This window comes from Pseudomonadota bacterium (assembly GCA_026388255.1).
Taxonomy (GTDB): Bacteria; Desulfobacterota; Syntrophorhabdia; order Syntrophorhabdales; family Syntrophorhabdaceae; genus JAPLKB01.
The window spans coordinates 1-57,671 of sequence record JAPLKC010000025.1 but is presented as its reverse complement, the minus strand read 5'-3'; the positions used below and the strand labels follow the sequence as shown (position 1 = coordinate 57,671).

Genomic DNA, 57,671 nt, shown 5'->3' with positions numbered 1-57,671 from the left:
TATGCTCAGAACCTTTAACTTCAACAGGTCTTCTCCTGCCTGATGCATCAGGCTCGCCAAGTTCCATCTTCACACATTCGATGCCTTTGACCCATCCGTTCTCATCTCCTATAACCCTGACAGGGGCTGTGAGCAGTCTGAAATCGATGCCTTCTTCTTCCGCGTGGTGAGCTTCTTCTGCCCTGGCCGGCATCTCTGCACGGGAGCGACGATAAATAAGATATACATCGTCAGCGCCCATTCTCTTTGAAATTCTTGCTCCGTCCATTGCCACGTTACCGCCGCCGATAACGGCCACTTTGTTTCCTACTCTTACGGGTGTATCATACTCAGGGAAGAGGTAAGCCTTCATTAAGTTAGCCCGGGTAAGAAATTCGTTGGCAGAATAGACACCGTTCAGGTTTTCGCCAGGAACCTCCATAAAGTAGGGCAAGCCTGCTCCGGTGCCGACAAAGATCGCATCATAACCCTGTTCAAAAAGCTCGTCAACTGTTGTGGTCTGGCCGATAATCATATCAACCTTTATCCTGGCCCCGAGTTTCCCTACGTAATCCACTTCCCTCTGAACTATTGCCTTGGGAAGACGGAATTCGGGAATTCCATAAACAAGAACGCCGCCTGCCTTATGGAGCGCCTCAAAGATCGTTACCTCATGGCCCTTTTTTGCCATCTCTCCGGCCACGGTCAATCCTGCAGGTCCTGCGCCAACTACAGCAATCTTTTTGCCGGTCGGTTTTGCAGGCTCAGGTGCGCGTACATCACCCTGATTGAGTTCATAATCAGCGACAAAACGCTCAAGCCGTCCTATTGCGATGGGTTGTCCCTTTTTACCGAGGATACATTTTTCCTCGCACTGTGTTTCCTGTGGGCAGACGCGTCCGCACACTGCCGGCAGACTGTTTGTTTCTTTTATCGTATGGATTGCGCCCATAAAATCGCCATCCTTAATTTTTTTGATAAACTGGGGTATCTGGACATTAACGGGGCATCCCTCAACGCAGGGCATATTCTTGCAGTTCAGGCAGCGCGCCGCCTCACGAAGTGCGTTTTCTCTGGCATATCCCAGGGCGACTTCGTTAAAATTCTGAATCCTTACTTTCGGGTTCTGCTCCGGCATGGGCTCACGCTTCTTTGATTTTTTCAATGCCTTCTCTTTTTCCTCGAGCTTACATTTGTGATCCCACATGGCACGACGCTCTTCCCTGTTGTACATCTTTCCACGGAGCATCAGTTCACTAAATTCAACCTTGTGGCCGTCGAATTCCGGGCCGTCAACGCAAACAAACTTTGTTTCTCCACCGACAGTGGCGCGGCAGCAACCGCACATACCGGTGCCGTCAACCATGATAGTGTTTAAGCTCACAACGGTCTTTAAATTATGAGGACGGGTTACATCACATACCGCTTTCATCATCATGACCGGTCCTATGCCTATTACAAGGTCAATCTTTCCTTTTTCTGCGATGAGTTTTTTCAGCACGTCGGTAACAAATCCATGATGACCGTATGTTCCATCATCTGTTGTCACGTATAATTCGGTGCTTATCGCCTTCATCTCTTCTTCAAGGATCAGCATATCCTTTGTGCGTGCGCCTATAATGTTGATAACCTTATTTCCTTTTTCAAAGAGGGCTTTTGCAATCGGATATACAGGGGCAACACCGACACCACCGCCTACGCAGACGACTGTTCCGAAACTCTCAATGTGACTCGGTTTTCCCAAAGGCCCCACCACATCGAGGATTGTCTGACCCTGTTCAAACTTATTCATTTTTTGTGTTGAAGTTCCAACTACCTGGAATATAACTGTAAGCAAACCTGTTCCCCGGTCAAAATCTGCTATAGTTAACGGTATACGCTCTGCGTAATCGTCTACTCTTAAGACCACAAACTGTCCAGGTCTGGCTTTTTTAACGATATCAGGTACATAGAGCTTAAAGAGGACGATTGAGGGCGCCAATGTCCGTTTTTCAACAATTTCATTAAGTTTTGGTTCATTTGCCATATCTTCTCCTTTTTTATAATAAAATTTACTTTATTTTGATTCCTTACCCTGTTGAATCGGCAACATAACGGTAAATGCCGTACCCTTGCCTACCTTACTGTCTATTGTAATGTGGCCGAAGTGTGATTCCACAATCTTTTTTACTATAGACAATCCGAGACCGGTGCCTGTTACATACCTCGTATCAGGCCCGCATACACGATAAAACTCGTCAAAAATACAGGGCAAGCTTTCTTTGTCGATTCCTATCCCTGTGTCGGCTACTGTAATATGCAGGAAATTGCCGTCGGGTCTTGCATTTATTATTACCTTTCCGTTTTTAACATTATATTTAATTGCATTGGAAACAAGATTTGTAATCAATTGTTCCATCTCAGTCCTGTCTGCCTCAATGAGAGGCAACTGTTCGGTTACATCTGTTTCAAACTTAAGGTTCTTTGCCGTACCCTGCATTTTAAGCAATTCTACAGTGCTTAGAATAATATCGGAAATATTAAGAGGCTCCTTTTTCCTTGCAACAGACTTCACCTCAAGGCGGCTGTACTGCAAAAGATCATTAATAAGCTCAAGCAATGAATGTGCCCGTTGTTTTGCACGTTCCATCATTTGTTTGTACATCTGCGGGTCGCTTCCTGCTGCCTGGGTTAAATATGCGGAAAGATATCCTTCAATGGCGGAGAGCGGGGCCCTCAACTCGTGTGTTACCATTGCTACAAACTGTGATTTTATCTGGTTTATCTCCTTCAAGCTTGTTATGTCACGCATGGTGCTGACAACCCCGAAGTCCTGTCCCATCTCATCTCTTACCTTTGAAACATTTACCATCAATGTCTTGTTAATCGGCGTTGACAGCTCAACCTCTTCCGACAGCATTGTATACTGGGATGATTCGGAACTGAACCCTTTTTCAATAATACGGATTAAATCTCCGTTCATAATAATCTCACTAATATCTTTTCCGGGTTCAAGCTTTCCACCTAATGCAAGCATTTTTATTGCAGCAGGGTTAAACAGCACAAGCTGGCGCTCCCTGTTGATTACTAATATGCCGTCGGCAATGGAGTTTATTATTGTATGGGTCTTCGAACGCTCATTTGCAACTTCCAGCAGCTTCTGATCCCTCTCTTCCATAAGCCGCTTTGCTTGTATGCTCAAACGGCGTTTTTCCAGACCCCTGTTTACAAAAGCAAGCAACTGGTCAGGCGTAAAAGGTTTTGGAATGTAGTCGTAGGCGCCGCGTTTCATTGCATTAACGGCAGTCTCAATAGTGGCGAAACCGGTGATAACAATCATGATGATTTCAGGATCAATCTTTCTTACCTGCTCCATCATCTCCAGACCGCCCATGCCGGGCATCATTAAATCAACAAGCATGAGATCATATGGTCTGGCCATTACCATTTCCAGGCCTTCTTTACCATTAGCTGCCACATTAACGTCAAAACCTTCGCTTGCAAGGATTCTCCGGCAGCCTTCGCGGATACCCTTTTCATCATCGACGACTAAAATCGTTATCTTGTCATCCATTAATCACCATTTTATTCATGGTTCACAACCCTGGCGTTTGAGCTATGAGTTTTGTCCATGTGGATTGATCCATGCTTCTTTATTTTCCCGGGCAAACCCAAAGTCCATATTATTCGCCGGCTTTTGACCTTGCATATAGCTCATTTATTTTATTTATCAATTCTTCAGGTGTAAGCGGTTTACATGCATAATCATCTGTTTTCATCCAATAACCGTCGAGTTTCTGGTTAAAATCCATGCCGGTTTCGCCAAGGACTGCTGTAAGCATTAATATGGGAATATTCCTGTAAACAGGATCTGCTTTCAGTGCCTTTGCTACACCAAAACCGGTGTCGTGTTTTTCCATCATAAGGTCAAGCACTATTAAATCCGGCTGCTCAAATTTAACCTTATCCATTACTTCCCGGCCTGCATATGCCACTGCTACCTCGAAACCGCTATTTTCGAGAACAGCTTTATTCAGGTCTATAAAGTCCACATCGTTGTCAACAAGTAATATTTTCGGTTTTTTAGCCATAGCTTTTTCTCCCTGTTTTTTTATTTTGAAACGGCGATTTATGCGAACCCGTTTCTTCCTTTATTATATCATTTATGATATTTCTTCACATTTTGTTATTGGAAGGATTATGATAAAGGTGCTGCCCTTTCCAAGTTCCGAATAAACATCGATTTTGCCCTTATGCCTCTCAATTATACCGTATGAAATAGCCAGTCCAAGCCCTGTCCCCTTCTCTTTTGTTGTAAAAAACGGGGAAAAGAGTTTATCCATATTTTCAGGAGGAATACCGGGACCTGTATCCTGAATCTTTATCTTAACCTGTTTTTTATCCGCAGTTGTGCTGATTATCAGTTTCCCGTTTCCTTCCATGGCTTGAGCGGCATTTAAAATAATATTTAAAAAAACCTGTTTAAGCTTGGTCTCGTCGGCATTGATTGTTGGTATGTCCTGATAAAAGGACTTTTCTATCTTAATATTATAGAACAAAGATTGGTTTGTTATAAGAGCAAGGACATCTTCCAGCAGGTCATTTACATTCATCTCGGACTCACGGAGCTTTGTTTCCCTTGCAAAGCTCAAAAGCCCCTGAACAATCTCTTTGGCACGATTTGCCTCACTTATAATCAATTCAATATCTTCTTTTCTGGGATCTTCATTTTCAAGACTTTTTAATAAAAGATGGGAATAAATAGTAATCGTTCCAAGGGGGTTATTGATCTCGTGTGCCACACCGGCAGCAAGTTGCCCGAGAGAGGCAAATTTTTCTGTTTTTATCAGTTGCGCATGAGCCTGCTCCAGTTCCTGATGCGATTGCTGTAATTGTTTATGAGACTTTTTAAGTTGTTGATATATTTGTTTACTTTGTTCAAGAAGGTAGTGCAGGCAATATTCCGTCTCAGCAATCCCCTGAACCACTGCAATTGCCTTATCACGACAACTCTCGTGGCCGCATGCCCTGCAATCAAGATTGTGGTTCGGCGGGGATTTGTCGATCTTTTTAAGCACAGCCATTATCTGTTCTTCTGTCGGCACCGGGAGTTTCTGTTCCATGTTATCGAATCGCCTGCTCAAATCGACATTTTTATATAAATCAAGTTCGGCATTAACATCCGCAACATCCTGGCGGCTCATTTCAGCCTTTGCATGCCTTACGACTACTTGCCGACGGCCAAGGACAGACAATTCGCTGTCGACAAAAGGCCCATTCACGCAGCCAAAACAGTAAACAAAATCGAGAAATTTAGTCTTTATATAATCTACTGCCAACTGATTTAATGCACCTATGGCTCGTTTTTGTCCATATATAACGCTGATATCGTCCATCAAAATATCATAATGTACATCAATGGTCCTGTAAAGTCCTGGTGTTACAGAAATTGTCCTTCCGAGATAAGGTTTTGGACCATCAAAATTAGTCTCATCAAGCTTATTGCAATCGATGCCCTTTCTGTCAATCAATTGCCTTATGTCGCGGAAGGTAATTACTTCGTCAATAACCCCGGCTACTTCGGGGACATTCATCTCTCTTGCCTGAGCCATACAAGGTGTTACATAGACAATTTTCCAGTCTGCCCCTTTTATTTCACGGGCAACCCTGCCTATGGCAATCATTGGAGATACGATGGGCGCTATATTAGGAATCAGTTGGGGAAGGTATTTTTGAATGTAAAAAACTATTACGGGACAAAAGGAGGAAATTATCATTTCGCCGGTTTCTTCTAAAAGAAGTTTTCTGTAAGCCCGGGATATCAACTCAGCCCCGAAGGCGCCCTCCCAGACCTCTGTAAAACCGATTGTTTTCAGAGTCGTTGCAAGTTGTCCTGGTGTACACATATTGAGGTCTGCCGGAAATGCCGGATCAAGGCAGGCTATTGTTTTTTCCTTGTCTGATAACAGCTTAACCACATGGCCAAGACCACTCTTATAATCCAATGCCTGACGGGGGCATGATGTTATACAGCTTCCGCACAAGAGACACCGCTCAGGGATTATCTTAATGCTGTTTTTTTCGACTCTGATGGCCTTTGCAGGACATATCTGTATACAGTAGAAGCACCTGCGGCATTTATTGTTGTTGATGCTTATATCGCTGGAAGTTCCATTCCCGGGAAACAAAAAGCTCTGTTTATTTAATGTTTCAGGTTCCATTAAAATACAATTTATCCAGTAAAATTATGTTTATGTTGTATGAAGTACAACTTCTTGCCATAAGACCAGCGAAAATTTACCTTATAGCATGTGATAATATGTGCAATCAAGTATCGATTGTCAAGACAAAAAATTTGATGCCTCAATTATATAGACAAACACAAATTGACAGTGTATAAGAAAAATTAAACGTCATGAAAGACAAAACAGATTTCCCATTAGTCTCCATCATCATACCGACTTATAATTATGCAGGTTTTTTGCATAGAGCTATACAATCGTGCCTTAATCAATCCTATAAGTCCATTGAGATTATTGTTATTGATGACGGTTCAACGGATAACACAAAAGAGATTGCAGAGAGTTACGGCAACATGATTATTTATATCCAACAGGAAAATTCAGGCGTGTCTTCTGCCAGAAACAGGGGGTTGGATCATGCTGCCGGTGATTATATCGCCTTTCTCGATGCAGACGACTACCTTACGGAAAATGCTATTGAGATAAGGCTCAATGTGCTGTTGCAAAATCCCGAAGCAGGCGCCGTTATTACAGAAACATATTCACAGAAAAACGAGGGTTTGTCCTGCAAACCCAGGTTTAAATCCGATACCATGTCGGATAAATTCTATGAAGACCTGCTGTTGGGAAGATTTCCCTTTGGAACCTGTGCAGCCTTGATACGCAGCTCTATTGCAAAGCAATTCAGATTCCCGACGGGCATATCAAACGGGGAGGATGTTGTCTATTTTACAAAAATATTTTTCATTGCACCTGTTTACTATTTAACAGAACCTACTGCTGTTACGGTATGGCATAGCGACAGCCTGCGGCACGATATCGGGGAACTGAAAAGGCAGGGTGTAAGCCTTGCGCAGGTTATTTTTGACGACCCTTTTTATGGTGGAGCAATCGAGCATCTTCGCAAAGATTATATAGCCAACAGACATCTGGAACTTTTTAGAAAACTGTACTTAAATGGGGATAAAAAGATTGCCCGAGAACATTACGGGAAGGCCCTTTCTCTTAAACCTGACCGTATTTTAAAGGTAGATTATCTGATAAAATTTATTAAGGCCTGTTTTTAAAGGACGGCAACCTGTTGACTTATAATAATGGTTTTGATATGCTCTAAACTTATTAAGGCAGCGCATAATAAGCCGGAGTGGTGGAATTGGCAGACGCGCCGGACTCAAAATCCGGTGTCCCTTGCGGACATGGGGGTTCAAGCCCCCCCTTCGGCACCAATATTTAAGTACAGTGAATAGTCGTTAGTGTACGGTTTAATCCCGCTTCACGTTTCACGTCAGCTTTCTTTGTGCCTGTCCTCGCTTGCGGGGACTTCACGGGTTTATCCGCTTCACGGCCCCTCTCACACTTGTGGCGGCCTTTTCTTGCCGTATGGGATCATGGACACCTGTTGTTGGACATGATCACAGAAAACCTGTAGTTCATATAGGAGCTTTTCAACGTCTTCTCTTATATACGTTGCAAGACCCTTATCAAAATTTGTCTTTATGGATATCAGGCCTTTAACTTGCTTCTTAACGGATTTGGGCTTCGTATCAACAGGGTCAGGTTTAACTTTTTTGTATGATCTGCTCCAGTGTAGCATTTGTGACAGGCGCTTTAATAATAGCATCGAATATTTTATTTAGGTCGGGACAATCGAGGTTTGCGGCAAAGAGATACCCCTGGGAAACAGGGAGGTTTCCTGCTTGAATTGCTGTCTGAATTTCAGGAGAAAGTTTTAAAAGTTAAATTGTGCGGAACAAGGTAGGATAAGACTTTGCGGAGATTTCTATAATTGCGTTCACAGTGAACGCAAATTGTTCCGACACGTCCTCGGGTCTCCGATTATACATCACCAACTCACTCATCACTCCGTCCACATCATACCCCTTGTCGGGACGTTTCGCCTGAATAAAAGAGAGTATTCCTTTGGCCTGATCTATGGGACTTAAGCCTTCCCGTTGAAGGTTTTCAGTGAGTTGAAAGGCTATAGTGTCCCCTAATTCTTTGCCTGCTTCTATTACTCGCACCGGTATGGTTTCAAGTCCGAGTTGTTGGGCTGCCACAAGACGCCTTTCCCCGCATATGAGGATATATGTCCCGTCATCCCGTCCCGTTACAAGGAGGGGTTCTAAGATGCCTTTGTCTTTGATCGATTGCATGAGCGATTTGAATGAGTCTGTTTCGATAGCAATGTTTGATCGAACCTGTTCCAACACCACAATCTTTTCTATGGGAATGCACAGAAATTCAGGATTTACACTTGTCTTCTTCGTTGCCATAATTTTATCCCTTTTTTGAAATTCAGTGAATAGTCGTTAGTAGATGAATAGTCGTAACCTATTAACTGCCTTCATCGCTATTCACCATTCACTGTCTTTAATCCCCCGTGATGCTGATATTTTATTGTAGATATTTAGAAACAATGTGTCAAGACATTTTCGAGCTTTCTCCTGGGCCGACAGGCATTCTGCATCTTTTCTGTGTCGAGCAAATCAGTTGGGAATGTGTTTTATGAAAATTGTTAGATTCACTACAAGTTATGTAGCGCTCGTTTTTGTGATAATTGAACATTATGGATTAAAAGGGGCAATAACCAAGCAACTCATCAACGGTATAATTGTCTTGCGAAAGACTTCCCTGGGCAGGCAAACTTTTTTATTCGCGTATGATGGCGCGGATACATCGCCTTGTTCTCTCTCAAGGGCTAAAAATCTTTGTCGACTTCCCCACCTTCTTCTGCCGCAGCAATCATTTCTTTTTCTTCAGCGTCGAATCCCCAGAACAGTTGTTCTTCAGAGTATTTCTCCTTATTTTCTTTCAACCGATGAGTAATCCATTCCCTCTGTTTGTCATAGCGTTCCCTAATTTTCGAAACAAATATCTCACCAAGTTCACCCTCGATGGAACCCAAATCAAACCTGGAGAATTCTTCCTTTTCTTCTTTCAGAAGATAATCCAGAAAAAGCTCCACACGCCGGAATCGAGTACTAGTCCTTTCCCATTTCTCTTCCTCTCTGTCAACTAAGTTATCTACTTTAGCAACCATATCTTTTATCTCATCGCAAATAGCTTTGTCACTAAACGGAGTATCCTGTAATATTAGATCCAAATAGGCGAAGGAGTTTACGAGATATCGCAAATAGTACCAGCCAGCGGAAGTTATCCGGATGTGACTGGCATTTGTAATGTTCTCTGTAGCCCTAGTGTTAATCTCTAACAACTGCCTACTCACGAGAGAATTCATTGCTATCAGCAAATCTTCTCTATTATCGAAGACGTCCTCAAATGTCTCGACTAAGCGGGCTATTTCAACAAAACCGCGTCCCTCTTTGCTTGAATCTCCCCTGCAATTCAACAGAAAGTTTAGAACGCGCAAGCTTGTGAAATGGCTTGAGTTATTCTGATTTGAACAATTAAAAACATTCATGATCTGGCTATGAGCTTCTTTATAGTAGTACCTATCCTCCAGCATGATGGATTTGACAAATTCGTGGAAGGCCACATAATAATTACCATCGCGTCTATGTATGGTTAGCATTTTATCAACGTCGGTAGCTCCAGATACAAGGAAAGTAGTAAACATCTGCAAAGCACGTCTCATATTTCCATAGCATATTGCCTCAATAAATCGCGCTATGTTTTTGTTCTTTTCAAAGATACTATTCTGGACAATTTTCAAGAAATCAGCTACAGCAGCCTTATCGATGCTTATTCCTTTGGAATCCATTATTTCTACAATTCCAGGTAAACCTTCCAAATAGCCGAGAGCGAATTTAATCCGGCTTCCTAATAACACCCCAAATCTTGGGGAAGCAATATGAAATTTACGATTAGTGTAAGCGGTAAAACTCCTTTGAATACTTGCAGCATAGTATGATTCTTCCCGAAGGGCAACTATAGTGATTGCGTTGACTATCCTAGTAATTCTTTGAGCCAATAAAAAAATCTGAGCCTGATAGTCAGGCGGTAATTGATCTACGTTGTCTATGAAGAAAAGAACACCCTTCTTTCGCTTTTGTCTGCAAATGGTGAGCAATCGAGGGACATACTCTCGCAAGTTTTCTTGCCACTTCTGAAGAAAAGGCGATAAAATTTTCTCAAATTCTTCGGTCCCCTCTTGTAGATATACTAGAGCTGTTTCCTTCAAAGCTTCTATTTCATCTCTGAAAGCACGTTTTATATCACGATGCGTTTCCAAATGTGGGGTGCTGTATCGCCCTCTCAATTGCTCCAAAACAGAGCGCCAGACAAACTCTTCCATTTGAAATGGATCGAGAGGCGCCTGCAGAAAGTCAACATGGAACCAGACAACATTCTGCTCCAGCAAATCCTTACCAACTGTTCTTTGGTAACGCTTCAGAAAAGTGGTTTTTCCAGAACCAATTCCTCCCAAAAGCAGGAAGAGTTGACTATCTTGTGAATTAATCGCTATAGCTACAGACTCTCCAAAACGACCTGCATCAGACTTATTTTGAAATATTGGTATAGTTCCCTCATCTTTTAAAAGACTGGGAATAGAATCGGTGATAACAAGATCAAGGTCTTTTGCTATGATTTTAAGACTAGCAGAATGCACATAGCATGATTGAAGGATTTCGACCTGATCTTGATCGGCTATATCCTCGAAAATCTTGCGGATAAGATGATGTAACTGGGCATTAAGCCGATTTCGTTGCAAGGGCAGATCGGCATTAAATAGCCGATCTGTAACTCTGTGAAGCTCGCGCTTTGTACGCCGCGACACTCCAAAATGAGCGTCCAGAGAACCGCGGTAGATTGCATCATAGGAGAGAGTGTTCCAAAATTCGGTAAAATCAGCAATGATGTCTTCCATGCCTGAGAAAATTTTTGCCATACCAGAACGCCATGGTATGTCTTCACGAATGGCTCTAAATACTACCCATGAGTACCCATTGGTAGCCACGGCGTATCTAATGCCTTGATCATCGCAGTATCCCCGAACCTGCTTTACAGCCTCGCCAACATTTTCACCTGTCAACAAGGTTCCAGAAAGGCTCAAATATTTCCGGTTTACCGGTACGGGAAATACAAATGGCAATCCTTCTTTTTTAGCTTCCACTACCACATATGGCCGCCCATGAACACTCAGGCGGTAATCCATAAATCCCTGTTGGGTTCTTTCCTCTCGCTTTATTTGGCTCTCAGGCCATAAAAGAACCTCAGTCAGTATTCGATCTATAATTTTTACTCGTGTGTCCGCTTCGCTAACATTCCCATGCTTCTTACAAAACTCTCTAAATTCTTCGTAGATTTCTTGAAGTATCTTTAAGGCAAAATCTGGATCACTCATGGCCACCTCCATCAGGTGAAATTCGAAAAGGACCTTGCATATTTTGGTAAGAGTGCTTCACGGGACTGAAGGAACGTTCTCTGGGGCCATCGGGGACGTTGGTAACTTCCGTAACTTTATTGATTTTCCCGCCCATGAATCCATTCTCCCGCAATTGTGAACAAACTTCAAGAAGAAAATCGTCGATCCAATAATCAAATGCCATTTGAATTTTTCATAATTTCCGGCGGCTTGCCGGTTCAGGACTTCAGGAAATAGCAAAGCATCAAAAACGAGCACAAAATGTTGATATAAGATGAAAGTAAAAGTTGTTGATTTACAAACGAAAGCGATAACTTTTGAATTCAGCGGCGGTGATTAACGTCTGGTTGGATTGTATACGGCCAAGACCAGGCAAAATGCCACAAACCCAAGGAGACCAAACATCCACTGTGGATCCGGGTAGACGTAAAGTACCACGCGTATCCCGCTGCCCCACAGAAAAAGAAAAAAGGCGGTCAGCGACAGGATCATCCATTCGCTCAGGCGGTTCTTCCGCGCAAAGATGGCATACATAAGGGGCAGGATTCTACGGAACAGGATGTGCAATCCCACCATGATCATCAGCGTTCCAACGATAAAGAGTATCCAGGGTGAAAGCCCCAGCCCCCGGTTGAAATGGCCGGTGTCTCCTCCTGAGGCAAACGGGCGCATCAGGATATAGGCAATAAGTTCCATGAAATTGGCAATGACAAACCAGAACAGGATGTGCATGAGCCATTTCCTATTCTTCATCCCTTCTTTCTGCAGAAACACCAGGCCAAGGATAACAATGACCGCATGGACGCCCAGGGGGCTCCCGCCGATGATCGCTTCCGTAGCGCAATTGGCGGAGGGAAAGAGTCGGTAATAATGCACCCCTTCATCCCAGCAAGTCATCGTCAGAGGATTTCCCCAGACGATGCCGAGAGGATTTGGCATACAACCGAGGAGCCATGCGCTGATGCTATGGGTAAACTCGTGCATGATGATGACCAGCGCCTGGAGGACAGCAAACGTTACTACAACGATGATCATGTATTTCAAGGTTTCCCGGATGTGTTCAAAAGTACTCATCGTTTGTTCCTTTGCCGAGTCGAAAGTTTATTCAATACCGTATATTCATATGGTCGCAGTAATTTACCTTCCGTGTTATCAATATCATGAATAATTATAAAAATAAAACATTAATGAACAGCAATTCTCTCTATGCATAAATGCAACTCAGAGAGAATTGCTGAAGTAATGCACTCTATATATAAAGCGCACCACGTTCATGGCGTACTTACGGGAAGAATATGGAGTACGAAATTCTGTTTAGAAATAGGAAATCTTATCAGGCTTTGTTTCCGAAGAGGCGGTTATGTATCCGCTTCCGTCTATCTGAGGCCCCCATCTATCGGGCTGGCTGATGCGCGAAGTGGTCGAATGGTATTTTGGGCTCCATTCCGGGGCGAAGCATCATTTTAAGCATCTAAAGCCTTCAGTGGCTATCACCATTGGTCCAATCAACAAGAATATTTTTGAAATACTCATTGTCAGGGAAATCATTCCGGAGCATCGTTATCTCATCTTTCGCCAATTCCATAAAGTTCTTTGCAAGGAGATAGAAGACAAGGGAAAGTCTTTGGGAAGTATCGTCTTTGTTCAGTCTCGAAGATAAAAGTTTCTTCTGAATTGCATTGACCTCATTTTCTTCAGGTATATTAAACCTCCCACCGGCCTCAAGACGATTACTTTTTACGATCCACCGGTATATGTTGCCATATTTCAGGATATTGTTTGGGATTTTAAGGTTATCCTTATCGGTTTTTGAGGCATATACAACTTCTTCTTTATCAAATACAATTATCGCTACATTCTTCGGCCCCTGGCAGGAGTTTTTCCATCTGAGCTCTGGTGCAAGCTCAATGACTGCAGTGTTCAAAGGCGATAATGTCCCTAAACATAGAGATTTATCCTTTCTCAGCACAAGGGCGCCCATGGTTCCCGGCGAGCTTTCCCTTGGCGCATGAAGACCATCTTTTATATTGATCTGGCCCTTGATCGTCAGCATTTTATCGCCCTTCACCTGTCCTGTTGAATTCGAGGTAAATTCATAACCTTTGTTCTTCTTTGCGGAAACAACAATAGCTTTTCCTTTTGCGACCTCAATCCTATCACCCTCCACAATCGGACGGAGAAGATCCTTGCTCCTGCTCAGACCGGATGTCTTCCCTGTAGAATCAGTTACCTTGACATCGCCTTCAATCTCAAACAACATCCCGAAATTATCTAAGGAGTACGATGATCCTGGAATGAGGGTCAACATGCATGCAAGTATTAATATTAAAGTAGCCAACGTTTTACTCATTATTCACCTCCTGGGTTCCGAGATCCTCGAAACAGTATTCGTCTTTCAGCATATTATACGCAGAAGCGCTTAAAAGCACAGGTTTTTTTAGCTGTTTGGTAAGCCCCTCTATTCTTGATGCAATGTTCACATTGGCACCCATAATAGTGAAGTCCATCTTCTTCTCAGATCCGATGTTCCCCATTACGACCTTTCCATAGTGAATGCCTATGCCAATAAAAAGTTTTGTATCTCCAATGAATGGCGTGAGCACACCTTCATCGTTCAGTCTTTGCGTTTCATGAAGGATTTCAAGGGCGGATTGTATCGTGCTACTTACCGGGTTCTCTTCACCTGCAAAAAATGCGAGAACTCCGTCGCCGATGAACTTGTTCACAAACCCGCCGTGATGTTTCACAATGTCGGTAATGGTTCCAAAATAAAGGTTCAGGAGGCTCACAATATCCTGAGCCTTATGGTTCATCGAGAGCATTGTAAAGTCCCTGATGTCAAGGAACAGAATAGAGGCATCTCTATATTCGCCCTTCAGGAGGTTTTCAGGGTCCCGATCAATGAGGGAGTCGATCACTTCTTTGTCCACATAATATCCAAAAGTCTTGTAGAGTCGCCTCTTATCCCTCTCTTCTATAATGTAGTGGTAGGGGTAAATAAATGCCGTGACAAGGAACGGGGCGAGGATATGGGGGAATAAAGGGATTATATGACCCCGTGAGAAAAAAAATACGCTGCACGCGAAATAGATGCACATCAATAGAAAAGTGGCGGATATTCCATACTGGGGCTTCATTTTCAACGCTATGGAAATTCCTGTAAGACCAAGAATAATAAGCAAGGCGGCCTTTATTGTCATGCCGAGGTCTTTAAGAAAAGTCTTTGTCAGGAGAGTCTCGGCTGCCACGGCATGTATGAGAGAACCCGGGATACGGACCTTTCTTTGCAATGCAATTTTTTCAGGCATTGCCCCTCCGCAAGAAGAAAGTCTGTAATTGCTGAGCGGTGTCTGATGGACATCCTCATGGGGACTTATGTAGCCGAGAATAACCGCTTTCCCCCGGAAGGCATCTTGCCCAACCTTGCCGTGCATAACGTCTTCAAAGCAGAAGATCGGGATATTTTTGAGGAGGAAGAAGTTCAGATTGACTGACGCAGAAGGTGGCGACTGATGGTCAAGAAGCCTGACGATTGTAAAAGCAAAGGACTCCTTGTTTCCGGGGAGCAGTTCCTGCCTGCGTATGATGCCGTCGTTTCTTGTCGTGTCGCCATCAGTAAGCACGATATCTGAAAGATGGACATTGCCCATGAATGGTACCAGCCCGTAGTAGAAAGGTGTCAGGCTCTCGTGATATGCCTGTACCACAGGAATATCACGAGAGACACGTATGATCGGTTCAAGAAGCGAATTATCGAGCTTCCTGCCGGTCTTTTCTATGAAGCTAATGTAGGCCTGCGGAGTTTTGTCATAGAGCGAGAGGACCGATTTCTTGAACTTCTCGCTCTGTTCATGGATAGGGATGATGTCAAGCCCGATGACGGATACTTTGTAATCACTCATTTTGTTAATAAAGTTTCCAATGTCAGGATAAAGGAACATAAGGGGTTTTTCCGAGAGAAGTTTTCTCTCATCGATACCAACAACCACTATTCTGCCTGAGGTTTGTACTTGTCCAATGCCGAGCAATTCAGATATTTGGAACCTGATGTCGTATGACTTCAGGTCCAGGGGATTCCACAGTCTTTGTGTCAGGAAGAGAATTCCCGTTATGACAAAACCAATGATTATCGGAACCCAGTATTTTCTTTTCCTCATGCATTCCTTTGAGTACTCATGCATATTTTACCGAAACTACTTTTGAGTCCAGAAGAACTGACAGGATTTTTTTCGGCATGCGATAAAAATAACACAAGAAAAGCAAATTATCAGCAATTTATCAATACGAACTTATCGATTTTATGGTTAAAAACCAAATAATTTGTCAAGTTTTTTCAGTTGGACAAAATCACATAATTTTGTAAGTCGTCTTTTGAATTTCAGAATTCCCATGTTTAAGCACGCCAAAAACGTAACAACTTTCCCCTGGAAGCCAATACAATCAAATATAATATTTTTATCTTTGTTTATGATATAACATATAGACAATCATGGGCAGGATCCTTCTCATATTATCCCTGATCGTAGCTACACTCCAGTCTTGTGTTACAACAACAACCATGTCTTTAGAAGAGGCAAAACGGGTAACTATCTCTATGATGGGCGAGGACACTTTTGTGCCCCCGCCACGTCGTGTTGAAGACATCACCGCGATATTAAATCAACCCGGTAAGTCTACTTCAGGCTCTACCGACTACTATAAAAGTAAAGCCGCTGCTGCTCCTCCAGCTAACGAAACCGAACAAGGCCAGGCAGATTTCTATAAAAACAGAAGCATTGCAGCATATGAATTAGGCCGCAGCAAGCAGACGCTGGAAGATGGTAAGATGGCTGAACATTATGCCGGGAAGGCAGGGATCACAGATCCTATTTTTATACAAAAATTTGCTACTGCCGAGAGAGAAGCCGGCAATTTTCGGCGTGCCATACAATTATACGAACAAAATATAAAGGCATCAAATTACATATGGAGTTATGCGTTTTTGGCGTTTACATACGCTTCCATAGGAGACATAGAAGCTGCAAGCAGGATAAAAGAGGATGGAATCAGGAATTGTAGAGAAGGGAAAAGAGGAGCAGCCCTTTGCCAAATCATCAAAGCACATATGGAAGCCGCTATCCTTGAGGCACAGGGCAAATACAGAGAGGCAGAACCATACATCCGCGATTCGCTCGACAGAGCCCTTGGCGCACAATTTAATTTTTACACTCCTGGAGGCGTACTGCGTTGGAAAACATGGCTTGCCCGCAATCTGTTTTTTCAGGGACGTTTTTTTGAGTCAGAAATAGCAGCCCGCGATGTATTGAATGAATCCCTCGGTCATGGCGGTCAGGAATCCGCACAGACATTTTTTGCGGTCTTCATAATTTCTCTTGACCTGGCAGCACAGGGGAGAATCCTGGAAGCAGAACGACTGCTATCTTCAGCGATTAAAACCCTCGAGGCTTCCGGAGTTACAAACGATTCACTGTTAGCAGCTCAGGCAAGGAGCGGCTATGGTAATTTGCTTACCGCCAGTGGCAACTACAGGCGCGCCATGGAGCAATTCGATCTTGTGAAAACAGGCATGCAGGAAAACCAATATCTTTATGACAAATCGTTTACAAAAAACCCGGCGCTACTTCTTTCCCTTCTTATGACAGGCCGCACCGGGGAGGCAACGGGCATCATATCCGATAACTACGAGAAGTTCAGGAACGTCTTCGGTGAGAAAGATTTCAATACTGCAGAAATGCTGGCACTCCGTGGAATGGCACATTTCCGTCAAGGGAACCTCAAGCAGGCCCGGGAAGACTTTTCTAACTCAATCAATATACTCACGCAATATGTTGCGGATAGAGGCGGCTATATCAGAAGCCAGCGGGTGAAAATCATCATTCAGGACTACATGAGGCTCCTTGATCGTGTTCGCGAAACCGATCCTGCGATTGATACGATCGGATTGTCTTTTCAGCTCGCCGAGATAACACGTGGTCAAACGGTACAGAGTGCTGTCATGGCAAGCAGCGCCAGGGCTGCAGAGACAGATCCCGAGGTTATCAACCTGATCCGCCAGGAACAGGATACATTGAAACAGATAAGCGTTACGGAGACTTCAATTCTTGAAATCATCTCAGCATCGCCTGACCAGCAGAACCCGCAACTAATCAAAAGCCTCCATGCAAAACTGGATGCTCTTCGGCAGGCGAGGGGCATACTGATTGACGAGATCAAAAAACGTTCAAAAAAATACGCTGAGTTTGTCAATCCACAGACCCCGCTCCCTGCTACAGTGCAAAAGCACCTCCGTCCCCATGAGTCGCTGATTTCGATTTATACCCTTGATGATCGTACATACATCTGGGCAATTCCTCAGAGCGGTAATATAAGATTTGCTTCCGTGCCTGTCCTTAAAACAGACCTCGATGAGATTGTCTCAGCGCTCCGGAAATCACTCGACCCAAATCCGTCCTCATTCAGCGATATTCCACTATTTGACACTAACCTCGCACATGAATTATTCAGCACATTCTTCCTCCCGGTAAGAGATGGATGGAAGGATGCCCACGATATTCTGGTCATAGTAAACGAGCCGATAAGCCAGATACCCCTGGCTACCCTCACAACAGAACCGTTTAAACAACCGAAAGAAGAGAAACTCCTTTTTGACGGATATAGAAATGTCCCATGGCTTATTCGTCAGGTTTCTATAACCATGGTGCCTTCTGCATCGTCGCTCATCTCGCTTCGTATGTTACCTGCAGGCCCAATACAACGAAAAGCCTTTGCTGGCTTTGGCGATCCGATCTTCAATCCCGGACAGGTCGCCATGTCAGAAAAACAAACCCCGTCAAATGAGGCGACGATTCAGGTGAGAAGTGTGCGTCTGTCAAACAGGGGCGGGCTTGACAGCAGTAAGCTTATTTCAAGCCAGATTGAAAACCTGGAACGTCTCCCTGATACCGCCGAAGAAATTAAGGCTATTGCCGTAGCACTGAAAGCAGACATGCCCCGCGATGTTTTCTTGGGGAAAGAGGCTTCTGAAAACAGGGTTAAAACCATGGATCTCTCTGACCGGCAGGTTATTGCCTTTGCCACTCATGCGTTAGTCCCCGGTGACTTAGACGGACTTGACCAGCCGGCTCTTGCCCTTTCTTCACCCAAGGTTACCGGCATTAATGATGATGGATTGTTGACGATGGGCGAGATTATGAAGTTGAAGTTAAATGCTGACTGGGTTGTACTTTCTGCCTGCAACACAGGTGCTGCGGCGGGATCGGGGGCTGAGGCACTCTCCGGACTCGGGAAGGCATTTTTCTATGCCGGCACAAGGGCTGTTATTGCAACCATGTATCCTGTTGAAACAACATCGGCGAAAAAGCTGACTACGCAGCTCTTTCAAAATCAGATTGAGAACAGAGAATATACCCGTTCCCAGGCACTCCAAAAGGCCATGCTGAATCTAATCAAAGATCCCGGATATATTGATCCGATTTCGCAGAAGATTGTGGCAAGCTATGCCCATCCTCTGTTCTGGGCACCTTTTGTCCTCTTTGGTGACGGGGGAAGAGAAGACTGACAGAATTAGAAGGGCTCTCTTTACACAAGAAAAGCAATTTCTCAATACGAACGTGCAGATTTTATGGTTAAAAACCCGACAATATCCATCAAAAAATCAATATCTATTTGGATGTTGATTGCCATTCGAAATACAGTATGAATTGCTTCTTTGTGAAAAACTCGTTTTTATTAAGCTATGAACGATACCTCTTTTACCAAACACTCCTTTCTATTCCCACACTTTTACATCCCAAAATGTACTTCATCCCTGATCTTTACCAGACACTCATCCGGAGACATTTCTGAATATATCTCATGTCATTGTCCGGTATGCCGCATGTAGGAGAGATTAAACTGATGAGGTTGCATCGGGAAAAGGACAACAATAGGCGGCATAGAAGTAGAAGTAACTCCCGTGCCATGCACCAATCTTCTTTTCATTTCAGTATATTGACGAACCACACGCTATAATCATCAAGAAGCGTATAGTTCTTTGATGTTTCATCTATTGCTTTCAGTGATGCAAGTTCAAGGATGAATCGTTGGTTGTCATGTACCCGTTTCACCTTAATGAGTATTCCCGTAACTTCATTTATGAGGTCTTCAAAACGTTTCAGTTCATAAGTATCGGTATACGAAGGCTGTTTCTTTTTCAGAGCCTCATACTCAGTTTTATCATCATAACCAAAAACATACCTTGCTTGCCATGGAAAGTCTTCGATACCGGTCATGATACAGGGCGTATCGAGATTTATCCTGAGATAGTCCCGGTATAGTGTCAGTGATTTCAAAGTAACAGCCAGATTGTCTGCGCCTAATATTTCTGTTATACGTTGTTTCTGTTCGCTGGGTTTGTCCATAGTCAATCCTTTCCGTGTTTTTTATTGCCCTAATACCTTGTTGCCGGCTTTTCTGAATGTGCCCTGTGTTTCAAAAATTATCAAATATATATACCGGCAAGATTCGGGATAGGCATTATCACTCGGTTAACACCTTAATCTTTTTTAAAATAGGGTTATCAGCCAGGAATATATTGGTGGTTTCATTCTCGTCATCAAAAACAAGAACTGCCAATCCGTTTTCAAGTTTATGTTTTACCTGTCTGAATTTTGTTTCCTGGGAAGCCTCTCTTTCACCATAATCAGTACCGTCTCTTGAAATAAATTCTTCAACAACGCCTTGCAGGGCTTCAGGGCTGAGTTTATTTACTGGAATTATATGGATAGACATTTAAACTTGCCTCACCTGCTCTCGTTTAAGTCGAACAGACCGATTTCCCCGGACACTACCGGCGATGTCAATGAATTCAGATTATGCCTTTGCTTCCACAATCCCCTTCATCTCTCTGGTTTTGATCTGCCCCGACTAATTGTATCACTTTCAGGGTTAGATTTCCTCCTGTTTTTGAATCACTGCCAGAGAGGTCTGGACAAAGATCTGCCTTTTGTACTTTAATATCGGTTTCAGGGGCGCTAATCACCTGAATATCCTTCAATTCCCCAAGGAATTCAAGGGCTGCAAAATAATCAAGCTCCAGGAAAACTATCGCAGCACCCAGTCTATCCTTGATGTGGGCAATGCGGTCCTTAATAACATGTCACATAAATTCGAAAAAAGGCTTGTGTCGGCTACGGGCAGCATTGGTGAAAAAACCTGTGGTATCACAATTTGATGATGTGTACGAGGAGGCTGCCTGGGTGGCACAGAGAGTCCAGACTCTGAAGTCAACCGGCATTGCCGTGAGAGAGATGGCTATTCTCTTCAGGACTGTATTTACCTCCATGCCCCTCCAGGCGGAACTGGTAAAACAGGGGATACGCTTTAAACTCTTCGGGGGTCGGAAATTCTCCGAAATGGCCCATGTCCGCGATGTAGTCTCTTAACTGAGGCTCGTTGCTAACCCCACTGATGAACTGGCATGGCACCGGGTCCTGCTGCTGCTTCCCGGTATTGGTGTCAGGACCGTTGAAAGACTTCTTGAGCTGATTATCCATTACAACAACCTTGCAGATATTATCGATAAAGTTTTTTTGCCCTTCTGCACCGGTCAGAAAAACTCGGAAGTATTTGCCTCCCTGAAAACACTTCTCCAGACTATCTCCGGTCCGTCCATGTTGCCGGCCCGTCAGCTTGAGCTTGTTATGGAGCATTACGGCCCCATCATGAAGGTGAAATACAAGAAGGATTCGTCCAGGGTAAAGGAACTGGTCATGCTCGGACAGATGGCCCAAAGGTACCGCACCTTGAAGGGCTTTCTTGCCGATGTAGCTGTCGATCCCGACAAGGATACAAAAGATGATGATTTCGAATTTCTTACCCTTTCCACAGTCCATTCAGCAAAGGGGCTTGAATGGGGCAGGGTGTTCCTTATCGGCCTGGTGGATGGCGTGTTCCCGTCGAACAGGGCTCTTGTTGATGCCGATGAGGGCGATATCGAGGAAGAGAAGAGGCTCTTCTACGTGGCAATCACACGGGCAAAGGAGGAGCTCTTCCTAAGCTTCTACATCAGGAAGGTTTCTAATGAGCGATCCACAGGCAGACACTGCAGGTTCCTGGATCCCGTGAATGTGGAAAAGACCTTTGAAAAGCGGACAGCGGAGCCGATATACAGACCGGTGCACCGCCGCTCAAGGTATTGATAATTTATTAGCGGCAAGGACTTTGTTCTTGTTGCCATAGATGGTGTCGCTAAAAGATTTGAAATGCTTTTGGTATACTAAAACCTTATGCAAAAAATAGTTGTCGATATGGATGATAACAGCTTAAAATCGTGTTTGTGGGGCATTGTACAGGAGGAGCTTGACATATATATTTCATGTGCTATTACTATATTAAGAAGGGGTACCCATAGCCATTTATGGCATGAAGCCCGCAGCAACCTTGTGAGGCGGAATAAAAATGAAGCCCGTGATGTTTTTGCGAGCCAATCAACTCTGGGTGCCCCTTGTTTTATAAAAAAAGCTATTGGGCTGTTTCCTTCTGTTCCGGGAAAAGCAGGATAAAAAATAATGACAAACAAAAACCCCCTGAAAAAATCAGGGAGTTGTATCAGCTTTATACTAATCGCTAACATTTCACAGCTTGTTTATTCCTGAAAGCTCTCCAGTCTTTTTCGCCTTGACGGGTGTTGCAGCTTTCTCAGGGCTTTGGCCTCAATCTGACGTATACGTTCACGGGTAAGCCCAAAGACATCACCCACTTCTTCTAAAGTAGAATCGGTCTTCTCGCCGATACCGAGCCTCATCCTGATAACCTTTTCTTCTCTCGGAGTAAGGGTTGACAAAACTTTGTATATCTCTTCCTTGAGAGAGATACCTACGAACTCCATAAAAGGCGAAGAGGCTTTTGGATCTGCGATGAAATCACCGAGTTTGGACTCATCATCTCCGATAGGAGTTTCGATTGATACGGTCCCATTAGAAATCTTCATGATCTTTCTGACTTTCTCCAGGGGGAGTCCGACTTTAAGTGAAATTTCTTCGAGATTCGGGTCTCTCCCCAGCTCCTGGAAGAGGGCTATAGTCACCTTGCTGATCTTATTTGTGGTTTCAAGTATATGGACCGGTACCCTGATGGTACGTGCGTAATCTGCAATTGCCCTTGTCATAGCCTGCCTGATCCACCACGTTGAGTATGTAGAAAACTTGTAGCCTTTCTGATAATCATATTTTTCAGCAGCCTTCATGATGCCCATGTTCCCTTCCTGAATAAGGTCGAGGAAGGAAAGACCCCTGTTCATGTGTTTCTTGGCAATATTAATGACAAGTCTCAGGTTTGCCTGAACAAGCCTGTTTTTGACAATCTTCAGTTTGTTATCAATTTCGCTGAGTTCCATCAATTTATGCTTTACAATCCTCGCCTCGCCATCGTCCATGAACTTCATCTGTTGCGCTATCTTTCTGATGATTTCTACGAGAATCTTCTTGTTGAGTTTGAGATTAAGCAGGATTTCTTCTGTCTTGTTTCCGATCATCTTCAGGTCTTTCCTGAGTTCCTTCGTGCTTGTTTCATCCGCTCCAAGCAGTTTGCTTTTGATTTCTTCCTTTTTCTCATGAAGATTTTTTATGTTTTTAATGGAGGATATGGTTTGTTTCTTATATTTCTCCTCATCTTTTTGCGTATAGTTCATTTTGTCGATACTGTTGATCACGTCTGCTATGTTTACGGTCTCTTCCTTCAGTTGCTGACTGATTTTCAAAAGCTCATCCACTGCCTGGGGTAGCTCAAACAAGATGTTCCTTGCCTTTCTTTCACCTTCTTCTATCTTTTTTGCTATCCGGTGTTCTTCATCGGGTGTGAGCAGTGATACACGCCCGATATCCCTTAAATAGGCCCATATTATGTTATCGGCTCTTTCTGAAGGTAACTTTTCAGTTTCTCCCCAATCAGCGCTCACATCATCATGTGATTCAACCTTCTCTTGCATAGTTTCGACTATGTCGATATCAGATTCTGAAAGAAAGTCGCATACATCTTCAATATCTTCGGGAGAAAAGACATTCCGAGGGAGGAGGTCGTTAATTTCATCGGACGTAAGAAAGCCCTTCTCCATTCCTATGTCCATCAGTTGCTTGATCTCAGCGGAATTCTTTATTGTCATTATTAACTCCAAAAGTAAAAATGTCCTTTTGCTTGAAAAGGGCTTTTCAATTTATGTACCTAATTTTATTTATACATATAATACAATACCTGTTTGCCTTGCGTCAAGGCAGTTTAATTCACCACCTGTCTTTTCTCGCCATAAGCAGGACACCTGTTCTCTACTTTCCCATATATAGAAAAGCGGGAAAGGAGAATATAGAAGACATTATATATCTTTTTCGGGATAGATTGTTATCGGTAAGAATTCATATATAAGACCTTTTGCCGGTATCAGTAGAAAATAGAATTCTTATATATCTACCGGCACAATCTGGTGCCGAAACAGAAATTTTCAAATTACCCCGGAGAGAGTAGAAGCAAATATACTAACGATTATTTACAGAGTTTTATCTGATAAGTATGAAATACTGTCTTCAAGGATCAACAAATACTATTCTGCCGCTCTCCGAATATATCATCATACTCTATCCTTAAATAATAATGGGCGGCAGTAAAAATCCCATTGTTGTATTTCAGATGATAAGCAATTCACCCTTTTAGCAACAGAATTTTATGGTATATAATAAGCCCTGTGAAAAAAATCATTGTCGATATTGATAACACATTATGGGATTTTGCCACTGTTCTCTATGAGCGGATAAGAAAGGTAAACACTGCTGTTGCACCACCAAAGGAATGGTATGTCTTCGATTTCTGGAAAGCTTATGTTTCTTCACAAACATTTTACTCCATCATTAAAAGCATCCATATGGATCAGGAACGGTTTCTTCCCTATCAGGATGCACAATCGTTTCTGACATCACTGAAAGAACTTGATATTCATATCATCATCGCAAGCCACAGGGAGAAAGGAACGCTTGGTGCTACGATAAAATGGTTAAAACAGCATAGTCTTATATTCGACGAAATCCATCTCAGCTACGACAAGACGGTCCTTTTTAATGAATGTTGGGCCATTGTTGATGATAGTCCATTTACATTAGAGAAAGCTACCAATGCTGGCATTATAGGTACCGGGTTGAAGATGCCATGGAATGAACATGAAGACTATCCTCTGTTTTATAATCTGCCAGAGGTACTTCATTTCCTGAAAGAATAGTGATACTCTATACATGATGCCTTTCTATTCAAAAATTGCAGATTACTATGACTCCATCTTTCCATTCAACAGAAATCAGATTGATTTTGTTAAAAGCTGCATCAAAGAACCATGTGAGAATAGATCTGTATTAGATATAGGTTGTGGTACAGGAGACCTTGCAATAGCTTTCGCTGATATGGGTCTGCAAGTCATCGGTATTGATACTGACGAAAAGATGCTTTGTAAGGCCAGAGAAAAAATAAACAAAGATAACCCTGTTTCCTTTATCGGTATGGATATGAAAAGAGTCACAGAGCATTTTAATATACCCTTATTTGATATAGTTCTCTGCTTCGGCAATACCCTTGTCCATTTAACCAGCCTCCCAGAGATAGATAACTTCTGTAAACAGGTAAAGAAGATATTAAAAGATGACGGCGCGTTTCTTTTTCAGATCCTCAATTACGACCATATTCTGGACCACAATATCAAATCTCTGCCGCTGATTGAAAACAATACCATTACATTTGAACGATACTACGAATACGATGGTATTAATAATCTCATTGAGTTCAGGACTGTATTGACTGTTAAAGAATCTAATAGAGTTATAGAAAACATAATCCTTCTGTATCCCTTAAGAAAACATGAGCTGGATATGGCACTGAAAAAGGCAGGTTTCACTTATATATCGTATTATGCAGATTTTGATAAGAGCGATCTGAAAGATGACAGCTTGCCACTGGTCGGAAAAGTTACATGATTCCAATTAATTATCTTGGATTACTCTTCAAATTATTCTCTTCAAGTATCTATCCAAAGAAGATTTATCAGCTTTGCTGCAATCCTGTGCTGACAAAGGGAATGCATAGCAAAATATGCATAGCAGTGTACCTAAAAAAATAACCCTATTCATCCTGACCTCCTCTTTTTCAAAGTATCCACGGATAAGCTTAATAAAACATCTTAAAATAGACTATTACAATCTCTTTACTATTAGCTGCGCAGTCAATACCCTTGACCCCTTCCAAATAAAAGAACCTGTCTTACCGCCCCTCTTTAATTGTTACACCCCTCAAAGGCAGAATAAATTCCATAGCAGGAATATAATAAATCAGGTGTACGAACCAGATACAATCCTTCCTTACTGGAAAACCATAGACTAAAGTTATCAATGATATAAAAGAATGGAGTTCCCTATATAAAAGAAAGAGAAAGCATCCTTGATCCCCATAAGGAGAAGATACTGAGTATGCTCGAAGGAGGCTTAAACGTAGTAAAAATCCATGAAGAATTGGCAGCAGCAGGTTTTGCCGGATCTTATTCGCCAGTAAAACAACATGTCAATAAATTGAAGAAGAGAAAGGACATTTTTGTACGAATACACGCCCCTACCTGATGAATAAGCCCAGGGCGACTTTAGCTATGTGGGAATAATCAAATTAATTGATATTATGTGATTTACCCGGATCAGATAAAAATCATATACTTCATGTGGATACTCGGTGATTGCTAAGGCAATGTGATCAGTATCTACGCCCTCTGTTCCTTCCGCTCGTTTTTTTTCTTGAAAATGAAGTGCGTTCGTTTTTAAACTTACTCTCGGTTGCCTGCGGAAAATCTTTATGTTCCCTATACTCTTTACCTTCTTCATCCATGGTCATCTTGAGAAGTGCTGTTGCAATATCTAAGGAGGTATAGTCCTCTTTAAGAAGCGGCTCAATCAGATGCTCATATCGTTCGAGATTGCCTTTATCGAGAATGTCCTTTACCTTGTCGAGGAACGCCATGGTTTTTACCTCTTCCACATCATCAAGCGTAGGTATTGGTCTGCGGGAAATTTTTGTCGCAGCATAAGATTCAATATCTCTGAGCTTATAGATTTCTCTACCTACGACAAAGGTAAATGCCTGTCCATTTTTCCCGGCACGGGCGGTTCTGCCGATACGATGGACATAATACTCATCATCCTGTGGGATGTCGTAATTAAAAACAGCTTCAATATTCTCTATGTCGATCCCTCTTGCTGCAACGTCTGTAGCCACAAGGATTTCTGTATGATTACGCTTAAACCTTTCCATGGCATGTATCCTCTGGGGCTGTGTCATATCACCGTGGATACCCTGAACAAGGTAACCTCGTGCCTCAAGGTGCATAACTACTTCATCAACCCTTCTTTTCATATTGCAAAAGACAAGGGAAGATTTAAAACCGTTCATATCAATGATACGACACAGGACATCAAGTTTTGTTGCCTCTTTTACTTCAATATAAGACTGTTCTACATTAGGAACAGTCAACTGTCTTGGAACAACCCTGACATACTCCGGCGACTTTTGATATTTTTTGGTTAGTTCTAAAATAGGTTTGGGCATTGTCGCTGAAAAAAGGAGTGTCTGCCGTTCAGAGGGAACACTCCGGAGTATAGTTTCTACATCGTCAATGAAACCCATATTCAGCATTTCATCCGCTTCATCAAGAACAACTGTCTTTACATTATCGAGTTTTAAGGTACCCCTGTTGATATGATCTATGGTACGGCCCGGTGTGCCTATAACGACATGAGCTCCTGCCCTGAGGGTAGATATCTGTCTTTCTATGGGCTGCCCGCCATATACGGACAATATAGTAATGTCTTTTTTGTATTTAAGAGCCCTTTTCATTTCCTCTGCAACCTGGATAGCAAGTTCTCTTGTTGGACAGAGAATGATAGCCTGTACTTTTTTTATCTTAGGATGGATTGACTCCAATATAGGGAGGCCGAATGCGAGTGTCTTTCCTGTCCCTGTCTGTGCCTGTCCTATGATATCTCTCCCCTCAATGATGAAAGGAATTGCCTTTGCCTGAATGGGTGTCATTTCTTCAAAACCGAGGTCTTGAACTGCCCTGCGCAATTCTTTTGATAACAAAAGATCTTCAAACTTTTCTACTGCCATAATAATTCCTTCTTCTATTTTTGATTTTGGCCGTGAATCAGATTATCCGTATTTGGTTAAAAGTGATGGAAAAAGCGAATAAATTGAAAACACAACACTGAGTATTATACCACTTATTATGAGGTATTGCAAAGGTTATCATTTATTGGAGGTAAATTGCAGGTTATTGGGGAAAATTGGCAGCCGCAGGTTTAAACTTATATATTTTAAGTTATTATGAAAACATAACCTGATGATTGGCTACCATAAATATCAGACGCCTTACGTTTTTTAAAATATTACTTGCGTGGCAGCCTTTTCCGCTATATATTGTTCAATATAATTATATGACAATCAACAATTTTACAATAATTTATTAAGTGGAGGCAAAAGATGAGAACAGTAAAAGAAATTCTGAAAATTAAATCCAAAGATGTATGGTCTGTTTCTTCAAAAGCGACTGTTTTTGAGGCATTGAAGCTTATGGGAGAAAAAGAAATCGGCGCAGTGATGGTAATGGATGATAACGGGAAAGTGGCCGGCATTATCTCAGAGAGGGACTATGCCAGGAAGATCATCCTGAAAGGTAAGACTTCAAGGGAAACCCCCGTGGAAGAGATTATGACCCCAATGTCAAGTATGTACACTGTAAAACTTGATAATACCATTGATGATTGTATGGTAATTATAACCGGCAAGCGTATAAGGCACCTCCCGGTTTTTGATGGTGATAAATTTTTAGGTCTCATATCAATAGGCGATGTTGTTAAGGGTAAGGTAGCCGAACAGGAGAAGCTCATAGAACAGTTAAGCGATTATATCGCGGGAAAATACGTATAATTCCAGCAGATACATTTGCAAAAGTACCCTGCCGCCGTTTCCTGTCATTCCGGCGGAAGCCGAAATCAAGTGAATTCAATTACTTCTGGATACCGGTTTTCACCGGTATAGAGGCATTTTTAGAGTTTTGCAAAGGTCTTCAACGGCAAGCAAAGCAGGCTTGCGACCTTTGTTGCATTGATCGCAATAACAAACCAGCGGAACCTACTTTTCAGGAGCTTTTGTATCCTCATGCTCAGGCTCTACGGATTGCCCAAAGTCGTCCGGTGGATAGTTTCTCAATGCAGACCCCATAAAGCTCATCCAGATGGGTAGGCAGACCTTGGCGCCGCTTTCTCCCTTACCGAGGGAAGTTCTTGCATCGAATCCTACCCATACGCCTGCGGCTATGTGTGGTGAATAACCCATAAAAAGTGCATCATAATAATTACTCGTAGTGCCGGTCTTTCCTGCAATCGGATAGCCTATTCTTGTTGCCCCCTTTGCCGTTCCGTATTCAACCGGCCCTTTCAAAAGCATATTCATTTTCTGGGCTATCTCTTCAGGGATAACCCTCTGTTTTTCAATCCCGTTCTCTTCGAGTACGTTTCCATCTTCATCAATTATCTTCCTGATAAAAATAGGTTTTATCCTGTATCCTCCGTTTGCAAATACGGAAAAACCCTTCACAAGGTCAAGGAGCGTCATATTTGATGTGCCCAGTGCAATAGAGAGGTTATCGGGGATTTCAGCATCAATGCCAAGCTCAGCTATAGTTTCTTTAACAGTCCTTATGCCGACATCCTCAAGAAGCCTGACTGTAGCAGCATTTTTTGAATATGCAACGGCGTCCTTTATAGTAATCTGACCTTCATATTTTCCGTCATAATTTCTGGGTGTCCATACTCCCCCCAGTCCCGAAGAATAAGTCTTCGGTTCATCTATGATTACCGAATCAGGTTCATATCCCTTTTTTAAAGCTGCCAGATAGATAAAGGGTTTGAAGGCGCTTCCGGACTGTACTTTCGCGGAAACAGCCCTGTTATAAGGGCTTTTTTCAAAATCCCGTCCTCCGACCATTGCGAGCACATACCCTGTATTTACATTCATACACAACAATGCTCCTTCAACCTTCAGGCTCCTGACAGGCTGGAAAATGTGGATTTTCTTTTTATCTGTGCTGCTATAAACTGCTTTTACAATATCTCCCGGTTTATATGGAAAGGTATCCATCGTGATAGCGCCTTTTTCATGGCCCACAAATACCTGATAACCATTTTTTAGCCTTTCCGAAATCAAAACCGAATAAGTCTTTCCAGGTAAAACCCCGGCAAACTTTAAGTCCCTGTCGCTTGCCCGCATAAAGTCGTCCCATTTTCTTCTTTCCAGGCGATAGAGTACAACATAATTGCCTTTGCGCTGCTCATAGAGATATAAGCCTCTCTTTACTGCTTCTTCTGCAAGTTTCTGGGACTGGCCATCCACTGTTGCATATATCTGGAGTTTTTTTCTTGATAGAATGCCTTTTCCGAATTTTCCTTCAACATATTGAAAGATAAAGTCCTTAAAATAAGTATCTGCAAACACACCGTCGTCTTCTCTGATATGAATCTTCTCGTCTAACAGTTCCTTCTTTCTCTTACTGTCAATCATGTTTTTTTCGAACATCTGATCAATTACATATTCCTGCCTGACACGCGCATTTCCGGGATGCTTCTTAGGTGTATACCTTGAAGGCGCTTGTACTATCCCGGCCAGAAGGGCTGCTTCTGCACGCGTAGTTTCCCAGATGTGCTTTCCGAAATATACCTGCGATGCAGCTTCAACCCCATAAACGCCATGCCCCATATACACATTGTTCAGGTAGAGGTTGAGGATCTCTCCTTTTGTCAGGTACCTTTCCAGTTTATATGCAAGTACAGCCTCCCTCAACTTCCTCAATGCGCTTTTCTCAGGACCAAGAATAAGCGTCTTAATTACCTGCTGAGTAATTGTGCTGCCCCCCTGGACAAACCTCCCGTGTATAATGTTTTTCCAGAATGCCCTTGCAATGCCTTGAAACTCAACAGCTCCATGCTTGAAAAACTCAGCATCTTCAGCAGCCAGAAAGGCATCCTTTACATGTTTCGGAATCTTATTGTATGAAACGAAAATTCTGTTGTCAGGGACAACAAGATATACAAGCTGATCATTTGAGCCATAGATACTGCTTGCGGGCTTGTTGCGCAGGTCCTTCAGGACGTTTACGGATGGTATATCTTTTATTATATAGATGGCATAGCCTACAACTATGAAACATACAGATAAAACTACAAGCGAAATAAGGTAAAAGTGTAATCGTTTTTTCAAAATATTATTTCCCCTCGGGTTTCTTACTTTGGCGGCTGCCCGCCCTTTGCGACACGGATTAATTCATTCATATCGTCAAGCACCTTTTGATCATGAAAATATCATTTAACAAGCTCATCTCAACCGGCTATAAATACTTAGCGTTAAGCTTACTTAAAATAAATTTTAAATGCCATGCATATTTTAGGGAAGTTTTGCTGATGATCAGCAACTGTTTGCCGGATTATTTTAAGAGATTGAGCATGTCACGATAGCCTTTGCAATCAGTCGCCCTTTAATGTTTTTTACATCAATATCAGATACTGCAATTTTCCTTCCTCTATGAATTACCTTGCCTTCAGCATATATTTCCTGGTCTTTTGACGGCAAGAGGAAATTTATCTTCATCTCAAGGGTAAGGGCCTTTTCATCTTTTTGCAACGTAGTCAACACTGCATTTATGCCTGCCGAATCTGCAAGGCTTGCGATAACCCCTCCGTGGAAATACCCGAAGGGGTGGGCAAGGCAATCCTTATATTTTAGCGCAAGCTTTACAAATCCATCTCCGGTCTCAACAACCTCGATGCCGATATGCTGATAAAAGGGCGTGTTTTTTGCCAACTCTAACAGTGCATGTTTATTCATACTGATTGTGTAAAAATTTATACCAATGTTTACATATTATCAAGATATTTATTTCAAAAAACCGGCTATCATTTTCCCATTCTTTCAATTATACTCTCTAGCATGAAGGTTTTGCTTATACAACCGCCCATTGAAGATTTTTACCACACAAAGATAAGGACATACCCCCTGCAGCTTGTGTACCTTGCGACAAGGATTAAAGATATCTGTGACGTATCTGTCGTTGATTTCAGGACAAATGTGAAATCGAAGGTAATGTCGGAACATCCTTTCTATGAATTAGATAACTATTATATGGATGGCATCCATACGCCTTTTTCCATGTTTAATAAATACTACCGTTTCGGCGCCGGTAGTGATGAGATAAGGGAGACAATTTCTAACAGTAAGCCTGATGTCGTTGCCGTATCGTCTCTGTTTACAACCTATGCTGAAGAGGCGCAAGAGATTGCGGGGATTGCCAAAGAAGTAAGCAGGGAGATTATTACCGTAATAGGCGGGACGCACCCCACGGTTTTCCCGGAGCTTGTATTGAACAGCCCCGATATTGACTATATTATCAGGGGAGAAGGGGAAACGCCCCTTTTCCGTTTGATTAATTTTCTGCAAAAAGACAGGGAAGACAGAATAGATGAAATCCCGGGGGTCTGTTTTAAAAAAAGTAATGACAGTATGTGTATTTCGAGCATAAACGTTGAAGATAACATTGACCTGATCCCTGACAGGCGGTTTTTTAAAGCGGAAAACTACCGGATAGGCAGAAAAAACTATACCTTTTTCCTGACTTCAAGAGGTTGTCCTCTTCATTGTTCATTCTGCGGCAAACCGCCTGTTCCATACAGAAGAAGGAACATTGCGAGCATTGAAAAAGAGGTTGAAGAATGCATAAATCTGAATATTCAAGCTATTGATTTTGAAGATGACATGCTCACATATGATACAAAATTCTTCAATCATGTCTTAGACACTTTGATAGGGAAGGGCGTGACCCTTTCTGCTATGAATGGAATCTATGCCGAAACGTTGGATAAAGATACGCTTAACAGAATGTATGATGCAGGATTCAGGAGGCTCAACTTCTCCTTAGTAGACATAAGCTCATCAGTTATCAGGAGGCAAAAAAGACATCTGCCGGCAAACTTCCTGAAGCTTTTACCGTACCTTGAATATTCTCCATTTCTCGTTGAAATCCACTTTATAATAGGGCTGCCGGAGCAAAAGCCGGAAGATGTGATTGAAACGCTTATCTTCCTTATGGGTAAAAGGCTGCTGCCGGGACCGAGCATATTTTACCTTGCGCCGGGCAGTCCGCTATTCGATAAGTATCTCATCAAAGATTGGCAAAAACACCTGAAGTCTATGAGATCAAGTTGTATGACTGAAGTAAATCCTTTATTTTCAAGAGATACTATTTTTACCTTTATGCAACTCACAAGATTTATAAATTTTGTAAAGCACTGCCTTGATAAAGAACCTTCCCTGAAAAAACTGAGCGATCTTCCTGCATTACTCAGCAATGATAAAGAATATACTGACAGACATATCTTCAATACGCTCTTACTCGAAAAAAGATTAATCCATTATGACATAAGGAAAAGGTGGTTTGCCGATGAGCCGCAGGACAAAGAACTCATCAGCGCATTCTTCATGAAGGCTGACAAAGCTGTAATCAGGGGTTTCAAGACGATGAACTCACTGATTGTTGATATGTAAGGCTGTTTATATTTACTGGGGCTTAGCCTGTCCCCGTAAGGGGGTCGCCCCTTCCACGAACAAAGTTCGTGGAGCCTCCAGCACCCGCAAGCGGGTACCAGGCTCACCGTGTGAGCTAAATGAATTCTCATACAGAGGTTCACGCCGCCGCCGGAGCGTAATGAGCGTGTTTGCCGGGGACAGCCCGACACCGATACTTATACTAATGGAAAATATGTGTTTGACTTATTCAAGGACGTGATTATAATTGCTTTACAGGATTAATAAATTTTACAGCACGAGACAGCTTCAGGAAAAAACGCTCTTAAACAAAGGAGGATGTTATGAAAAAAATTGAGGGAAAAGCGTTTAAACTTATTTCTATTCTCGGTTTTGCGGGAAGTTTAAGAAAAGGTTCTTTCAACAAGGCAATCTTAAGGGCAGCAGTTGAACTTCTCCCTGAAGGTGCAAAGCTTGAGATTTTTGATCTCAAAGGTATACCTCCATTCAATCAGGACCTTGAGAAACAGCTACCAAAACGGGTAAAGGAATTCAAGGAAAAGATCAGGGCGGCTGATGCAATTTTGATCGCCACACCGGAATATAACTATTCCGTACCCGGTGTGCTTAAAAATGCCATTGACTGGGCTTCGCGCCCTTACGGAGATAATGTATTTTCCGGTAAGCCTCTTGCGTTGATGGGCGCGTCCATAGGCATGCTCGGAACTGCAAGGGCACAGTATCACCTCCGGCAGACCCTTGTTTTCCTTAACGTTTATGCGCTGAACCAACCGGAAATTATAATCCCCTTTGTTGCAGAAAAAATTGATAATAACGGAAAATTGAAAGACGAAAAAACAAGAGAAAAAATAAAAGAATTGCTTGAAAGTCTGATTAACTGGACTAAAAAGTTGAATTTAAAGTAACACCTTAGAGGGGCCATTATTATGAATGCTGTTTTTAACGTGCCGATTGATGAGCGGTACTTCGAAGATTACGTGCCCGGTTCGATATATGAATTCGGATCTATAGTGGTGACGGAAGAGGAAATCATTGAATTTGCGAAGCGATATGACCCGCAGATATTCCATGTTGATCCGATTGCTGCCCGAAAGACCGGATTCGGCGGACTTATCGCAAGTGGATGGCATACAGCAGCGCTGACAATGAGACTGCTTGTCGATCACTACATTTCCCGTGTTGCAAGTCTGGGTTCACCCGGCGCCGATGAATTGCGCTGGCTCAAACCGGTACGACCAGGCGATGAGCTTTCTATACGGGTAAAGGTTCTGGAAGCAAGACGCTCGAAATCAAAGCCTGACCGAGGTGTTGTACGGTCAATGGTGGAGGTGTTGAATCAGAATCGCGAGGTAGTGATGACCAGGACAGCGGTAGGGATCACACGCTGCCGTATCAGGGGATAATATTTATTGAATAGTTCGATAGTGTTGTGATAACGGTATTTTGCTAATGAAAATAGTTTATGCAATACGACATGTAGGCTTAACCGGCGGAGTTAAGGTATTCTTTCAACATGTAGAGCTTTTGCGAAACATGGGACATACGGTCTATCTTATCACGCGTTTTATTGATGAAAAGTGGGGGTTCAGGGTAACACCGGAAATAGTTCCTTCATTTGATGAGATGCATGTGCCGGAGGCGGATGCAATTGTAATCACAACCCCGAAAGACGTGGAGGACCTATGGAAAATTGCCAAAAAAAGGAATATCCCGCTCTTTCATTTCATGCAAGGATTTGAGCCTGACTATGTGCTTGAGAGGATCAGGGGAGATGTTGTGCCGGAGCGTTTCCGCTCGAAGGGATTTCTGACAAGGCTGAACTATTTACGGAAAAAGCATGGTTGGAAGCAAAAACTTAAAAGATTTGATGAGTTGTACAAGCTCCCTACTGTGAAGATGGCCATTTCCCCTCATCTTGTTGCAGGTGTTGAAAAGAGATTCGATATGCCCTGTTACCTCTTGCCAAATGGAATTGATCAGCAGGTATTTTATCCGAAGGTGGCAGAACTTGATTATTCAGGTACGATCAGAATACTTTCTGTTGGAAATTCTACCATAGAATACAAGGCTATACCGGATATATTAAAGGCAGTGAAGATTTTGAAAGAAAACGGGAAAAGCGTTTTCCTGACAAGGGTATCCCCGGCAGATATTCCGGATGAAGAAAAGAATTATGGGGTGGTGGACAGGTTTTTCGTAAGGATATCCGAGCAGGAGATGGCAAACCTGTATCGGGAAACGCATATACTTGTTTCTGCGTCAACCGAGATAGAAGGTTTCGGTTTGCCGCCCGTCGAGGCTATGAGCACAGGAACACCTGTAATCCTGACAAAGGTTTCCCCCTTTCTTGCATTTGATGATGCACATGACTATGCATATTTTGTAAATGTCCACAAACCTGAAGAGATTGCGAAGGCCGTTATTGATATAACAGAAAATGAAGAAATGCGTCTTACTATCATCAAACGTGGATTTGAGGTATCGGGCAAATATGCCATAGAGAGTGTAGGAAAGATGCTGGAAACGATTTTAAGAAAACATATTAAATAAGAATAAATAAAATAGAAAGTTGATGCTGCCGGCTGTTCCAATGAAGTTAGATTTGTTAAATAAATAAAGCATAATATATACAAAAAAATATCGAGAGATTAAAATTTCTTGACATGTAAATAGTTTACTGTCATTATTAGTTTGTTCAGTGGTTGAACATATCCAAAATTTATTTATCTTCACCGGTTACATTCATTAATGGCGGTAGCCTACCTAAAAACACCCGATGAACGAAGCTCAATTTAAGACTCTTAAAGAATTATCAGTTGAAGGAACTGTTTCTCAACGTGACCTTTCCAAGAAAGTAGGTTTGAGCCTTGGGAGCATCAACTATATAGTGAAAGAACTCATTCAAAAAGGGTATGTAAAGACCCAGCGCTTTAAAAACTCGAGTAAAAAAGCAGCCTATATTTATGTTCTGACGCCTCAGGGAATAAACGCTCGTGTCAAGCAAACACAGTATTTCCTTCAAAAAAAGATGGAAGAATACGAAAAGTTAAAGATGGAGATTGATGAATTGAAGAGAGATACGGACGAGGTACGGCAGGGGAAAGCAGGTCAAAAACAAGGGAAGGGGGTTTAAGCACATGAAGCTGCTTATTACAGGTGGCGCCGGATACGTCGGGTCAGTCCTTACAAACACAGCGCTCAATAACGGTTATAAGGTAAGGGTTGTAGATTCCCTGTATTTTGACAGTAAAGTGCCTTTGATACATCTGGGCAATCCTCATTATGAATTTATCCGTCTCGATATTATGGATACCGACAATCTTAAACCATACCTGAAAGATATTGATTTTGTGATACACACTGCTGCAATAGTAGGAGAGCCTGCAAGCAATAAATTTCCTGATTTGACAGAAAAAACAAATTTCGGAGCTACAAAGGAACTTATCAGGCTTGCGGCAGAAGAGGGGGTAAAGGGTTTTGTCTTCCTTTCTACCTGTTCTAACTACGGTGTTGTTGACGGACTTGCAAACGAGAATACAAGTTTGAAGCCTCTTTCGCTCTATGCCGATACCAAGGTAAGAGTGGAGCGTTTATTGATGGATGGCTCAAACAATATCGATTGGGTTATATGCAGAATGTCTACTATCTACGGAGCATCACCGAGAATGCGTTTTGACCTTACAGTCAACGATTTTGCACTAAATGCCTTTATGAAGAAATATCTCGATGTCTTTTTGCCTTATACATACAGACCATATATCCATGTTTACGATGCAGCAAGGGTAATTATCTCAATGATCGGGCAATTCGATAAGGTTTGTAAAAATGTTTTCAACGTTGGATTCAATAGTGAAAATTACCAGAAGATAAGGATTGCTGAGATTGTGAAGAAGTTCATTCCCGATCTGAAAATAGATGTGGTAGATAAGGGCGCTGATTTAAGGGATTATCAGGTGGATTTTACAAAACTCAAGCACTATCTTGACTTGACAAATGTTTTTACTGTGGAAGACGGGGTTAGGGAGGTTGTGAATATGCTGTCTTTGGGGATTATAGAAAACCCGTATGAAAATATATATTACAACACTCAACCGAGGCTGAGGAATTCCGGTGAAGATAGAGCTTGATGCGCCCAATCTGGGTGCAATTGAAAAGGCCTATATAGAAAGGGTAATTGACTCGAACTTCGTCTCAACCTTCGGTCCTTTTGTACCACAGTTTGAAGAGAAAATCGCATGTTACCTTGGCGCAAAAAGGGCGGTATCCACCCAGAGCGGAACCGCTGCCCTCCACGTAGCCTTGTATGAGTTGGGAATCAGAGAAGGGGATGAGGTTATTGTCCCTGCTCTTACCTTTGTTGCTACGGTGAATCCTATTGCATATGTAAATGCAAAACCTGTATTTGCCGATGTTGATATAACGACCTGGAATATCAGCCCTGAGGAAATAGAACGCTGTATATCACCGAGGACGAAGGCAATTATTCCTGTTCATCTTTACGGAAACCCTTGCAAAATGAATGAAATAATGGAGATAGCAGGAAAATACGGGCTTTTTGTCATAGAGGATGCAACAGAGAGTCTTGGCGCAAAATACAAAGGCCAATATATGGGAAATGCAGGGGATTTAGGTTGCTTGAGCTTCAATGGCAATAAAACTATCACCACAGGCGGCGGCGGCATGGTTGTAGGAAATGATGAAAAGCGCATGGAGCACGTCAAATTTCTTGTAAATCAGGCAAGGGATGAGTCGAGGGGTTACTACCACCCGGAGATAGGGTTCAACTATAGAATGACGAATCTTGAAGCAGCCATGGGGCTGGCCCAGATGGAGAGACTTGATGAATTTCTTACAAAGAAGAAGATGTATAATGACATATATCGCGAAGAATTGAGCAAGATAGATACTATCCGGTTTCAAGAATCATATGACGACTCCGAGAGCTCTTTCTGGTTTACTTGTATAACCATACACAAAGAGGTTGATCTTGCCGCTGTCATGGATTCACTGAAAAATAAGGGCGTGCCTGTTCGGAGAGTGTTTATGCCTATCACCGATTTTCCGCCATACATGATGACGGACAAATTCTCTTTGAAAAACTCCCATGAAATATACGAAAAGGGCCTTTGCCTGCCAGGTTCTACGCTGAATTCTGCCGATGATATTTATTTTGCCTGCAAGGCAATAAAGGAGATTATTTCATAACCATGGAAGACTTGATACTTTTTGGAGGCGGTGGACATTGCAGATCCTGTATAGATGTTATCGAAGCTGAAAACCTTTTCCGTATTGCAGGGATTGTTGACGTAGAGGAAAAGTTGCACCAGAAGGTTCTGGGGTATGAGATTTTTACCACAGAAGATGATTTGCCCGGCCTTGTCAAAAAATTCAGGTATTTTTTTATCACAATAGGCCAGATAGAAAGTGCTGAGGTAAGAATAGAAAAATTTAATAACTTAAAACAACTTGGCGCATTATTTCCTGTAATCATTTCGCCTAAAGCGCATGTGTCGAAGCATTCTGTTATCAATGAAGGTACTATTATAATGCATAATGCTATAGTCAATACAGACGCTCAGGTAGGCAGAAACTGCATCATCAATACAGGTGCTATTATCGAGCATGATGTTGTTATCGGGGATCATTGCCATATCTCAACTGCAGCAGTGGTGAACGGGGGGACAAAAATCGGAGCAAAGACTTTTTTAGGGAGTAATAGTGCTACAAAACAGTATATAGAAATCGGTGAAGGTGCTTTCGTTAAAAGCGGGGTCACTGTCTCTGCCGATGTTGGGCCTTGTGAGAGATTCCCGGCAAACAGAAAAGGTCCCAAAAAGGCATGAAAAAAAAGCCGTTAAAACAAAAGACCTTTATTATTGCCGAAGCGGGTGTGAATCACAACGGAGATATTAAAACTGCGAAAAAAATGATCGATGCGGCAGTTAAAGCAGGTGCTGACGCCGTTAAATTTCAGACCTTTATACCGGAAAATATAGTGAGCAGAGAAGCGCCGAAGGCAGAATATCAGAAAAACACAACGGATAAGAGAGAATCACAACTTGAAATGCTGAAAAAACTGACTCTTGACGCCGATGCGCATAAAGAGCTTATTGATTACTGTAAAAAAAAGGGCATACAATTTTTGTCAACACCTTTTGATATGGATAGTATAGACCTCCTCAACAATCTTGGCCTTGAGACACTCAAGGTCCCTTCAGGCGAGATTACAAATCTGCCTTACTTAAGAAAAATCGGGGGTTTGAATAAGAAAGTCATCATGTCTACTGGAATGGCCGATATGAAGGAAATCGGAAAGGCAATGAAAATCCTCATTGAAGCCGGTACATCGAAAGAGAGTATCACGCTTCTTCACTGCAACACGGAATACCCGACACCTGTAAAGGACGTGAATCTTCTCGCCATGGTTTCAATGAGAAGCAGTTTTGGTGTAAGGGTAGGCTATTCCGACCATACATTGGGAATAGAAGTTCCTGTAGCTGCTGTGGCTCTGGGTGCCGAGGTCATTGAAAAACACTTTACACTCGACAGGAATGCCGAAGGCCCTGACCATAGGGCATCTCTTGAACCGAAAGAACTTGAGGCAATGGTGACGGCCATAAGAAACATAGAGGAAGCCCTTGGTAATGGGGTAAAAAACCCGTCACCTTCGGAAACAAAAAATATGGTTATTGCTCGAAAGAGCATCGTTGCTTTCGGGGAGATTAAAAAAGGCGATATTTTTACGGAAAAGAATATTGCTGTTAAGAGACCCGGCACAGGGATTAGCCCGATGAAATGGGATGATGTGATTGGTCGAAAGGCAAAAAGATATTTTCAACCGGACGAAATGATAACGTTGTAATAGATATGGGCATGAAAAAGGCGAATAAAAAGCATAAAATTGCAGTTATTACAGGTACGAGGGCTGAGTATTGGATATTAAAACCGCTTATTAATGAGATCAAGAATGATCCAGATCTGAAGTTGCAATTGATTGTTACCGGGGCACATCTTGTCAGGGAATTCGGCAATACCGTAACCGATATAGAAAAAGACGGATTTGATATTAATGAAAGAATTGATATACTGACATCTTCTGTTACTGATGGCGGGATTACAAATAGTGATGTTTCTGTTGCAATGGGGAATGCAATGATCAATGCCCCTGGAGTCTGGGAAAGGCTGAATCCGGATGTGGTTGTTGTGCTTGGCGATAGATATGAAATACTTGCACTTGCTGCATCGGCACATGTTTGCAGAATCCCTGTAGCACACATACACGGGGGTGAGATTACTGAAGGGGCCTTTGATGATGCTTTCCGTCACGCTATAACAAAAATGAGCCATTTTCATTTTACTGCTACAGAAGAGTATCGAAAAAGGGTTGTCCAGTTGGGGGAATCGCCTGACAGGGTTTTTAATACGGGCGCACTTGCATTGGACACAATAAAGACGTTGAAGATTCTGTCCAAGAAAGAACTGGAAAAGAAGTTAAAGTTTACATTCAATAAGCATAATGTGCTGGTTACATTTCACCCTGTCACTCTGGAGAATGATTCGGCAATACAGTTGCAAAATTTGCTTTCTGTACTGGATAAACTGGAAGAAACCCATATTATCTTTACGAAGGCAAACGCAGATCCAGGTGGTAGCGCTATAAATAAAATAATTGAGGAATATGTCTCTGAAAATCTAATAAAATCAGTTGTTTTTTCCTCTATGGGACATCTCAGATACTTTTCAGCCATGCAATATGTAGATGCGGTTGTCGGTAACTCTTCCAGTGGAATTATCGAAGCACCGAGTTTTAAGATTGGAACAATCAATATAGGTGACAGGCAGAAAGGGAGAATGAAGGCGGAAAGCGTTATTGATTGTACGCCCGCAAAAAATGATATCATAAAAGCCTTTAAAAAACTGTATTCAGAAAATTTTCAAACAAAAATTAAATCGGTATCCAATCCATATGACGGCCAGAATACCGCCAGGAAGATCGTATATATTCTCAAATCCAAAATGAATAATTTAGAACTAAAAAAAGAGTTTTACGATATAGATTTCAAAATCATTGATAAGGAAGAAGCAAATGGATAAAGCAAAACTTAAATCCCTTCTTGTTCCGCCTGATACTACTATTAAACAGGCAATGCAGAGGCTTAGTGAGACGTCTGAAAGGATACTCTTTGTTGTCGATGAAAAAGAAATGCTTCTGGGGACAGTGACTGACGGTGATATAAGGACAGCACTTATAAACGGCTTAAAATTTACCGATTTAATAGAAATTGTAATGTACAAGCGGTTTGTAGCTGTGAAAGAAGGCATGCTAAACATGGAGCAGCATATAAAAACCCTTATGGTGCAGAACAAGATCGAGCAGATACCTGTGCTTGATGATGAGGATGTTATTGTTGATGTTTTCCTCTGGACTGACCTCCTTGGAAAGGGAGAAAGCGCAAAGCCTGAAAAAATCTTTGAAAAATCAGTGATTGTGATGGCAGGCGGAAAGGGAACGAGACTTGAGCCTTTCACGAGAATACTGCCGAAGCCTCTTATTCCCATCGGAAATAAGCCGGTTATTGAATATATTATGGAGAGTTTTTATAAATGCGGCTTTTATCGTTTTATTTATTCACTCAACTATAAAAAAGAATACATAAAACTTTTTCTCAGAGAGAACAAGTCGAACTATGAGATTGACTGGGTTGAGGAAAATGATTATTATGGAACGGCAGGTAGTCTGGCGCTATTAAAAGACAAAGTTAACGATACCTTTTTTGTTACCAACTGCGATTCTCTTTTGGATGTGGACTATGCAGATGTATTGAGATGGCATGAGTCAAAAGGGGCAGCCATGACGATTATCGGATGCCATAATGAGGTGAAAATACCCTTCGGTGTACTTCAGTTGGACAACGGGATTCTGGAAGGTATTATAGAAAAACCTGTCCATGATATGATTATCAATACAGGTGTGTATGTAATGGAACCCGTTGTATTATCATACCTGAGTCACAACGAGCATATGAATATGAACGAGCTGATTGAAATTGTGTCGAAGGATAAAAAAGTTGTTGTATATCCCATATACGGAGGCTGGGTTGATATCGGTCAGTGGGAAGAGTATAAAAAGAGTGTAGAAAAATTTGGAGGATTTAACATCTCATGAAAAACCGTTATACTAATGTTCATTATAACGAAAATCTCAGACCCTACACGAAATATCCTGAGAAGCTCTGCAACCATCTTGCAGACCATTATTTTAAAAGAAGATCGGGGAAACTACTGGATCTTTGCTGCGGCAGGGGAGAACACTTGGAAATCTTTCAGAAGATAGGTTTTAGTGTATACGGAATCGATATGGATACGGTTGCCAGGGACAAAGGGCTTAGCGTAGCCATTGTTAATATTGAGGAAGAGCCCTTTCCTTATGAAGATGATTTTTTTGATGTAATTATGATGAAGTCTGCCATTGAACATATACGGAATATTGACAATCTGATAAGTGAAGTATACCGTGTTCTGAAACCTGGCGGATGCTTTCTTGCCACTACCTGTGACTGGAAGAAAAACTATAAGGTTTTTTACGATGACTACACCCATAAGACGCCATTCACCAAGGCGTCAATGGAGGATATGTTCAAGATGTTTGAATTTAAGAATTGTTTTGTAGAGCACTTCTACCACCTTCCTTTCACATGGAAAAATGCCTTATATAAGAGCCTGACAAAACTTTTTGCACTTATTCCTTTAAAATATACGCAGACGTCAGAGCTAACGGAGTTTAAAAAACTGATCAGATTTTCAAAGGAAGTCCAATTGCTCGGCTATGCCGAAAAAGGGTAGGAAGTCTTCATTAATAGACAGACTTGGTAGCAACCCCTGTACAATTGAAACATAAAGGCAGAATTATGGGAAAAATAAAAGTTTACTTAGCTGACCTTGTCCACAATTACCTTGGCGGCGGATCGTATATGTTCCCTCTGAACGTCGGTTTCGTTGCATCCTATGCAAGGAAGATCTTCGGTGACTATATTGATATTGAAATCTTCAAATATCCTGACCATCTGATAAAAAGGCTGAAGGAAGACCTACCCGATATTCTGGGTTTAGGGCACTATAGCTGGAACGCTCACTTGAATAACAGGGTCTCCGGTCTTGCAAAATCCCTTTCTTCTGGAACACTTATTGTGTGTGGAGGCCCCAACATCAACCAGACCGAAGGCGGCTATAGAGACTTCTTTGCAGAAAACAAGGCAGTAGATTTCTATGCTATCAACGAGGGGGAGACTAGTTTTATAAACCTCATCAGGCAATATCTCAATGTTGATTGTGATTTATCAAGGACTAAGGATACAGCTATAGATGGGTGTATCTTCCTTCGCAATAAGGATATCGTTATAGGGGAAAGACCTGATAGGATCGACGACCTCAATAGTATTCCTTCGCCATACCTCACAGGCATGTTGAATGAGTTTTTTGAATATGACCTTATTCCTATTGTGGAAACAAACAGAGGATGTCCCTTTTCCTGCACTTACTGTGCTCAGGGTCTTGTATCGCAGCACAGGGTAAAGCTTTTTGATATTGACCGGGTATTGGAAGAGCTTGACTATATAGCAGGTCATGTGAAGAAGACGAATCTCCTTTGTTTTGCCGATGCAAACTTTGGGATAGTGCCGAGGGATATAAGGATCGGAGAAAAGATACATGCGCTTCAAACAGAGAAGGATTATCCTCGACGTTGCGTAATAAACTGGGTAAAAACGAGACAGAGCATAGCTCTTGCCGAAATTATGGGTGAATCGGCATATCTTGTATCGTCATTACAATCTGTTGACCCTGTTGTACTTAAGAATATCAAGCGGAATAACATAGAAAATGATCATTTCCGGGAGATAATAGATCATGTTAATGAAGCAGGTGGCATTTCAGGTACTGAGATTATCCTTGCGCTACCCGGAGAAACAAAAGAGAGCCATCTGAACAGTCTACGGATGATCTTTGGCTGGAACGTAAGCTATATTATCTGTTATAACTGTCTCCTCATAAACGGAAGTGAACTTACTCTGCCGGAAGAACGTGAAAAATATAGGATTAAAACGAAGTTTCGTCTTATCGACAGCTCTTTCAGCCAGTACGATGACATGCTTTCTTTTGAATCCGAGGAAGGGATACGTTTTACTTCCACGATGTCAGAGGAGGATATTCTTTTTTTTCGCCCTGTTCATTGGCTTATCCAATTTTTTTGGAACTATCGGGCATATTTCCCGCTTCTAAAGTATCTTCACCTGCATGATGTGAACCCTGTGGATTTTACTGTATCTGTTATTGAGTCGGCAAAAGATGCCACCGGACCTGTACGATCCATATTCCAGGATTTTAGAGAAGAATCGATTAACGAGTGGTTCCCCACTGCTGAGGCGCTCAGAGAATACTATGGAAGGCCGGAGAATTTTGAGTTTATCCGCGCGGGCGGTGTTGGAAAAATGAATGGTAAATATACCTGGAAGGTGATTCTTGAATGTAAAAGAGATTTTGATGCCTATATTGGTGAGGTAGCAAAGAGAATGCTTCCCCGCCATGAGAATATACTTGACGATCTTATCAATTTCTCGGCCAATACATTGCCCGATTTCAGCGGAGAGATTGATTTCGGGAGGAGAAAGTTAGTGAATTTTCATTATGATATATTTGAGTGGCAAAAGGGTAAGTTTAAATCTCCTATCAGGAGAAGAGACGTGTCTTACCTCTTTTATTTCACCGATGAGAAAAAGGATGCTCTCAATTTGCTTATCAATCAGTACAGGCATACAAACAGAAACGTGACGATGAGAAAGATGACCGAACACATGCGTATAACCGATTTGTATTATGATATTGAAGAAGTAAAGAACAAACTATGAAGGGGGCTAAATGAAAGATTTTCTTAAAGAGAATGTGCGTTTTATCATGAGGACTGAGCTTTTTGCAGGCAACGGGATCGCCAAGGAGTTACCGGAAAAGCTGAAAGGCCTTGGCTGGAACAGGATAGGTCTTGTTGTTGACAAAGGCGTCTATCGGGGCAATGGATATGCTAATGAAATTATCGATCTTCTGGAAAAAAGCATGGAAAAAGTTGTTCTGCTGGTCAGTGAGATGCCAGAGCCCACATACGATTACCTGGATAAAGCGAAGACAGATTTTGAGTCATCAGATCTAAACTGTTTTGTTGGCATCGGCGGTGGCAGTGCTCTTGACCTCACAAAGGGCCTTGCAACGTTGAAGACAAATAAAGGACCGGCCATAGAATACAGGGGGTTCGGTAAAGTAAAAGAGGTCCCGCTTCCTGTTGTGGCCCTTCCCACAACAGCAGGGACAGGAAGCGAAGTCACGCCATACGCAGTATTTATAGACACAAAAGAACGCTGGAAATTTGGGATCAATACCGAATACAACTACCCCAGGCTTTCTCTTTATGACCCGGGGTTTCTGGACAGTTGCCCTGATATGGTATATGCCTCAGCAGGTATGGATGCCATGACACATACGCTGGAAAGCTTTGTTGCTAACGGAGCGAGCGCTTACTCCAGGATATTTTCAATAGAAGCTTTTAAACTCTTATTTGCAAACCTTAAAAAGATTGCCCAAAATGATAGATCTATCAACACAAAACTCAATCTCCTCGTGGGAAGCGGGCTTGCAGGGGCTGCTCTTATGAACGCAGGTGCAGGACCTGCTGGCGCTTTGAGCTATCCCCTCGGTGTTTATTTTGATGTTCCTCATGGTCTTGCAGGATCTGTTTTTCTGCCGGGCGTTGTAAAGTACAACGTGGAAAATGGTTATACGGACTATGCAATGCTTTATGATCTTATTTTCAGTGAGCCATCACTAAAAAAAAAAAAAAAATCAATCCGTTTTGCTGAAGAGATACGCAAACTCAGTGCGGCATTGGGTATTCCCACAGACCTGAAAGGTTTTGGGGTGAAGAGCGAAGATAACGCTAAACTGATTATTGACAATTCCATGCAACTTAAAGCTGCCTTTGATCAAAATCCTGTGCCATTCGGCAAGGATGAAATTGAAAAACTTATCTATTCTTTAAGATAAAGAGGTGCTTATGAAATTTGACAAATCCCTTAAAACGTATAAATATGCCCTTGATGTTATCCCCATGGGCACATCAACCTTTAGTAAGAATCCAAATCTTTTTGTAATCGGTGGCGCACCCTTGTTTATAAAATCAGCAAAGGGTTGCAAAATTTATGATGTAGACGACAATGAATTCATTGATTTTTCCATGGCGCTTGGTCCCATTATTCTCGGCTATGCTAACGAAGAGGTGGATAATGCGGCTAAAGCCGGCATTGATGACGGATTGATTTTTACTCTTTCTTGCCCGGAAGAGGCTACCTTGGCAAAGAGGTTGACCGAAATCATCCCTTGCGCCGAGATGGTGAGATTCTGTAAGAATGGCTCTGATGTTTGTGAAGGGGCTATCAGACTTGCACGAAATTACACGAAGAAATTGAAGGTAATGACAGTCGGCGGATATCACGGATTCCATGACTGGTTTATTGTTTCTACGCCTCGCAAAAAAGGTATACCTGATGTGATGGCCGAATGGATCCTGCCCCACAATTACAATGATATTGATGCCATTGAAAAGACCATAAAAGAGAGAAAGGATGAGATTGCAGCCCTCATTATGGAACCTGTTATAAATTATGAACCGGAGGAAGGTTTCCTTGAGAGGATACGGGAGCTTACAAAAGAAAATAATATTATCCTGATATATGATGAGATGAAAACAGGTTTCCGTCTTGATATCGGAGGCGCCCAGAAATATTTTAACGTAATACCCGATCTTGCTGTGTTTGCTAAAGGTCTCTCCAACGGCTTCCCTTTGAGTGTACTTACCGGAAGAAAATACCTCATGGAGCAGTTTGAAGACGAAAACTGTTTCTTTTCCGGTTCCTATGCAACAGAGAAGGCATCACTTAACGCCGCATTAAAGACCATTGAGATACTTGATAGGGATAAAGTAATTGAACATAATTGGAAAATGGGCAGCTTATTGAAAGATGGCATAACAGATATTATCAATAAGCACGACATCGGTGATTTTGTTAAAATCATCGGATTTGCGCCTATGAACCATTTTGTCATAACGGATTATGATGGTTTTACTGTAAACGAGATAAGGTCCTTTATTCAGGGAGAATGTGCTCAAAGAGGAGTGCTTTTTGTAGGATACCACCATACTTGTTTTGCCCATAAAGAGAAAGACATAGAGTATACCTTAAAGACCTATGATGAAGTATTTTCATTAATTAAAATATCTATTCAGGATAAATCACTGAGAAATAAGATTAATGGTAAACCAATAAGTGCTTTTAATATAAGGAAAATATAGCAATAAAGATGTCGGGATTGATATGAAATTTCTTATAATCGGATATGGCTCAATTGGAAAGAGACATGCAAGGAACATTCTTTCTTCAGGGCACGAGACTGTTCTGCTAAGACATTCAAGAACAGAGTCGAATAAAGAAGGTATTAAGGAATATTACTCCTTCGATAATCTACTGGCGCATGAAGGGCATATTGACGGAGCTGTTGTATGTTCTCCTACTTCCATGCATCTTAATGATGTGAAATCGCTATTGGAAAGGGGTATTCCCTTTCTTCTTGAGAAGCCGCCTGCCTCAGATTTACGCTCAACAGTTGAAATGGCTGATATAATAAGAGTTAAGGGTTTTAAGAAGTATGATATTGCCTTTAACCTCCGTTATCATCCAGTAATCAGGTTTCTTAAAGACTTTATCACGACTGTGGGAAGTATTTATGCTGCAAATATTTATGTGGGTTATTATCTGCCCTATTGGAGGCCTGATATTGATTACCGTGAAACGTCGAGCGCAAAAAAAGAGCTTGGTGGTGGCGTCCATATTGAACTTGCCCATGATATTGAATATGCTCTATGGTTTCTTGGTTTTCCGGAATTGCTGACAGGATATGCAGGCAAAGTCAGCTCTCTTGAAATATCAACAGACGACATATGTTCGGCTATTTTAAAGTATAGAAACGGTGCTATTGCTGAAATTCACCTTGATTATCTTTCACATAAGTACTTAAGGGGTGGGAGGATTATAGCAGAGAAGGGTACTCTTGAATGGGAATGGGACGGCAAAAGCGGTAAAGTTAATTATTTCAGCAAAGACAAAAGAATATCGGAAGATGTTTTTGTCCTGGAACCGGGTTATGATTTTAATAATACTTATTTGGAAGAACTGGATAATTTTATCGGAATCATAGAGGGTGAGAGGGAGAGCATGGTTGATATTGAGACTGCCTTGAATACCATGAAAGTTATAGGAGCTATTGAAAGGTCTGCCGATGAGAAAAAATGGATTTCTCCTGATGATGTACATTATTAAACAAAAGGAAGGCCAATGAAAAAATATGTAATTATATCTGGTGGATTAGGGGTATTGGGTCAGAGTTATGCAAAAATATTAATTGATGATGGCTACGATATTCTGTTGCTTGATACAAAGGAATATCCTGAAGACAGAACGATCTATGGAGAATATTTTCAATGTGATATAACCGATGAAAAAGACATAGCAAGGCTTGAAAAATATCTCTCTTCGGAAGGGTGCGAGATACACGGTCTTGTTAACAACGCATCCTGTCAACCTGAAGGGTTTACTAACGAGCTTGAAGACTATTTACCCGAAACATTCAGGAGGGTTCTTGAAGTAAATCTTGTAGGCAGTTTTCTGCTTGTAAGGCTTGTAGTCCCTTTTATGAAAAGACAGGGGTTCGGGAGTATTGTGAATATTGGCTCCATTCAGGGAGTAGTAGCCCCCACTTTTGCCATATATGAAGGGATGAATATTACATCTCCATTGGTATATGCAGTCTCAAAGGCCGGGATCATTCATTTCTGTAAATGGGTAGCGGCAAAATACGGACGCTATGGCATCAGGTGCAACGCTGTTTCTCCCGGCGGGGTAGGGGATTCACAGAGGGGCGGGAGCGATTTTGCAAAAACTTACGCTTCGAGGGTGCCCCTTGGAAGAATGGCGACATCTACTGATGCAGCTGAAGCGGTACGCTTCCTGATCAGCGGCCGTTCCGGATATATAACCGGCCAGAATCTGCTTGTTGATGGTGGTTGGACAATATATTAAAACAATTTTTGATTTTGGATTGCGAATTTTGGATTTAAAACGTTTTGACCGGTTTAAACGGTTCAAGCAACTTAAATAGTTTAACTTATTGTTGGTAACAGGAAGCCGTGAAAATCAACAGTGAACAGCGAACCATTTTGAGGTTATATGTATAAAGAGAGAAAGTGTCTTGCCGTAATCACTGCAAGAGGGGGAAGTAAAGGTCTTCCTGGAAAAAATATTAAAATTCTCCTTGGAAAGCCCCTCATAGCATGGACAATTGAGAAGGCCCTGGAGAGCAAATATATTGACAGGGTGATTGTTTCTACAGACAGTAACGAGATTGCTGCTGTGGCAGAACAGTACGGAGCAGAAGTACCTTTTATGAGGCCCGAGGAACTCTCCGGCGATAACATAGGTTCCTTTGATGTAGTAGCCCATGCTATTGGATACCTTGCAGAAAAAGGTGATGAATATGATTATGTAACACTCCTTGAGCCCACTTCACCGATGAGGAAAAAAGGAGATCTCGACAATGCTATTGCCACATTGATAGACAAAGAGAAAGAGGCCGATAGTCTGGTGAGTCTGGGAAGGGTTAATCTCGAGCACCCGGCAGTTATAAAGAAGGTCGACGATAAGGGTTATATGGTGCCTTATATTAAAAAACCTGAAAAAGCAACCGGGCGACAGGGATTCAGCCCGGCATATTTTCCCTATGGGGTTATCTATATTACAAAGATCGAAGCCCTCTACAAATACAAAAGTTTTTATCAGCGCAGGACAATACCTTATTTCGTAGAAAGATGGCAATGCTATGAGGTAGATGATATTTACGACTTTATGATAATTGAGACGATAATGCGGGAAAGAATAAATGATATAGCGTAACGCCTGCAAAAAAATTGTATTACCATTTTTACAAATAACAAACTTTAAGAAAGTATGTAGTAATAAGGAGGAAGCATGAGCGCAGAAGAGAAGTCAAAACAAACAAATAACCATAATGACGAGGGCGAACTCGAGGCTTATTATGGATTGCCCAGAGAAGTGAAGTATTGTAAAGAGTGTGTTTATTCGAACCAGAATCCAATCTCTGACAACGAATTTGCCCACGATATCAATAGAAAAAAAAGAACACTTAATTTTAATGACGACGGCATATGCGATGCATGCAGTTGGGCAGATATGAAGAAAGGTGGCACTGTTGACTGGAAGCAAAGAGAACAGGAATTGATTGATCTCTGCAATAAACACCGCAAAGATGATGGTTCTTATGACTGCCTTGTCCCTGGTTCTGGTGGAAAAGACAGCTTTTATGCTTCACATGTTCTCAAATACAAATACGGCATGCATCCTCTTACGGTAACCTGGGCACCCCATATGTACACTGATTGGGGCTGGAAAAACTTTCAGGCATGGATTCATGCCGGTTTTGATAATTATCTTTTCACTCCGAACGGAAGGGTTCATAGATTATTGACGAGGCTTGCAACAGAGAATATATTTTACCCGTTCCAACCTTTTGTTATCGGACAGAAGAACTTTGCACCGAAATTTGCATTAAAGCACAAAATTTCTCTCATATTCTTCGGTGAAAACGAAGCAGAGTACGGTAATCCGGTAGAAGACAACTTCAACCCTAATAGGGACTGGTCGTATGCGACCGCTGATGACCCGGAAAATGTCTATATATCAGGTGCTGCAGTCCATGCATTGAAAAAAGATTATGGACTGGCTCAAAACGACCTTCTGCCTTATCTACCTTCAAGACTTGAAGATATGGAAAAAATGAACATTCAGTTTCAATTTCTTGGCTATTATCTACCGTGGCATCCGCAAGGTAATTATTATTATGCTGTTGAACACAGTGATTTTCGCTGTGCACCGGAAAGAACACCCGGTACCTACAGCAAGTACAATAGTATCGACGACAAAATTGATGATTTCCACTTCTTATCGCACTACATAAAGTTTGGAATGGGAAGGGCTACATACGATGCTGCTCAAGAGATAAGGAACGAAGAAATCACACGCGATGAAGGAGTTGCCCTTGTAAAAAAGTTCGATGGCGAATTTCCAGAACGCTTTGCAGAGGATATCTTCCGGTATCTTAGCATTCCGGAAAAGGAATTTCCCGTTGCTTCTAAAATGTTTGATAATCCTATTGTAGACAGAGATTATTTCATGAGTCTCTGCGACAAATTCCGCTCCCAGCATCTTTGGAAAAAAGAGAATGGGCAGTGGAAGTTAAGATACCCTATATGGGAAATTGAAGGAAAATAGAAAGGCGTAAAAATGCACAACATGCGACTCATCGCCCGTCTTGATGTTAAGGGGCCGAATCTTGTCAAAGGAATACAACTCGAAGGCCTCCGCAAAATGGGAAATCCCAACAAATTTGCGAAAAAATACTATGACGATGGGATTGATGAGATTATTTATATGGATATTGTGGCAAGTCTATATGAGCGGAATAATATTAAGGAGATTGTGCGACGAACCTCTGAGGATGTCTTCATCCCCATAACTGTTGGTGGAGGGATCCGCTCTGTTGAGGATGCCAAGGAGATACTCCGCGCTGGTGCCGATAAGGTTGCTATAAACACTGCAGCAATCAAAAATCCTCAACTTATATGTGAGGTCTCGCAGAGATTTGGCTCTCAGTGTATGGTTCTTTCTATTGAAGCGAAGAAAAACGGCAATAAACAGTGGGAGGCCTATTACGACTATGGCCGGGAAAAGACAGGCATTGATGTGATAGAATGGGCACAACAAGGCTATGACCTCGGCGCTGGGGAAATCCTGCTTACGTCCATTGATATGGAGGGCGGGGCAAAAGGATTTGATCTTGAGCTTGTCAGGACAATCTCTGATATGCTTCCCATACCGGTCATTGCAAGCGGAGGCATGGGGAATATTGATGACCTTGAGAAGGTTATAAAATATGGCCACGCCGATGCAGTTGCCATGGCGCATGTCCTCCATTACGGAATACATACTGTAGGCGAAATAAGAGATGAGTGTCTGCAGCGAAAAATTAAGTTAAGGATATGCTAAAATGCGGAATGTTGTAGTGGTTGATTACGGGATGGGCAACCTCTTGAGTGTACACAGGGCTTTTGAATACTGCGGCGCGCGGGTTGTAATTACAAGTTCTCCCAACCAGGTGGAGCGGGCCGAATACCTTGTTCTGCCAGGCGTAGGTGCCTTTGCAGACGGGATACGTGAGTTGCACAGCAGGGGACTTGTAGAAGCGATCAGGAAGTTTACTAAGACAGGCAGACCTTTTTTAGGTATTTGTCTTGGTATGCAAATGATGATGGAAACAAGCGAGGAATTCGGTATTTATGAGGGGCTTGCATTAATTCCGGGCAGAGTAATTATGATTCCAAAGGCAGGTTCCGATGGCATACCCCACAAAATACCCCATATAGGCTGGAATGGTCTTTTGCTTCCGAAGAATCGTGAAGATTGGAATAATACTGTTTTTCAAGACTTATCTATCGGGGAATCGGTATATTTTGTTCATTCTTTCTCTGTCATTCCCACAAACCCTATTAACGATCTTGCCGATTGTGACTATAACGGACTTTGCATTTGTGCATCCATACAATCTGGGAATGTTTACGGATGTCAGTTCCATCCCGAAAAGAGCGGTATAGTAGGACTTAAAATCATAAAGAATTTCCTGAAAATACATCCACAGTCACAATAGCATCAGAATCGGTCAAATAATGCAAATCAAAAAGATTATCTATTTTCTCGAAGAATACTTCAATCAAAGGGACTATCATAGATTCGGTATAGACACTATGATGAGCAACGGGTTTGATGTTGAGGTATGGGAATTTACCAGACTGATTGCGCCAAAAGAATATATATCGAGTAACCCGCCGGACCCGATCCAATGGGACAGGCATCGTTGTTTTGATGCTTTGGAGACTGTCGGAGAAGCTATTAAAACCATTGATAATTCGACATTTGTTATATCTATGGTTCATTATACACTTTATTCACTTCCCCTGTTTAGAATGTTATCGAAGCAGGGCATACCTTTTTCAGCATCACTCTTTGCACTTCCTGTCAGCTCAGGTATAAAGGAGCTATGGTTGAGAAGATTGAAAAAGATTACCCTTAAAAGGATTTTTGATAAGACATTCAGAATGATCCCCTTTACTTATTGTGGGGTAAAACCGGCAAGAATTGTTTTTTCTCCGGCGGAAAAATACATGCTGGCAAATTATTATGTGATAAACAGTCAAAGCGAGTTTCTCTGGGTCCACAGTTATGATTACGATACATACCTTGGATTAAAAGATCTTCCTCAAGCGAAAGACCCATCTGTAGGCATTTTTCTGGACGAATACCTTCCCTTTCATACAGACTATCTCTACCTCGATCTCCCTGTAAAGATATCGGCAGACGAATACTACCCCGCATTGGTAAGATTTTTTGATTATATAGAAGAGAGTTTCAACGTGCGGATTGTTATAGCTGCCCATCCCCGTTCGCATTACGAAGAACATACTGATTATTTTGGAGGAAGAGAAGTTGTAAGGGGCAAGACGGCTGAATTGGTTCAGAATGCCGGCTTTATTCTCCTTCATAACAGTACTGCTATTAACCATGTTGTCCTCTTTAAAAAACCAATGATATTTTTTACAACCGATAATGTTAATGCCAGTATAGTAGAAGACCCGACGATTGAATGGTTAGCCTCTTTTTTTGGAAAAAAGGCTCATAATCTGGACAGAAAGGTTTCTATTGATTTTGATGAAGAAATGCTGATCGATGAAGGCATTTACCGCAGGTATAGGAACTATTATATTAAAAAGGATGGGACGGAAGAATTGCCATATTGGCAGATTGTTGCAAACAGACTTAAGAAAGGATTATAGGAAAAGGGGAATTTATGTCGATATTTAATGGAAAAACTATACTGGTAACCGGCGGAACAGGCTCTTTTGGGAAAAAGTTCGTGGAGATTATCCTGAAGGAATATAAACCGGAAAAATTGATTGTTTTCAGCCGGGATGAATTAAAACAATTTGAAATGTCACAGATCTTTCCTGGAAAGGATTACCGCTTTCCGGAAAGGGATTACCAGTGTCTCAGGTACTTTATCGGGGATGTGAGAGACAAAGACAGGTTATACAGGGCTTTTTATGGTGTTGATTATGTCATCCATGCTGCTGCGCTGAAACAGGTGCCTGCCTGTGAAAGAAATCCTTTTGAAGCAATTCAGACAAATGTCATGGGTGCTGAAAATATTATTAATGCAGCTATAGATTGCGGTGTTAAAAGGGTTGTTGCTCTCAGTACCGATAAAGCTGCAAATCCGATTAACCTTTATGGAGCAACCAAACTATGCTCGGACAAATTATTTATTTCAGGTAACTCTTATGCAGGATGGAAAGATACAAGATTCTCGGTTGTGCGTTATGGCAATGTTATAGGAAGCAGGGGAAGTGTAATACCATTTTTCAAAAAAAAGAAAGAGACCGGGGTTATTCCCATTACGGACCCGAGAATGACCCGTTTTTGGATTACCCTCGAGCAGGGTGTAAGGTTTGTATTGAAATGTCTTGATCTTGCAGAGGGGGGTGAGATATTTGTTCCTAAAATTCCAAGCATGAAATTAGTTGATTTAGCCAATGCAATAGCGCCTGATTGCCTGCATGAGATTGTAGGTATCAGGCCTGGAGAAAAGATCCATGAGGTTTTAATCACAGAAGACGACGCCCGGCATTCCCTCGAATTTGATGATTATTTTATTATACAGCCGGAATTTCACTGGTGGACATCCGAAGTGCACACTGCAAATGGAGGCAAACCGCTAAAGGAAGGCTTTTTTTATGCAAGCAACACAAATGACAGGTGGTTAAGTGTTGAGGAGCTGGCAAGCATTATACAGGATTGAAAGGGGTTTATATGTTGGAAAAAATAATTTTAATCAGACCACATAATATTTATAACTATAACAACTACCCACCGTTGAGTTTAATCTCCTTAGGCTCCATGCTTAAATCGGCAGGATATGAAGTCAAGATCATAAACACAGCTTTTGAAAAAGATCATCTTAAAGCAATAGGAAACGAACTCGAAGATGCTCTTTTAGCCGGAATTACGCTTCTCACCTCGGAAGTCCCCGATACCTATAATATTGTGAAGTTTATAAAGGAACACTCAAGCGTCCCTGTTGTTGCAGGGGGTTGGCATTGCACCCTATTTACTGAACAGATGGCTTCAAGCAGGTATATTGATTATGCAGTTGCAGGGGAAGGCGAGGAACATCTTCTAAAGATAGCAAATGTTTTACAAAGTGGTGAGAAACCTGAAAAGGCAATATTCCTGAAAGAAATGCTTGATCTTGATATGCTTCCTCTTCCGGAATATGATATGGACCCCAATTTAGAGCGTTTCATAACAAGTTCTCTGACTGACAAATTCCCTGAATCTGTAAGAAAACCTATACGTTGGCTACCATATGAAAGCAGCCGGGGTTGTCCTTCTCAATGTACATTTTGCATCAACGTCGTGACCAATAATATGAAGTATAGGAAAAAGAGCGCCCCCAAGGTTGTTGATGAACTGGAATATATTGTGAAAAAATTCGGCATAACCCATGTGAAAATGATTGAGGACAATTTTTTTGTAGATATCAAAAGGGCACGGGACATTTGTGAGGGCATTATCAGGAAAGGCATTAAAATCACATGGGACGGGGAGAGTCGCTGTGATTACTTTAATGACCGTATTTTAAACGACGAGACGTTGAATCTCTGCAAACGGTCCGGTCTTGTACAACTTGCTCTTGGCATTGAGTCTGGTTCTTCTCATACGCTTAAAATCATGAAAAAAGGCATAACACCTGATCAGGCTGAAAATGCAGTAATGAAATGTAATGAGCATGGAATATATGCGAGATCGTCCTTCATGATAGAAGTACCGGGCGAAACAAGTGAGGATATCAAAAAAACAATAATGTTTATAAACAAATTGAGAAAATACCCTTTTTTCACATGCGGGATAGGAACTTTCAGGCCATATCCAAAATGCGAACTGACAGAAGGATTGATTAAAGACGGGTTTTTACATGAGCCGGGGAATCTTGAGTCATGGATTAATGAAGATGTTATCAAATTATATACTTCAGCAGAATATGCCAGGCCATGGCAAATTGATGGAAAATTTGCAGAAGCTGTTTCATACTACATAAATATGGAATCGGCAGTAAGGCTGGGTAACCACCAGATATCGAGCATCATTGATAAGCTGAAGAACAATTTTTTTATATTCTTTGCAAAAATTCGAAACAGGTTGATGTTCTATAAATTTCCAGTTGATAAAAAAATTTATGCAAACTTTTTAACTAATTTTTACAAAAAACAAGGTGTGAAAGATAAAAAAACCGGAGAGTGATTTATATGGCTAAGGTTATTGGAACAATAACAGCACGGATGTCCTCTACGAGACTTCCTGGAAAAGTGCTTCGTGAAATTGAAGGAAAAACAATGTTTGAGCATGTTGTTGAAAGGACACGACATATCGAAGGGCTTGACGATGTCTACCTTGCGACTTCGAAAAACTCGGCAAATTCAAAATTAATTAAAGAAGCCGAACGCATCGGGTGCAAATGGTATGCAGGTGCGGAACAGGATATCGTTGACCGGATCAATGCTCTCTGTGAAGAAGAAAAGGCTGATGCCATAATCAGAATAAGCTGCGATACCCCGTTATTCGATATTGATAGTGCTGGCAGATTTGTCAGCGAATTTAAGAAGGAATACCGCGATTATATATATGTTTCCAATCTGATTGCCATGTATGGGACATTATCGGAACTTATTTCATATAAGGCACTCCTGGAGGTTCATAAGCATTACCGTGGGCCTGCCATGAGTATATATATCCGGGAGAATATGGAAAAATTTAAAATCCTCGGAATTGAAATCGAACATGATCTTTGTAGACCTGAATATCGCATGACCGTAGATTATCCTGTTGATCTTGAACTTATCAGGCATATTTATAAAGGACTTTATAAAGGTTCACCGATTTCTTTAAAAGACGTTTACACGTGGCTTGATGACCATCCGGAGATTGCAAAGATAAACTCGGATGTCAAAATAAAGGATGTGAATTTATATGCCGAAAGCTTGGTTCAAAAACCATTATATTCGATTGTCAAATCAGGTGATGGTTTTGTTGTGCTTAACGAACAGAGAAAACCTGTTAAACCAGTGGAATTTGTGATGTATATCGCTGACATTTTTCCAGAACTAAAAGGGATTTTTACAAAATGAAAGCAATAATAAGGGCGGATGCATCAAGCTATATAGGTTA

Annotated in this window: 49 protein-coding genes, 1 tRNA gene and 1 pseudogene (1 of these 51 running past the window's edge); 34 read left to right on the top strand and 17 right to left on the bottom strand. The window is 41.9% G+C overall.

Going from position 1 to position 57,671, the window contains the following annotated elements:
- The 4 genes from NT178_02660 to NT178_02645 all read right to left on the bottom strand — a co-directional run.
- A protein-coding gene (locus NT178_02660) for a bifunctional dihydroorotate dehydrogenase B NAD binding subunit/NADPH-dependent glutamate synthase (GenBank protein ID MCX5811432.1) crosses the window boundary here: on the bottom strand, nucleotides 1-2,005 show its 5' portion. 254 nt of this gene lie to the left of the window's left edge; 2,005 of the gene's 2,259 nt are visible here — the first part of the coding sequence; it begins with the start codon at nucleotides 2,003-2,005; its stop codon lies beyond the left edge, outside the window.
- Nucleotides 2,006-2,035: 30 nt separating this feature from the next.
- Nucleotides 2,036-3,532, bottom strand: a complete 1,497-nt coding sequence (locus tag NT178_02655; GenBank protein ID MCX5811431.1) for a response regulator — start codon at nucleotides 3,530-3,532, stop codon at nucleotides 2,036-2,038.
- 109 nt (nucleotides 3,533-3,641) lie between these two features.
- Nucleotides 3,642-4,049, bottom strand: coding sequence for a response regulator (locus NT178_02650; protein MCX5811430.1), 408 nt, complete (start codon nucleotides 4,047-4,049; stop codon nucleotides 3,642-3,644).
- 72 nt (nucleotides 4,050-4,121) lie between these two features.
- On the bottom strand, nucleotides 4,122-6,179 hold the full coding sequence (locus NT178_02645; protein MCX5811429.1) for an ATP-binding protein: 2,058 nt from the start codon (nucleotides 6,177-6,179) through the stop codon (nucleotides 4,122-4,124).
- Between the two features lie 194 nt (nucleotides 6,180-6,373).
- On the opposite strand from NT178_02645, the gene NT178_02640 reads away from it, so the two are divergent.
- Complete coding sequence (locus NT178_02640) at nucleotides 6,374-7,267, top strand: glycosyltransferase family 2 protein (GenBank protein ID MCX5811428.1); 894 nt, start codon at nucleotides 6,374-6,376, stop codon at nucleotides 7,265-7,267.
- 71 nt (nucleotides 7,268-7,338) lie between these two features.
- Nucleotides 7,339-7,426: transfer RNA gene (locus NT178_02635), tRNA-Leu, on the top strand.
- Between the two features lie 125 nt (nucleotides 7,427-7,551).
- Here the strand turns inward: NT178_02635 and NT178_02630 are convergent.
- The 6 genes from NT178_02630 to NT178_02605 form a co-directional block, all read right to left on the bottom strand.
- Nucleotides 7,552-7,821: a hypothetical protein gene (locus NT178_02630; protein ID MCX5811427.1), complete on the bottom strand. Its 270-nt coding sequence runs from the start codon at nucleotides 7,819-7,821 to the stop codon at nucleotides 7,552-7,554.
- A 115-nt stretch (nucleotides 7,822-7,936) separates the two neighbouring features.
- Nucleotides 7,937-8,473, bottom strand: a complete 537-nt coding sequence (locus NT178_02625; GenBank protein MCX5811426.1) for a ParB/RepB/Spo0J family partition protein — start codon at nucleotides 8,471-8,473, stop codon at nucleotides 7,937-7,939.
- 425 nt (nucleotides 8,474-8,898) lie between these two features.
- Nucleotides 8,899-11,505, bottom strand: coding sequence for a hypothetical protein (locus NT178_02620; GenBank protein ID MCX5811425.1), 2,607 nt, complete (start codon nucleotides 11,503-11,505; stop codon nucleotides 8,899-8,901).
- Between the two features lie 357 nt (nucleotides 11,506-11,862).
- Nucleotides 11,863-12,600, bottom strand: a complete 738-nt coding sequence (locus NT178_02615) for a hypothetical protein (GenBank protein ID MCX5811424.1) — start codon at nucleotides 12,598-12,600, stop codon at nucleotides 11,863-11,865.
- A gap of 406 nt (nucleotides 12,601-13,006) precedes the next feature.
- A complete protein-coding gene (locus tag NT178_02610; GenBank protein ID MCX5811423.1) occupies nucleotides 13,007-13,876 on the bottom strand; it encodes a hypothetical protein in 870 nt (289 codons plus the stop codon).
- Nucleotides 13,869-15,683 carry an adenylate/guanylate cyclase domain-containing protein gene (locus tag NT178_02605; GenBank protein MCX5811422.1) on the bottom strand — a complete coding sequence of 605 codons (1,815 nt, stop codon included), beginning with the start codon at nucleotides 15,681-15,683 and terminating at the stop codon, nucleotides 13,869-13,871. Before NT178_02605 ends, NT178_02610 begins: the two co-directional genes overlap by 8 nt.
- Nucleotides 15,684-16,015: 332 nt before the next feature.
- Here NT178_02605 and NT178_02600 point away from each other — a divergent pair, with 332 nt between their 5' ends.
- On the top strand, nucleotides 16,016-19,084 hold the full coding sequence (locus tag NT178_02600) for a CHAT domain-containing protein (GenBank protein MCX5811421.1): 3,069 nt from the start codon (nucleotides 16,016-16,018) through the stop codon (nucleotides 19,082-19,084).
- A 418-nt stretch (nucleotides 19,085-19,502) separates the two neighbouring features.
- Here NT178_02600 and NT178_02595 read toward each other — a convergent pair whose 3' ends face one another.
- From NT178_02595 to NT178_02585, 3 genes are all read right to left on the bottom strand, one after another.
- Nucleotides 19,503-19,925, bottom strand: coding sequence for a hypothetical protein (locus tag NT178_02595; GenBank protein MCX5811420.1), 423 nt, complete (start codon nucleotides 19,923-19,925; stop codon nucleotides 19,503-19,505).
- A 118-nt stretch (nucleotides 19,926-20,043) separates the two neighbouring features.
- Nucleotides 20,044-20,295, bottom strand: a complete 252-nt coding sequence (locus NT178_02590; protein MCX5811419.1) for a YheU family protein — start codon at nucleotides 20,293-20,295, stop codon at nucleotides 20,044-20,046.
- Between the two features lie 76 nt (nucleotides 20,296-20,371).
- On the bottom strand, nucleotides 20,372-20,560 hold the full coding sequence (locus NT178_02585; protein ID MCX5811418.1) for a hypothetical protein: 189 nt from the start codon (nucleotides 20,558-20,560) through the stop codon (nucleotides 20,372-20,374).
- Here NT178_02585 and NT178_02580 point away from each other — a divergent pair.
- Both NT178_02580 and NT178_02575 read left to right on the top strand, forming a co-directional pair.
- On the top strand, nucleotides 20,510-20,737 hold the full coding sequence (locus NT178_02580; protein ID MCX5811417.1) for a hypothetical protein: 228 nt from the start codon (nucleotides 20,510-20,512) through the stop codon (nucleotides 20,735-20,737). The genes NT178_02585 and NT178_02580 overlap by 51 nt on opposite strands.
- Nucleotides 20,643-21,704: pseudogene (locus tag NT178_02575) on the top strand (ATP-dependent helicase). Before NT178_02580 ends, NT178_02575 begins: the two are co-directional and overlap by 95 nt.
- A 446-nt stretch (nucleotides 21,705-22,150) precedes the next feature.
- On the opposite strand, the gene NT178_02570 reads toward NT178_02575, so the two are convergent.
- The gene (locus NT178_02570) at nucleotides 22,151-23,665 is read right to left on the bottom strand and encodes a sigma-70 family RNA polymerase sigma factor (GenBank protein MCX5811416.1); all 1,515 of its coding nucleotides are present in this window, start codon (nucleotides 23,663-23,665) and stop codon (nucleotides 22,151-22,153) included.
- A gap of 573 nt (nucleotides 23,666-24,238) precedes the next feature.
- Between NT178_02570 and NT178_02565 the strand changes: the two genes are divergently transcribed.
- From NT178_02565 to NT178_02555, 3 genes are all read left to right on the top strand, one after another.
- Nucleotides 24,239-24,766 (top strand): hypothetical protein, encoded by a 528-nt coding sequence (locus tag NT178_02565; protein MCX5811415.1) that lies wholly within the window; start codon nucleotides 24,239-24,241, stop codon nucleotides 24,764-24,766.
- Nucleotides 24,767-24,779: 13 nt separating this feature from the next.
- On the top strand, nucleotides 24,780-25,511 hold the full coding sequence (locus tag NT178_02560; GenBank protein MCX5811414.1) for a methyltransferase domain-containing protein: 732 nt from the start codon (nucleotides 24,780-24,782) through the stop codon (nucleotides 25,509-25,511).
- Between the two features lie 489 nt (nucleotides 25,512-26,000).
- Nucleotides 26,001-26,147, top strand: a complete 147-nt coding sequence (locus NT178_02555) for a hypothetical protein (protein MCX5811413.1) — start codon at nucleotides 26,001-26,003, stop codon at nucleotides 26,145-26,147.
- A gap of 127 nt (nucleotides 26,148-26,274) precedes the next feature.
- On the opposite strand, the gene NT178_02550 is transcribed toward NT178_02555, so the two are convergent.
- Nucleotides 26,275-27,684, bottom strand: coding sequence for a DEAD/DEAH box helicase (locus tag NT178_02550; protein ID MCX5811412.1), 1,410 nt, complete (start codon nucleotides 27,682-27,684; stop codon nucleotides 26,275-26,277).
- A gap of 372 nt (nucleotides 27,685-28,056) precedes the next feature.
- Here NT178_02550 and NT178_02545 point away from each other — a divergent pair, with 372 nt between their 5' ends.
- Nucleotides 28,057-28,503 (top strand): CBS domain-containing protein, encoded by a 447-nt coding sequence (locus NT178_02545; protein ID MCX5811411.1) that lies wholly within the window; start codon nucleotides 28,057-28,059, stop codon nucleotides 28,501-28,503.
- 204 nt (nucleotides 28,504-28,707) lie between these two features.
- On the opposite strand, the gene NT178_02540 is transcribed toward NT178_02545, so the two are convergent.
- Together NT178_02540 and NT178_02535 are read right to left on the bottom strand one after the other, a co-directional pair.
- A complete protein-coding gene (locus NT178_02540) occupies nucleotides 28,708-30,831 on the bottom strand; it encodes a PBP1A family penicillin-binding protein (protein MCX5811410.1) in 2,124 nt (707 codons plus the stop codon).
- 228 nt (nucleotides 30,832-31,059) lie between these two features.
- On the bottom strand, nucleotides 31,060-31,455 hold the full coding sequence (locus NT178_02535) for a PaaI family thioesterase (GenBank protein ID MCX5811409.1): 396 nt from the start codon (nucleotides 31,453-31,455) through the stop codon (nucleotides 31,060-31,062).
- 102 nt (nucleotides 31,456-31,557) lie between these two features.
- Between NT178_02535 and NT178_02530 the strand changes: the two genes are divergently transcribed.
- From NT178_02530 to NT178_02410, 25 genes are all read left to right on the top strand, one after another.
- A complete protein-coding gene (locus tag NT178_02530) occupies nucleotides 31,558-33,168 on the top strand; it encodes a cobalamin-dependent protein (GenBank protein MCX5811408.1) in 1,611 nt (536 codons plus the stop codon).
- Nucleotides 33,169-33,491: 323 nt separating this feature from the next.
- A complete protein-coding gene (locus NT178_02525; GenBank protein MCX5811407.1) occupies nucleotides 33,492-34,073 on the top strand; it encodes an NAD(P)H-dependent oxidoreductase in 582 nt (193 codons plus the stop codon).
- Nucleotides 34,074-34,094: 21 nt separating this feature from the next.
- A complete protein-coding gene (locus tag NT178_02520; GenBank protein MCX5811406.1) occupies nucleotides 34,095-34,571 on the top strand; it encodes a MaoC family dehydratase in 477 nt (158 codons plus the stop codon).
- Nucleotides 34,572-34,617: 46 nt separating this feature from the next.
- A complete protein-coding gene (locus NT178_02515) occupies nucleotides 34,618-35,718 on the top strand; it encodes a glycosyltransferase family 4 protein (GenBank protein MCX5811405.1) in 1,101 nt (366 codons plus the stop codon).
- 226 nt (nucleotides 35,719-35,944) lie between these two features.
- A complete protein-coding gene (locus NT178_02510; protein MCX5811404.1) occupies nucleotides 35,945-36,301 on the top strand; it encodes a MarR family EPS-associated transcriptional regulator in 357 nt (118 codons plus the stop codon).
- Between the two features lie 4 nt (nucleotides 36,302-36,305).
- Nucleotides 36,306-37,295 (top strand): SDR family oxidoreductase, encoded by a 990-nt coding sequence (locus tag NT178_02505; GenBank protein MCX5811403.1) that lies wholly within the window; start codon nucleotides 36,306-36,308, stop codon nucleotides 37,293-37,295.
- Entirely contained in the window at nucleotides 37,273-38,373 is a 1,101-nt protein-coding gene (locus NT178_02500) for an aminotransferase class I/II-fold pyridoxal phosphate-dependent enzyme (GenBank protein MCX5811402.1), read from the top strand. Before NT178_02505 ends, NT178_02500 begins: the two co-directional genes overlap by 23 nt.
- A 2-nt stretch (nucleotides 38,374-38,375) precedes the next feature.
- A complete protein-coding gene (locus NT178_02495) occupies nucleotides 38,376-39,011 on the top strand; it encodes an acetyltransferase (GenBank protein MCX5811401.1) in 636 nt (211 codons plus the stop codon).
- Complete coding sequence (gene neuB, locus NT178_02490; GenBank protein MCX5811400.1) at nucleotides 39,008-40,030, top strand: N-acetylneuraminate synthase; 1,023 nt, start codon at nucleotides 39,008-39,010, stop codon at nucleotides 40,028-40,030. The genes NT178_02495 and neuB overlap by 4 nt, the downstream gene beginning before the upstream one ends.
- 11 nt (nucleotides 40,031-40,041) lie before the next feature.
- Entirely contained in the window at nucleotides 40,042-41,262 is a 1,221-nt protein-coding gene (gene neuC, locus NT178_02485; GenBank protein ID MCX5811399.1) for a UDP-N-acetylglucosamine 2-epimerase, read from the top strand.
- Nucleotides 41,255-42,334: a sugar phosphate nucleotidyltransferase gene (locus NT178_02480; GenBank protein ID MCX5811398.1), complete on the top strand. Its 1,080-nt coding sequence runs from the start codon at nucleotides 41,255-41,257 to the stop codon at nucleotides 42,332-42,334. Before neuC ends, NT178_02480 begins: the two co-directional genes overlap by 8 nt.
- The gene (locus tag NT178_02475; GenBank protein MCX5811397.1) at nucleotides 42,331-43,011 is read left to right on the top strand and encodes a class I SAM-dependent methyltransferase; all 681 of its coding nucleotides are present in this window, start codon (nucleotides 42,331-42,333) and stop codon (nucleotides 43,009-43,011) included. Before NT178_02480 ends, NT178_02475 begins: the two co-directional genes overlap by 4 nt.
- A gap of 65 nt (nucleotides 43,012-43,076) precedes the next feature.
- Nucleotides 43,077-45,071, top strand: coding sequence for a radical SAM protein (locus tag NT178_02470; protein ID MCX5811396.1), 1,995 nt, complete (start codon nucleotides 43,077-43,079; stop codon nucleotides 45,069-45,071).
- A 10-nt stretch (nucleotides 45,072-45,081) separates the two neighbouring features.
- Nucleotides 45,082-46,254, top strand: a complete 1,173-nt coding sequence (locus tag NT178_02465) for an iron-containing alcohol dehydrogenase (GenBank protein MCX5811395.1) — start codon at nucleotides 45,082-45,084, stop codon at nucleotides 46,252-46,254.
- A 10-nt stretch (nucleotides 46,255-46,264) separates the two neighbouring features.
- Complete coding sequence (locus NT178_02460) at nucleotides 46,265-47,560, top strand: aminotransferase class III-fold pyridoxal phosphate-dependent enzyme (GenBank protein MCX5811394.1); 1,296 nt, start codon at nucleotides 46,265-46,267, stop codon at nucleotides 47,558-47,560.
- 22 nt (nucleotides 47,561-47,582) lie between these two features.
- Nucleotides 47,583-48,584 (top strand): Gfo/Idh/MocA family oxidoreductase, encoded by a 1,002-nt coding sequence (locus NT178_02455; GenBank protein ID MCX5811393.1) that lies wholly within the window; start codon nucleotides 47,583-47,585, stop codon nucleotides 48,582-48,584.
- Between the two features lie 15 nt (nucleotides 48,585-48,599).
- Nucleotides 48,600-49,343, top strand: a complete 744-nt coding sequence (locus NT178_02450; protein MCX5811392.1) for an SDR family oxidoreductase — start codon at nucleotides 48,600-48,602, stop codon at nucleotides 49,341-49,343.
- A 147-nt stretch (nucleotides 49,344-49,490) separates the two neighbouring features.
- Complete coding sequence (locus NT178_02445) at nucleotides 49,491-50,213, top strand: acylneuraminate cytidylyltransferase family protein (GenBank protein ID MCX5811391.1); 723 nt, start codon at nucleotides 49,491-49,493, stop codon at nucleotides 50,211-50,213.
- 75 nt (nucleotides 50,214-50,288) lie between these two features.
- On the top strand, nucleotides 50,289-51,608 hold the full coding sequence (locus NT178_02440) for an N-acetyl sugar amidotransferase (GenBank protein ID MCX5811390.1): 1,320 nt from the start codon (nucleotides 50,289-50,291) through the stop codon (nucleotides 51,606-51,608).
- A 12-nt stretch (nucleotides 51,609-51,620) separates the two neighbouring features.
- Nucleotides 51,621-52,382, top strand: a complete 762-nt coding sequence (locus NT178_02435; protein ID MCX5811389.1) for an imidazole glycerol phosphate synthase cyclase subunit — start codon at nucleotides 51,621-51,623, stop codon at nucleotides 52,380-52,382.
- Nucleotide 52,383: 1 nt separating this feature from the next.
- Nucleotides 52,384-53,040, top strand: coding sequence for an imidazole glycerol phosphate synthase subunit HisH (hisH, locus tag NT178_02430; protein ID MCX5811388.1), 657 nt, complete (start codon nucleotides 52,384-52,386; stop codon nucleotides 53,038-53,040).
- A 19-nt stretch (nucleotides 53,041-53,059) separates the two neighbouring features.
- Complete coding sequence (locus NT178_02425; protein ID MCX5811387.1) at nucleotides 53,060-54,223, top strand: hypothetical protein; 1,164 nt, start codon at nucleotides 53,060-53,062, stop codon at nucleotides 54,221-54,223.
- A 14-nt stretch (nucleotides 54,224-54,237) separates the two neighbouring features.
- A complete protein-coding gene (gene pseB, locus NT178_02420) occupies nucleotides 54,238-55,245 on the top strand; it encodes a UDP-N-acetylglucosamine 4,6-dehydratase (inverting) (protein ID MCX5811386.1) in 1,008 nt (335 codons plus the stop codon).
- A gap of 11 nt (nucleotides 55,246-55,256) precedes the next feature.
- Complete coding sequence (locus NT178_02415) at nucleotides 55,257-56,747, top strand: radical SAM protein (GenBank protein ID MCX5811385.1); 1,491 nt, start codon at nucleotides 55,257-55,259, stop codon at nucleotides 56,745-56,747.
- Between the two features lie 5 nt (nucleotides 56,748-56,752).
- Nucleotides 56,753-57,631 (top strand): NTP transferase domain-containing protein, encoded by an 879-nt coding sequence (locus NT178_02410; protein MCX5811384.1) that lies wholly within the window; start codon nucleotides 56,753-56,755, stop codon nucleotides 57,629-57,631.
- The last annotated feature ends 40 nt before the right edge of the window (nucleotides 57,632-57,671 follow it).

Bases quoted from the DNA above. Each gene is read 5' to 3' on its own strand.
- NT178_02655 (MCX5811431.1), bottom strand. From the start codon at position 3,532: ATGGATGACAAGATAACGATTTTAGTCGTCGATGATGAAAAGGGTATC.
- NT178_02650 (MCX5811430.1), bottom strand. From the start codon at position 4,049: ATGGCTAAAAAACCGAAAATATTACTTGTTGACAACGATGTGGACTTT.
- NT178_02645 (MCX5811429.1), bottom strand. From the start codon at position 6,179: ATGGAACCTGAAACATTAAATAAACAGAGCTTTTTGTTTCCCGGGAAT.
- NT178_02640 (MCX5811428.1), top strand. From the start codon at position 6,374: ATGAAAGACAAAACAGATTTCCCATTAGTCTCCATCATCATACCGACT.
- NT178_02630 (MCX5811427.1), bottom strand. From the start codon at position 7,821: ATGCTATTATTAAAGCGCCTGTCACAAATGCTACACTGGAGCAGATCA.
- NT178_02625 (MCX5811426.1), bottom strand. From the start codon at position 8,473: ATGGCAACGAAGAAGACAAGTGTAAATCCTGAATTTCTGTGCATTCCC.
- NT178_02620 (MCX5811425.1), bottom strand. From the start codon at position 11,505: ATGAGTGATCCAGATTTTGCCTTAAAGATACTTCAAGAAATCTACGAA.
- NT178_02615 (MCX5811424.1), bottom strand. From the start codon at position 12,600: ATGAGTACTTTTGAACACATCCGGGAAACCTTGAAATACATGATCATC.
- NT178_02610 (MCX5811423.1), bottom strand. From the start codon at position 13,876: ATGAGTAAAACGTTGGCTACTTTAATATTAATACTTGCATGCATGTTG.
- NT178_02605 (MCX5811422.1), bottom strand. From the start codon at position 15,683: ATGAGGAAAAGAAAATACTGGGTTCCGATAATCATTGGTTTTGTCATA.
- NT178_02600 (MCX5811421.1), top strand. From the start codon at position 16,016: ATGGGCAGGATCCTTCTCATATTATCCCTGATCGTAGCTACACTCCAG.
- NT178_02595 (MCX5811420.1), bottom strand. From the start codon at position 19,925: ATGGACAAACCCAGCGAACAGAAACAACGTATAACAGAAATATTAGGC.
- NT178_02590 (MCX5811419.1), bottom strand. From the start codon at position 20,295: ATGTCTATCCATATAATTCCAGTAAATAAACTCAGCCCTGAAGCCCTG.
- NT178_02570 (MCX5811416.1), bottom strand. From the start codon at position 23,665: ATGACAATAAAGAATTCCGCTGAGATCAAGCAACTGATGGACATAGGA.
- NT178_02560 (MCX5811414.1), top strand. From the start codon at position 24,780: ATGATGCCTTTCTATTCAAAAATTGCAGATTACTATGACTCCATCTTT.
- NT178_02555 (MCX5811413.1), top strand. From the start codon at position 26,001: ATGCTCGAAGGAGGCTTAAACGTAGTAAAAATCCATGAAGAATTGGCA.
- NT178_02550 (MCX5811412.1), bottom strand. From the start codon at position 27,684: ATGGCAGTAGAAAAGTTTGAAGATCTTTTGTTATCAAAAGAATTGCGC.
- NT178_02545 (MCX5811411.1), top strand. From the start codon at position 28,057: ATGAGAACAGTAAAAGAAATTCTGAAAATTAAATCCAAAGATGTATGG.
- NT178_02535 (MCX5811409.1), bottom strand. From the start codon at position 31,455: ATGAATAAACATGCACTGTTAGAGTTGGCAAAAAACACGCCCTTTTAT.
- NT178_02530 (MCX5811408.1), top strand. From the start codon at position 31,558: ATGAAGGTTTTGCTTATACAACCGCCCATTGAAGATTTTTACCACACA.
- NT178_02525 (MCX5811407.1), top strand. From the start codon at position 33,492: ATGAAAAAAATTGAGGGAAAAGCGTTTAAACTTATTTCTATTCTCGGT.
- NT178_02520 (MCX5811406.1), top strand. From the start codon at position 34,095: ATGAATGCTGTTTTTAACGTGCCGATTGATGAGCGGTACTTCGAAGAT.
- NT178_02515 (MCX5811405.1), top strand. From the start codon at position 34,618: ATGAAAATAGTTTATGCAATACGACATGTAGGCTTAACCGGCGGAGTT.
- NT178_02510 (MCX5811404.1), top strand. From the start codon at position 35,945: ATGAACGAAGCTCAATTTAAGACTCTTAAAGAATTATCAGTTGAAGGA.
- NT178_02505 (MCX5811403.1), top strand. From the start codon at position 36,306: ATGAAGCTGCTTATTACAGGTGGCGCCGGATACGTCGGGTCAGTCCTT.
- NT178_02495 (MCX5811401.1), top strand. From the start codon at position 38,376: ATGGAAGACTTGATACTTTTTGGAGGCGGTGGACATTGCAGATCCTGT.
- neuB (MCX5811400.1), top strand. From the start codon at position 39,008: ATGAAAAAAAAGCCGTTAAAACAAAAGACCTTTATTATTGCCGAAGCG.
- neuC (MCX5811399.1), top strand. From the start codon at position 40,042: ATGAAAAAGGCGAATAAAAAGCATAAAATTGCAGTTATTACAGGTACG.
- NT178_02480 (MCX5811398.1), top strand. From the start codon at position 41,255: ATGGATAAAGCAAAACTTAAATCCCTTCTTGTTCCGCCTGATACTACT.
- NT178_02475 (MCX5811397.1), top strand. From the start codon at position 42,331: ATGAAAAACCGTTATACTAATGTTCATTATAACGAAAATCTCAGACCC.
- NT178_02470 (MCX5811396.1), top strand. From the start codon at position 43,077: ATGGGAAAAATAAAAGTTTACTTAGCTGACCTTGTCCACAATTACCTT.
- NT178_02465 (MCX5811395.1), top strand. From the start codon at position 45,082: ATGAAAGATTTTCTTAAAGAGAATGTGCGTTTTATCATGAGGACTGAG.
- NT178_02460 (MCX5811394.1), top strand. From the start codon at position 46,265: ATGAAATTTGACAAATCCCTTAAAACGTATAAATATGCCCTTGATGTT.
- NT178_02455 (MCX5811393.1), top strand. From the start codon at position 47,583: ATGAAATTTCTTATAATCGGATATGGCTCAATTGGAAAGAGACATGCA.
- NT178_02450 (MCX5811392.1), top strand. From the start codon at position 48,600: ATGAAAAAATATGTAATTATATCTGGTGGATTAGGGGTATTGGGTCAG.
- NT178_02445 (MCX5811391.1), top strand. From the start codon at position 49,491: ATGTATAAAGAGAGAAAGTGTCTTGCCGTAATCACTGCAAGAGGGGGA.
- NT178_02440 (MCX5811390.1), top strand. From the start codon at position 50,289: ATGAGCGCAGAAGAGAAGTCAAAACAAACAAATAACCATAATGACGAG.
- NT178_02435 (MCX5811389.1), top strand. From the start codon at position 51,621: ATGCACAACATGCGACTCATCGCCCGTCTTGATGTTAAGGGGCCGAAT.
- hisH (MCX5811388.1), top strand. From the start codon at position 52,384: ATGCGGAATGTTGTAGTGGTTGATTACGGGATGGGCAACCTCTTGAGT.
- NT178_02425 (MCX5811387.1), top strand. From the start codon at position 53,060: ATGCAAATCAAAAAGATTATCTATTTTCTCGAAGAATACTTCAATCAA.
- pseB (MCX5811386.1), top strand. From the start codon at position 54,238: ATGTCGATATTTAATGGAAAAACTATACTGGTAACCGGCGGAACAGGC.
- NT178_02415 (MCX5811385.1), top strand. From the start codon at position 55,257: ATGTTGGAAAAAATAATTTTAATCAGACCACATAATATTTATAACTAT.
- NT178_02410 (MCX5811384.1), top strand. From the start codon at position 56,753: ATGGCTAAGGTTATTGGAACAATAACAGCACGGATGTCCTCTACGAGA.